A 47660-nucleotide genomic window follows, 5' to 3' on the forward strand; every position below is an offset into this window, starting at 1 on the left:
GCGCGACGCCTTCCTCTTCAACTTCGTCGAGCTCTACAATCAGACCCGATTGCTATGCCTCGATCACAAGGCTCCCGCCGAACTCCTCGCCAAGCTCTCGGGACACAACACGAAGGCGGGGAAACTCGATGCGAAGCGATCTGGACTCCTCAATGTCGATCCGCTCCAGGCGGCCGGGGCGTCCCGCAAGGCCGGGACGTGCGCCTGACCGCGAATGTTCGGGAAGAACGGCCCCGGCGAGCCGTCCGCGTCGGGAAAGGCTTGCATTCTCCGCGTTTCACGACTATCTGCGCGCCATTCCACACGTGGACGTTCGGCAGCGTCGGGGAGACATCCCGTCGTCGCCGTTCCGGTCCCGCCTCCAGAATGGTCTGGAGCGGGGGTGTCCACGGAGGTTCAACCGGAAAAAGGATAAAGGCCCGATGGCTCTTCCCGAATTCTCCATGCGTCAGCTCCTGGAAGCCGGCGCCCACTTCGGTCACCAGACGCACCGCTGGAACCCGAAGATGGACCGCTACATCTTCGGTTCGCGCTCGAACATCCACATCATCGACCTGTCGCAGACCATCCCGCTGCTGCACCAAGCGCTGGTGAAGGTCCGTGAAGTCGCCGCCGCCGGCGGCCGCGTGCTGTTCGTCGGCACCAAGCGCCAGGCTTCGGATCCGGTCGCCACGGCCGCCAAGCGCTGCGCCCAGTACTACGTGAATCACCGCTGGCTCGGCGGCACCCTGACGAACTGGCGCACCGTCTCGGGCTCGATCGCTCGTCTGCGCGAGCTGGAAGGCATCATGGGCGGCGAAGGCGCCGGCCGTTCCAAGAAGGAACTGCTGCAGCTGACCCGCGAGCGCGACAAGCTGGAACTGTCGCTGGGCGGCATCAAGGACATGGGCGGCATCCCCGACATCATGTTCGTGATCGACACCAACAAGGAAGCGATCGCGATCCTTGAGGCCCGCAAGCTGAACATCCCGGTCGTCGCCATCCTCGACACCAACTGCGATCCGGACGGCATCACCTACCCGATCCCGGGTAACGACGACGCCGCCCGCGCCCTGCAGCTGTACTGCGACCTGATCGCCGACGCCGTCCTGGACGGCCTGGCCGCTGGTCAAGCCGCTTCGGGCGTGGACCTGGGCGCTTCGGTCGCTCCGATCGAGCCGGCTCTGGCCCGCGAACTGACCCCGGAAGCCGCTCCCGAAGCCGCCGCCGAGGAAGTTGCTGCTCCGGCCGCCGACGAATCGGCCGCCGGCTGATTTTTCTTCGGCCGCCGGCCTCCCTCCGGGGAGCGGCGGCCGTCGCGCTACCGACACGCGACCGGGCTATCAAGCCCGGTCGCTAAACGTTTGAATCTGGAGATTTTCCATGGCTGAGATCACGGCTGCGCTGGTCAAGGAACTGCGCGAAAAGTCCGGCGTCGGCATGATGGACTGCAAGAAGGCCCTGGCCGAGAACAACGGCGACATCGAGGCCTCCATCGACTGGCTGCGCGCCAAGGGCCTGTCCAAGGCCGCCAAGAAGGCCGATCGCGCCGCCGCCGAAGGCCTGGTGGCCATCGCCGTGTCGGAAAGCGGCGCGGGTGAAACCGCCACCGCCGTCGAAGTGAACGCCGAAACCGACTTCGTGTCGCGCAACGACCTGTTCCAGGTCGCCGCTCGTCAGATCGCCGGCGCCGCCCTGGGCACCGACGGTTCGATCGACGCCATCACCAGCGCCAAGCTGGCCGGCGGCGAGACCGTTCAGGACCACCTGACCAACCTGATCGCCACGATCGGCGAGAACATGATGGTCCGTCGCGCCGCCAAGCACAGCGTCGAGAACGGCGTCGTCGCCTCGTACGTCCACAACGCCACCGCGCCGGACCTCGGCCGCATCGGCGTGCTGGTCGCCCTCGAGTCGACCGCTGGCGACAAGGCCGCCCTGCGCGAACTGGGCCGCAAGATCGCCATGCACGTGGCCGCGACCGCTCCGCTGTCGCTGTCGCCGGAAGATCTGGACCCGGCCGCCATCGAGCGTGAGAAGGCCGTGTTCACCGAGCAGGCTCTGGAGTCGGGCAAGCCGGCTTCGGTCATCGAGAAGATGATCGAAGGCCGCATCCGCAAGTTCCTGGAAGAAGTCGTGCTGCTGAAGCAAGCCTTCGTCATGAACCCGGACCAGACCGTCGAGCAACTGGTGGCCGAAGCCGGCAAGACCCTCGGCGCGCCAATCACCGTGAAGGGCTTCACCCGTCTCGCCCTCGGCGAAGGCGTGGAAAAGAAGCAGGACGACTTCGCCGCCGAAGTCGCCTCGATGACCGGTCAGGCCTAAGGCTGATCAAGACAATGAAGGCGGCGGGCCCTGGGCTCGCCGCTTTCAAGGTCGATAAAGGAAGGGCGCGGCGCGGATCGAACGCGCGCCGCGCCCTTTTTTTGCGCTTGTACGGCGTCGCGCCGCCATGGCGCAAAACCGATCCCACTTTTGTGTAACGCGCACTATGGTGCGTGCCGACGACTCAGGAAGAGCCCGGTTCATGTCTGATCCCATCCCCGCCAAGCCCTATCGTCGCCTTCTGCTCAAGGTTTCCGGCGAAGTGCTGATGGGCGACACGCCCTACGGGATCGACACCAACACCGTTCAGTCCGTCGCCCTGGACATCGCCGAGATCGTCAAGTCCGGCGTCGAGCTGTGCCTGGTGATCGGCGGCGGCAACATCTTCCGCGGCATGGCCGGCGCGGCCAAGGGCATGGAGCGCTCCAGCGCCGACTACATGGGCATGTTGGCCACGGTGATGAACGCCCTGGCCATGCAGGACGCTCTCGAGCGCATCGGCGTCGAGACCCGCGTGCAGTCGGCCATTCCGATGGCCACCGTCTGCGAGCCCTATATCCGCCGCCGCGCCCAGCGCCATCTCGAGAAGGGCCGCGTGGTGATCTTCGCCGCCGGCACCGGCAACCCGTTCTTCACCACCGACACCGCCGCCGCCCTGCGCGCCGCCGAGATGCAGTGCGACGCCCTGTTCAAGGGCACCAGCGTCGACGGCGTCTACACCGCCGATCCCAAGAAGGATCCGACCGCCCAGCGCTACGACCGCCTGACCTACATGGACGTGCTGGCCAAGGACCTGCGCGTCATGGACGCCTCGGCGGTCGCGCTCATGCGCGACAGCAACATCCCGATCGTGGTGTTTTCGATCAAGGGGCGGGGCAACCTGCTCAGCGTGCTGCGTGGCGAAGGCACGCACACCGTCGTCGCGAACGCCTGATTTCATAAAGCGAAGAGAGCCCACGCCATGGCCGCCGCCGAAAAGCCCGTCCTTTCCCGCTACAAAGACCGCATGGACAAGGCCGTGCTCGCCCTGAAGGACGAGTTCGGCTCCCTGCGCACCGGCCGCGCCTCGGCCAGCCTGCTCGACCAGGTGATGGTCGAAGCCTACGGTTCGAGCACGCCGCTGAACGCCGTGGCTTCGGTCAGCGTGCCCGAGCCGCGCCAGATCAACGTCAGCGTCTGGGACCGCGGCGTCGTCGTCTCGGTCGAGAAGGCCATCCGCGCCTCGGGCCTGGGCCTGAACCCGGTCGTCGAAGGCCAGAACCTGCGTATCCCGATCCCGCCGCTGACCGAGGAGCGCCGCAAGGACCTCTCGAAGATCGCCGGCAAGTACGCCGAGCAGCAGAAGATCGCCGTGCGCAACATTCGTCGCGACGCCAACGACGACCTGAAGAAGGCCGAGAAGGACAACGCGGTCAACGAGGATGAGCGCAAGAAGATGGAAGCCGAGGTCCAGAAGCTGACCGACGAAGCCATCAAGCGCATCGACGAGGCCTTGAAAACCAAGGAACAAGAGATCATGCAGGTCTGATCGTCCTCTCTGGTCAGGCCCGACTAGCGGGCTCCTGGGGGATGAGAAGGGAAGGCTAAGAGCGCATGTCGCCGAAGACCGGCCTGCAGACCAAGACCGCGCGCCCCGGGGGCGAGGCCGGCGCGGGACTGCATGCGGCCATCATCATGGACGGCAACGGCCGGTGGGCCAAGCGTCGCGGCATGCCGCGCGCGCTGGGCCACCGGGCCGGCGTCAATGCGCTCAAGCGCACGGTCGAGGGCGCGCCCGCGGCCGGAGTCGGCGTGCTGACGGTGTTCGGCTTCTCGACCGAAAACTGGCGTCGTCCGGCGCAGGAAGTCTCCGAGCTGATGGGCCTGCTCAAGGCCTATGTCGAATCGGACCTCGATCGGCTCAGCCGTGAAGGCGTCCGCGTGCGGATCATCGGCCGGCGCACGGGCCTGTCGCCCGACGTGCTGGAAGTGATCGAGCGCGCCGAGCGCCGCACCGCCCATAATGACAGCTTCCTGCTGCAGGTGGCCTTCAACTATGGCGGCCAGGCCGATATCGCCGACGCCGCGCGCCGGTTCGCCGAGCGTGTGGAGCGGGGCGAGGCTAGGGCGGCCGACCTGGACGAGGCGACGTTCGGCTCGTTCCTTTCGACCTCGGCCGCGCCGGCCCCGGACCTGATCGTGCGCACCAGCGGCGAGCACCGGATCTCGAACTTCCTGCTTTGGGAATGCGCCTACGCCGAACTGGTGTTCCAGGACGTGCTGTGGCCCGACTACGGCCCCGAGCACCTGGCCGCCGCCGTCGCGGAATATCGTAGCCGTGACCGGCGCTATGGAGGCATTGCGGCCGATGACGTCGCCGTCGCCGGCTAAGCGCTTCAACTGGAGCAATCTTGGGACGCGCGTGGCTTCGGCCACGGTGCTCGTGCCCACGGTCGTGGCCGCCGTCTGGTTCGGCGGCGTGTGGTTCCTGCTGCTTCTGGCCGTATGCACCGCGCTCCTGGCGCGCGAGTGGGGCATGATGAGCGCGCCCAAGGCCCCGGTCGGCGTCGCCGTCGCCGTCGGCGTGGCGGTGTTGATCTCGCTCGTCGCGGCGTTCCGCGGCCACTACATCCTCACCTGGCCCCTGGCGGCCGCCGGCGCGTTCGCTGCGGCCCTGCTGGCCCGCGGCGCGGTGGAGCGCCGGGCCGACGCGGCCTATGGCGTCATCTATATCGCGCCGGCCTGCATCACGCTGCTGTGGCTGCGCCTCAGCCCGGCTGGCCTGTCATGGACGCTGCTGCTGTTCGCGGTGACCTGGTTCGCCGACATCTTCGCCTACGTCACCGGCAGCATCTTCAAGGGCCCCAAGCTGTGGCCCCGGTTCTCGCCCAACAAGACCTGGTCGGGCTTCTTCGGCGGCCTGCTGGCCGCGGCCCTGGCGGCGATCGGCGTCGACCTGCTGGCCGAGGCCCTGCCGCGCCTGCCCGACATGGACCTGACCTGGCCCGTGGCCGCCGTGATCGGCTTCCTCGGCGGGCTGGCCACCATGACCGGCGACCTTTGGGAATCGATGCTCAAGCGCCGTTTCGGCGTGAAGGATTCCGGCGACCTGATCCCCGGCCATGGCGGCCTGCTCGACCGGGTCGACGGCCTGATGTTCGCCGCCATCGTCGTGGCCGCCGTGCGCCTGTTCGACCAGTGGGGATGGCTGCCTTGACCACACGTAAGGTGGTGGTGCTGGGTTCGACCGGCTCCATCGGCGTTTCCACCCTTGATCTCTTCGAGCAGTCCAAGGTCCCGGTCGAGATCCTGGCCCTGGCGGCCGGCCGCAATGTCGAGCGCCTGGCGCAGCAGGCGCTGCGCTGGCGGCCGAAGCTGGCGGTGATCGAGGACGAGGCCCTGCTGGGCGACCTGCGCGAGCGCCTGGCTGGTTCCGGCGTCGAGGCCGCGGCCGGTCCGGCCGCCGTCGCCGAAGCGGCGGCCATGGGCGCCGACTGGGTGATGTCGGCCATTGTCGGCGCGGCGGGCCTTGCCCCGACGCTTGCGGCGGCCCGCACGGGCGCCGTGGTGGCCCTGGCCAACAAGGAAAGCCTGGTCTGCGCCGGCCCCGAACTGCTGCGCATCTCGCGTGCTGCGGGCGGGACGGTGATCCCCGTCGATTCCGAGCATTCGGCGATCTTCCAGGTGTTGCAGCCGGCCTGCCTGGACCGCGTCGCGCGCCTGATCCTCACGGCCTCGGGCGGTCCGTTCCGCACCTGGACCCGCGAGCAGATGGCCCTGGCCACGCCCGAGCAGGCCATCGCCCATCCCAACTGGTCGATGGGCGCCAAGATCTCGGTCGATTCCGCGTCGATGATGAACAAGGGGCTCGAGATGATCGAGGCCTCCTACCTGTTCGACACCCCGGAAGACCGCATCGGCGTCGTCATCCACCCGCAATCGGTGATTCACAGCCTTGTGGAATACACCGACGGCTCGACCCTGGCGCAGCTGGGCCCGCCCGACATGCGCAGCCCGATTTCCTATGCCTATTCCTGGCCCGAGCGCCTGGCCTGGCCGGCTAAGCCCCTGGATCTTGGGGCCTATGGCCAGCTGACCTTCGAGGATCCGGACCTTGCGCGCTTCCCGCTGCTGGGCGTCGCGCGCGAGGCCCTGCGCCTGGGCGGCGGGGCGCCGACGGCGATGAACGCGGCGAATGAAGTCGCCGTCGCGGCTTTCCTTGACCGACAGATCGGCTTTCTCGATATTGCCGCGTCGGTTGAGGGGACGCTGGAACGCATGAACGGGGTAGGGGACCTCGCCGTAACGGCAGGTGACGTTCTTGATACAGCCGTCATGATCGACGGTTCCGCTCGCCGTATTGCGGCCGAGGTTGTCGCTCACAAGCGGCATTAGGAAGTGACCGGGGAGCTCTGATTCCAAGCCGATGATCGGTCTTCTGATCGCGATCGTGTCCATGGTCATCGTGCTGTCCGTCGTCGTGACGGTGCACGAACTGGGACATTATTGGGCCGCGCGGGCCTGCGGGGTGGCGATCGATCGCTTCTCCATCGGCTTTGGCGCGCCCCTGGTTTCCTGGCGTGACAAGCGCGGCGTGGAATGGCGGATCGCCGCGATCCCGCTGGGCGGCTACGTGCGCTTCGCCGGCGACGAGAACGCCGCCAGCGTGCCCGACCAGAACGACCTGGACGCGATGAAGCGCGAGATCGCCGATCGCGAAGGCGCCGCGGCGCTCAAGCAGTATTTCCATTTCAAGCCGGTCTGGCAGAGGGCGATCATCGCCGCCGCCGGTCCGATCGCCAATTTCATCCTGGCCATCCTGGTCTTCGCGGTGATGCAGGTGGCCATCGGCGACCTGAAGACCCAGGTCATCGTGCAGGGCGTAGAGCCCAAGAGCGCCGCCGCCGCCGCTGGCTTCAAGCCCGCCGACGTGATCGTGAAGATGGATGGCAAGGCCGTCGAAAGCTATCGCGACGTCGCCGCCTATGTGAGCCTGCGCGCCAAGCTGCCCGTGCAGTTCACGGTGCAGCGCGCCCAGCAGACGCTCGAGCTCACCGCCACGCCGACGCTGGTCGAGCAGAAGGACGAGATCGCCGGTCGCGTGAAGGTCGGCCGTCTGGGCGTGGCGCTCGGCGGTCGCGGCTATTTCGAACGGTCCTCGGTCTGGATGGCGATCCCGCGCGCCACGGTGCAGGTCTGGGACATGCTCAAGACCATCGGCTTCTATCTCGGGCGCCTGGTGACCGGCCAGCTGCCGGCCGACCAGATCAGCGGCATCATCGGAATCGGCAAGACCGCCGGCGCGGTGACCCAGGCCAGCGTCGAGGGCGCGCCCGACCTGAAGACCATGATCATCCGCACGGTCGCCAGCCAGGCCATCCTGATCGCCAGCCTGTCGGTCAGCATCGGCTTCATGAACCTGCTGCCGATCCCGGTTCTGGATGGCGGGCACCTGCTGCTCTACGCCTATGAGGCCGTCTTCCGGCGACCTCTGCGGGCCGACTTCCAGGCCGCCGGGTTCCGCGCCGGCCTTGCCCTGATCCTTTGTTTCATGCTGTTCGCGGCGTGGAACGACCTCAACCGCTACGACGTGTTCAAATTCATCGGCGGCCTGTTCACGTGAACGATCGCCGCCCGTCCATGATTGGTCCCATGAGCAAAATTCGCGCCCATAGCGCCGCGTTCGCCACCGGCGTTGCGCTTCTCTTCGGCTCCACCGCCCTGATCGCGCCGCAGACGGCGTTCGCCCAGGCCCAGGCCTCGGGCGTGGTCCAGCGCATCGTCGTGCAGGGCAACGAGCGGATCGAAGCGGGCACCGTGCTCTCTTATCTGCCGATCCAGCCTGGCGAGACGGTCGATCCGGCCCGCCTCGACCTGGCGCTGAAGACCCTCGGTCGCACCGACCTGTTCGCCGACGTCTCGATCGAGCTGGTGGGCGGCGACCTGGTGGTCAAGGTCGTCGAGAACCCGATCATCAACCAGGTGGTCTTCGAAGGGAATTCGGCCCTCAAGGAAGATAAGCTGAAGGACGAGGTGCAGATCCGTCCGCGCGGCATCTTCACCCGCGCCAAGGTGCAGGCCGACGTCCAGCGCATCATCGAGCTCTATCGTCGTTCGGGCCGCATCTCGGCGACCGTGACGCCCAAGGTTGTCGAACTGCCGCAGAAGCGCGTCGACCTGGTGTTCGAGATCAACGAAGGCCCCAAGAGCGGCGTCCTGGGCGTCAACTTCCTGGGCAACAAGGAGTTCTCGGACAACGAGCTCTCCGACGTCATCGTCACCAAGGAGTCGCACTGGTACAAGTTCCTGACCAGCAACGACAACTACGACCCTGACCGGATCGAGTACGATCGCGAACAGCTGCGCAAGTACTACCGCAACCGCGGCTTCTTCGACTTCCGCGTCGTGGCCACCACGGCCGAGCTGGCCACCGACAAGAACGGCTTTGCGGTCACCTACACGATCGACGAAGGCCCCAAGTACAAGTTCGGCAAGGTCACCGTCGAAACCGAGCTGAAGAAGCTGGACGGCAACCTGCTGGCCCAGATCCTGCCGATCAAGACCGGCCAGATCTACGAAGACGAGCGCATCGAGCAGGCCACCGACGCCCTGACCTTCGCGGCGGGCGCCGCGGGCTTCGCCTTCGTGGACGTGCGTCCGCGCTACGTGCCCAACCGCGAGACCCAGACGGTCGACGTCGTGTTCTCGGTGCGTGAAGGTCCGCGCGTCTATGTCGATCGCATCGACATCGTCGGCAACACCGCCACGCTCGACTATGTCCTGCGCCGCGAAATGGAAGTCGCCGAGGGCGACGCCTACAACCGCGTGCTGGTCGACCGGTCGCGCAACAACATGCGCCGTCTGGGCTTCTTCAAGGACGTGACCATCGAGGAAGTGCCCGGCGCCGCGCCGGACCGCACCAACCTGCGGGTCAAGGTCGAAGAGCAGCCGACGGGCGAACTGTCGTTCAGCGCGGGCTACAGCTCGGTCGACCAACTGGTGCTGGACGTCGGCGTCACCCAGCGCAACTTCCGTGGCCGCGGCCAGAACCTGCGCGCCCGCGTGTCGGTGGGCTCGCTGCGCCAGCAGGTCGACTTCGCGTTCACCGAGCCGCGCTTCCTGGGCCGTAATTTGGCCGCGGGCGTGAACCTCTATTCGTATCGATATGACCTCAGCGAGTTCGCGGCCTACGACACCAAGTCGTTGGGCGGCGGCTTCACCATGGGCTTCGGCTTGACGCAAAACACCTCGATGAGCCTGCGGTACACCCTGCGCCGGGACGAGGTGGACGTGGCCGACAGCTACTGCGCCAACGGCAGCGTCTCGACGATCCTCTGCCTGCAGCGCGGCGCCTACATGACCTCGCTGGTCGGCTATGGCCTGCGCCTGGACAAGCGGAACGACCCGCTGCGTCCGACCCGCGGCTTCTTCGCCGACCTGAACCAGGACCTCGCCGGCTTCGGCGGCGACGTGAACTACCTCAAGACCGAGGTCGACGGCGGCTGGTACTGGGGCTTCAACAAGGACTTCGTGTTCAGCGCCACCGGTTCGGCGGGCTACATCGAAGGCTGGGGCGGCGACAGCGTTCGCATCAACGACCGCTTCTACAAGGGCGGCCAGACGTTCCGCGGCTTCGAGACGGCGGGTATCGGCCCGCGCGACACCGCCAGCGACAACAGCGCCCTGGGCGCCAAGCTGTACGCGATCGGTTCGCTGGAGCTGACCATCCCGACCTTCCTGCCCGAGCAGTACGGCATCAAGGCCGCGCTGTTCTCCGACTTCGGCACCGCCGGCCAGCTGGACGACGTTGACCGCCAGGTTTCGCCCGGCCAGTTCAGCACCACGATCAAGGACAACCTTGGTCTGCGCGCTTCGGCTGGCGTCAGCATCGACTGGAAGTCGCCGATGGGACCGATCCGGTTCGACATCAGCCGCATCCTGGCGAAGGAAGACTACGACCGGACGGAAACCTTCCGTTTCTCCACCTCCACTCGTTTCTAATCTCCACAAGGCTTTAGACGACATGTCCTCCAAGTTCTTCGCCGCCGCCGCTTCGGGCCTGGCCGCGTTCGCCGTGGCCTCGGGCGCCTTCGCTCAAGCCGCCGCCCCGCTCGCCAAGGCTCCGGCCGCTCCGGCCGCCCCGGCGGTCACCCACGGCGCGCCGATCGCCAGCCTGTGCGTGTTCTCGGCCGGCGGCGTGCGCGGCGGGTCGCAGACCGGCAAGGCGCTCGACGCCCGCATCAAGGCCCTGCAGACCACCGCCGAGCAGCCGCTATCGGCCCGCGAAAAGGCCCTGCAGACCAAGATCGACGCGTTCAACGCCGCCGCCAAGACCCCGGCCCCGGACATCAACGCCCGCGAAAAGCAAAAGGCAGACCTGGAGCTGGAGCAGAGCGCCCTGCAGCGCGACGTCGCCCACATGCAGATGGAGCTTTTCGCCACCAACGAAACCGCCCAGCAGTCCTACGCGACCGAACTGCAGCCGGCCGTGATCTCGGCCTACCAGTCCAAGCAGTGCGGCGTGCTGCTTGAGCGTAGCGCCGTGGCCATCTTCAACCCGGCCATGGACATCACCCCGCAGATCGTCGCCGCCCTGGACGCCCGCGGCAAGGCCGGCACGTTCCAGGCCCTGGAGCGCACCAAGCTGACGCCGCAGCAAGCCGCCCAGCTGGCCGCCCAGCTGCAGCGCTAAGCACTGGGAGCGCCCGCTCGGCCTTTGCGGCCGGGCGGGCGCTTTCCGTTACGGCATTGACTCGGGGCGGCTTTCGGCCGCCTACACTTCGTCCGTATCGGGCGATTCCCGGGACGGCCGTCGTCGAGAGGTTTGCATGCCGGACCCCCGTTTTTTCGAGACCCTGGGTCCGGTTTCCGTGTCCGTCCTGGCCAAGGCCGGAGGCGCGGAACTGGCCGATCCCGGCCTGGGCGAGCGCCTGATCGCCACCGTCGCGCCGCTGGACGGCGCGGGACCTGACGCCGTCTCCTTTCTTTCCGATCCCCGTCGCGCCAAGAACCTTTCCGCCTGCAAGGCGGGGGCGATCTTCATGCGTCCTCAGCATCGCGAGTTCGCGCCGGAAGGCTGCGCCGTGCTGCTGACTTCGCATCCGCAGGCCGCCTGGGCGGCCGCGACGGCGCTGCTGTATGCGCCGCGCCGCCACGACGCCGGCGCGCCCGCCGTGCACCCCTCCGCCGTTCTGGAGGAGGGCGTGCGCCTTTCGCCCGGCGTGGTGATCGGGCAGGACGTCCGCATCGGCCGCGGCACGACGATCAGTCCCGGGGCCGTCATCGGCCCGGGCGTCGCCATCGGCCGTGATTGTTTCGTGGGCGCCAACGTCGTCGTCGGCTTCGCGCTGATCGGCGATCGCGTCAGCCTGCACGCCGGCTCGGTGATCGGCGAGGCCGGCTTTGGCGCCGCGCCCGGCGCCAGGGGCGTGGTCGACCTTCCGCAGCTGGGCCGCGTGGTGCTTCAGGACGGGGTTACGCTCGGCGCCAACAGCTGCATCGACCGCGGCGCCTTTGACGACACCACGGTCGGCGAAAACACCAAGATCGACAATCTGGTCCACGTCGCACACAACGTGCAGCTGGGCCGTAACTGCGTGCTCGCGGCCTATACCGGGCTGTCGGGCACCACCGTCGTCGGCGACGGCGTCGCCTTCGGCGGCAAGGCCGGCGTCGCCGACCACTTGACGATCGGCCCCGGCGCCAGCATCGGGGCGTCCGCCTCGGTGTTCAAGGACGTGCCGGCGGGCGAGACATGGACAGGGTTTCCCGCGCGACCGATCAAACGGTGGCTGCGAGAAACCGCATGGCTGTCGCGCAGCGCGCGCAGCCGGGGGATGAAAGACGAGGCATGAGCCAGACCGAAACCGCGGCCCCGCAGACCGACATCGACATCGCCGAGATCCTCGCCCGGATCCCGCACCGCTACCCGTTCCTGCTGGTCGACCGGGCCGAAGCCTACGAGCCGCACAAGTCGATCGTCGGCATCAAGTGCGTGACGGTTAACGAGCCGTTCTTCCAGGGCCACTTCCCGGGCAATCCGGTGATGCCGGGCGTGCTGATCATCGAGGCCCTGGCCCAGACGGGCGCGGTGCTGATGAGCAAGTCGCTGGAAGTCGACACCGCCGGCAAGACGATCTTCTTCATGTCGGTCGACAACGCCCGCTTCCGCAACCCCGTGCGCCCGGGCGACGTCCTGCGCATGGAGGTCGAGGTCCTGCGCGCGCGTTCCAGCATCTTCAAGTTCAAGGGCGTGGCCAAGATCGGCGACAAGGTCGCCGCCGAGGTCGAGTTCGCCGCCATGGTCGTGGAGACCCCGACGAAATGACCAAAGTCCATCCGACCGCCATCGTCGACGCCGCCGCCAAGCTGGGTGAAGACGTCGAGATCGGGCCGTTCTGCATCGTCGGCCCGGACGTGACCCTGGAGGCGCGCGTGCGCCTGCTGTCGCACGTGGTGGTCGATGGCGTCACCACCATCGGCGAGGACACCGTCGTCCACGCCTTCTCGGCGCTGGGCGGTCCGCCGCAGCACCTGGGCTACAAGGGCGAGCGCACACAGCTGGTCATCGGCCCGCGCAACACGATCCGCGAGCAGGTGACGATGAACACCGGCACGGCCTCGGGTCGTGGCGTGACCACGATCGGCGCCGACGGCTTCTTCATGGCCGAGGCCCACGTGGCCCACGACTGCACGGTCGGCGACAACGTGGTGCTGGCCAAGGGCGCGACCCTGGGCGGCCATGTCGACGTCGGCAACTTCGTGTTCGTCGGCGGCCTGGCGGCCATCCACCAGTTCTCGCGCGTCGGCCGCTACAGCTTCATCGGCGGCCTGGCGGCTGTGACCAAGGACGTCATCCCCTATGGTTCGGTGTGGGGCAACCACGCCCACCTGGAGGGGCTGAACCTCGTCGGCCTCAAGCGCCGGGGCTTCTCGCGCGAGACCATCAACGCGCTGCGCGCGGCTTACCGCCTGATGTTCGCCGATGAAGGCACCTTCCAGGAACGCCTGGACGACGTGGTCGAGACCTATTCGGCCACGCCCGAGGTGATGGAGATCGTCGACTTCATCCGCGCCGACGGCAATCGCCCGCTGTGCCTGCCCGAGCGCGAGGTCTGATCTTGCGCAAGCTTGGACTGATCGCCGGCGGCGGGGCTCTTCCCATCGAACTGGCGGCGCACTGCGAGCGCGCCGGTCGGCCGTTCTCGGTGATGCGGGTCAGGGGCTTCGCCGATCCGTCGCTGGAGCAGTATCCCGGCGCCGAGGTCGGCATCGCCGAGTTCGGCAAGGCCTTCAAGGCGCTAAAGGACGAGGGCTGCGAGGCCGTCTGCTTCGCCGGCGTCGTCGATCGCCCCGACTTCTCGGCCCTGATCCCCGACTTCCGGGGCGTGAAGGTGCTGCCCGGCCTGATCAAGGCCGCGCGCGAGGGCGACGACGCCCTCCTGCGTCGCGTGCTGACCGAGTTCGAGAAGGAAGGCTTTATCGTCGAGGGCGCCCACGAGGTGCGCGGCGAGATGACCCTGCCGGCGGGCCCGCTGGGCCGCTACGCGCCGCGCGAACAGCACGGCGCCGACATCGACCGCGCCCTGACCGTGGCCCGCGCCATCGGCGGGCTGGACGTGGGGCAGGGGGCCGTGGTCTGCGACGGCCTCGTTCTGGCCGTCGAGGCGCAGGAAGGCACCGACGCCATGCTGCGCCGGGTCGCCGACCTGCCGCAGGCCGTGCGCGGTTGCCCCGAGGCGCCCAAGGGCGTTCTGGCCAAGGCGCCCAAGCCGATCCAGGAAACCAAGGTCGACCTGCCCACCATCGGCGTGGCCACCATCCAGCGCGCCGCGCGCGCCGGCCTGGCCGGCGTGGTCGGCGAAGCCGGCCGCCTGCTGATCGTCGACCGCGACCAGGTGATCGCCTGTGCCGACGACCTGGGCCTCTTCGTCTACGGCGTCGAGCCGCGCTGATGTCTTCCTCCCGGCCGCTGACGGTCATGCTGATCGCGGCCGAGGCCTCGGGAGACAATCTCGGCGCGGGCCTGGCCAAGGTCTTGCGGACGCGGCTGGGCGACCAGGTGCGCTTCGTCGGCCTGGGCGGGGCGCGGATGGCGGCCGAGGGGGTACAGAGCCCCTTCGACATCTCCGAACTGTCGATTCTGGGCCTGTTCGAGGGCCTGAAAGCCTATCCGCGCGTCGTGCGCCGCCTGAAGGACGTCGAGGCCCTGGCCGCGCGCGAGAAGCCCGACGTGGCCGTGCTCATCGATTCCTGGGGGTTCAATATCCGCCTCGCCAAGCGCTTGCGGGCGCTGGATCCCTCGATGGCGCTGGTCAAGTACGTCGCGCCCCAGGTCTGGGCCTCGCGTCCGGGGCGGGCCAAGGTCCTGGCCCGGGCCGTCGACCTGCTGCTGGCCACCCAGCCGATGGACAAGGCGTTCTTCGACGCCGAGGGCCTGCCCAGCGTCTTCGTCGGCAACCCGGCCCTGGCGCGCGACTTCAGCGGCGCCGACGCGGCCCGGGCCCGGGCCGCGATCGGGGCCGGTCCCGACGATCCGATCCTCGCCGTCCTGCCGGGCAGCCGGCCGTCCGAGATCGAGCGCGTGCTGCCGGCCTTCGAGGACGCCGTGCGCATCCTCAAGGCCGACCGCCCCGGCCTGCACGTCGTCGTGCCCGCCGCCCAGACCGTGGCGACGGCGGTCAAGGCGCGCGTCGCCGGCTGGCCGTTCCGCGCCCATGTGATCGAGGACGACCAGGCCAAGGACGACGCCATGAAGGCCGCCACGGTCGGCCTGGCCTGTAGCGGCACGGTGACGCTCGAGCTGGCCCTGGCTGGCGTTCCCATGGTGGTCGGCTACAAGATCGGCGCGATCACCTATGCGTTGCTCAAGCGCCTGATGACGCCGCGCTGGGTGACGCTGTTCAACATCGCCGCCGACAAGGAAGTGGCGCCCGAACTGTTGCAGCACGACTGCACGGGCGAGCGCCTGGCCGCGGCGCTGGCAGAGCGGCTCGACGATCCGGTCCTGCGCCGGCGGCAGGTGGCCGAGCAGTATGCGGCGCTCGAGCGCCTGGGGCGCGGCATGCCCGATCCGGCCGAGGCGGCGGCCGACGCCATGCTCTCGTTCCTGGAAAAGCGAAGCGCCAAAACGGCTTAAGACCCGCTTCACGCCTGTGGATTAATCTTGCGGCAACCTTGTGCGCCTCGCGCCGCCGTGGAGCCCGCCTGTGTCGGTCCTGCCGATTGGAGCCGTCGTCCCGAACCTCGCCTCGGTGCAGCCGACGGCGACGATCGCGCCCGCCGGTCCGCAGGGCGGCCAGACCGGGCAGTCCGGTCTGCCGCCGCCGGCCATGCTGGCGCAGATGGCCATGGCCGAGGCGACCGAGGCGTTGGGCAAGATCGTCGCCCAGCCCGGCGCCGCGCCGCAAACCCCCGACACTGTCGAGAGCCTGCTGAAGGGCGGGGCTACGGGTCAGGCGCGCGAGATCCTGCTCGCGAGCTCGACCGTTCAGGCCAGGGTGGTTTCCGACATGGTCGGTCGCGCCGCGCCGGCCCAGGGCGGCATGGCCCCGCTGCTGGCCGACCTTGAGCGCGTCTCGACCTCATCCCAGGCGCCAGTCCTGGTGCGCCAGGCCGCCGCCAACATGCTGGCCCTGCGATCGCCCATCGACGGGGCGGTGACCGCCGGCGAAATCCGCCAGGCCTTCGGTCGCTCGGGCCTGTTCATGGAAAGCCGTCTGGCCGAAGAGGCGCCCGCGCCGGGCGCCGCGCCGCTTGCCGCCAAGGACCTGAAGGCGGCCATGCTGGTGCTGCGGGCCGCCGTGGCCAGCTGGAGCGCCCAGACCGGTCCGGCGGCGCCGGCGGCTGCATCAACGCCGTCGACGCCCTCGCAGACCGCTGGGGCGGCTCCGCAACAGGTTCCGATGCAGCAGGGGGCGGTTTCGGCCCCGCTGGTCCAGCAGGCTTCGCCTCAACTCGCCGCGTCGATTGCGGCTCCGCTTCCAACCACGACCCAGGCGCCGCCGCCGCCGCTGGCCGCCGCCGCACCCGAAGTCGAAGCGCCGCCGCCCGCCGCGGCCGCGCCAGTCCCGATGGACGACGCAGGGCCCGAGTCGCCGGTCGCCCGCTTCCTGGCCGCCGTGGCGCCGCCGCCGGCGCCGCGACAGGCGGCCCAGCCCGCTGCGGCGCTGCTGGTCCTGGCGCAGGAAGCCGCCGCTGGTTTCGAGGAAGCCCCGGTCGTCCGCCAACCGGCCACGACCCTGGTTCCGCTCGTCCCACCGCCTGGCAAGGGGCCGCCGCCGCCGTTCGCGGGCGGGCCCGTGGTCGCACAGCCGGCGGCTGCCTCCACCCTGGCGCCCGACGCTCATCCGGCCCTGGTCGCCCAGCAGCTCTCGAAGGGCGTCGACGCCGCTCTGGCGCGTCAGGAACTTCTGCAGGCCGCCTCGCTGCCCGAGCGCGCCGACGTCGCGCGCCCAGCCGACAGCCGCCTGGTCGACGACAAGCCTGGCCCGCGCTGGGTGTTCGACGTGCCCTTCGCCACGCCGCAGGGCTCGGCCGTGGCGCAGTTCGAGATCAGCCGCGACGGCGGCGGAGGCGGGGCTGCCGGCGGCGTCGCCGAGGCCCGCACCTGGAAGGTTCGCTTCTCGCTCGACGTCGAGCCCATGGGCCGCATCGACGCCCAGCTGGCCCTGACCGGCGAGCGGGCCCGCGTCTCCCTCTGGGCCGAGCGTCCCGAAGCCATGGCCCGCCTGCGCGGCGGCGAGGAGATGCTGAACGCCGCCCTGCGCGAAGCCGCCCTGGAGCCTGAGGTGGCCTTCCACGCTGCCGCGCCGCCGCCTGCGCCGCTGGCCGCGCCCGGCCGCTTCCTGGACCAGGCCACATGACCCGCGTCTCCGGCCCCCGCATCGCCGTCGCCCTGCGCTACGACGAGCCGAACGCTCCGCGCGTAGTCGCCAGCGGCCGTGGCTGGGTGGGCGACAAGATCGTCGAGACTGCCCGCGAGCACGGCGTGCCGCTGGAGGAGAACCCGGCGCTGGCCCAGGCCCTGTCGACCATCCCGATGGAGGAGGAGATTCCCGAGGCGCTCTACGTCGCCGTCGCCGAGATCCTGGGCTTCATCCTGCGCTCGGCCAATCGTAACTGACACCAAGAAAGTTACGGTAGGGGGCTGGGTCTCGCCAGCGCGGCGCCTATATCGGCCTGGACCCCTTCCAGGAGCTTCCATGACCGACCTCTCGGCCTTCCCGATCGCCAGCCGCTGGCCCGCCGCTCATCCCGACCGCATCCAGCTCTATTCGCTGCCCACGCCCAACGGCGTGAAGGTGTCGATCATGCTGGAAGAGGTGGGCCTGCCGTACGAGCCCCACCTGATCGATATCGGCAAGAACGAGACTTGGACCCCGGAATTCCTCAGCCTCAACCCCAACGGCAAGATCCCGGCGATCATCGATCCTAATGGTCCCGGTGGAAAGCCGTTCGGCCTGTTCGAGAGCGGCGCGATCCTGGTCTACCTGGCCGAGAAGACCGGCAAGCTGCTGCCTGCCGATCCGGCCGCGCGCTACGAGACCCTGCAGTGGGTGTTCTTCCAGATGGCCGCCGTCGGCCCGATGTTCGGCCAGCTGGGCTTCTTCCACAAGTTCGCCGGCCGCGAGTACGAGGACAAGCGTCCGCTGGAGCGCTATCGCGCCGAGAGCCAGCGCCTGCTGGGCGTGCTGGAGACCCGCCTGGAGGGCCGCGACTGGCTGATGGGCGACGAATACACCATCGCCGATGTCGCCACCCTGGGCTGGGTGCGCAACCTCGTCGGCTTCTACGAGGCGGCCGACCTCGTCGACTTCAAGAGCCTGAAGAACGTGCCGGCCTGGCTGGAGCGGGGTCTGGCCCGTCCGGCCGTGCAGTGCGGCCTGAACATCCCGGCGCGCAGCTGATCCTGCAACGGAGCGGGCGGCGACAGCCGCTCGCTCCGGCGCCATAAGCAGGCCACCTCTCATCGGCGGTCGATTCTGATGTCGCTCTTTCCCGAACTCGACGGTCCGCCGTCCGACCGCCTGTTCTTCGGGATCTTCCCTGAGGCTCCCGTGGCCGAGGCCATCGCCGGTCGGGCTCGTGACCTGAAGGGGCGCCTGGGCCTTTCGGGCGCGCCGCTGACGCCCGACCGGTTCCATGTCACCCTGCACCATATCGGCGACTATGCCGGCCTGCCGCGCGGCATCGTCGCCCAGGCGCTGGAAGCCGGCGAGGCGGCGGGCGCCGCCGCGCCGTTCGAAGTAAGCTTCGACAAGGCCGCCAGCTTCAATAACCGCGGCAACAACCCGTTCGTCCTACAGGGCGGGGAGGGGCTTTCCAGCCTTCATGCCTTCCAGAAGACCCTGGGCCTTTCGATGGCGCACGCAGGCCTGGGCAAGCAGGTGGCCAAGCAGTTCAATCCGCACGTGACGCTGCTCTACGACCGCGCCCTGGCGCCCGAGGCAGCGGTCGAGCCCGTGTCCTGGACCGTATCGGAGTTCGTGCTGATCCACAGCCTGCTGGGCCAGACCCGCCACATCGTGCTCGGGCGCTGGCCCCTTAAAGGGTGATCTAGCGATCCTGCACGTTGCCCGAATGGGTCGTGTTCTGGCGCAGGTTCCCGTGCCGGCCCTGTTCGGACAGGTTGACGTCCGCGTTGCCGGGATCGGGCGATTGGAGGCCCTCGCGGCTGGCGTGGCCCTCGATGTCAGGCTTCTGGCCCTTGAAGGCGCGCTGTTCGGGCGGGATGGGCGGGGCCTTGGACATGGTTTCCTCCTTCTGTCTGTCGGAGGAAAACCGTTGGGACGGCGGGGCCGTTCCTAGCGCCAAGCTCGCTGTCAGGCCGCCGGCGGCGCCGGTCGCGAGACCACGAAGGCCGCGCAACCCGCCATGATCGCGCCGACCAGCAGGCCCAGCCACAGCTTGGGCCGGGCGGCGAGCAGGAACACGGCCATGCCGCCGGCCATGCCCAGGCAGGCGAACACCTTGGCCTTGCGCGGGATCGCGCCATTGGCTCGCCAGGCGCGGACCGAGGGGCCGAAGCGTGGGTGGTTGAGCAGCCAGGCCTCGAGTTTCGGCGAGGAGCGCCCAAAGCAGCCGGCGGCCAGGATCAGGAAGATCGTCGTGGGCATCAGCGGCAGGAAGGCGCCGATGATCCCGAGCGCAGTGAACGCCAGGCCCGCGATCAGGTAGCCGGTCCGCACGCCTCGCGAGGTCGGCAGAGCCGGCGCCTCCGGGGCGTCCAGTTCCAGGGCCGGCGGTTCAGCCGAAGGCGGCGTCGACATAGGCCTGTACCCGTGAGAAGGCGGCTTGCGCGCCCGCGATGGCGCGCGCTTCGCCCGCTTCGTCCAGTCCGGCCGCGTCGAGGGCGGCGGTGAACTGCCGCCAATGGGCGGCGCGACCGTCAGGATGGCCCGCAAGGTGGCGCGCGCCGAGGTTTTCGTCGAGCCCCAGCTTGGCCGCGGCCTTGAACAGGAAGGCTGCGCCCAGGTTCGAGCCCTCGGCCACGTAGAGCCAGCCCAGGGCGGTGGCGAGGTCGGGCTCGCTGTCGGCCGTGAAGGCCGGCGGCGGCAGGTCGGCCAGGGCGGGAAGGCCAAGGTCCGCCCGGTCGGCGGCGATCTGCGCCAGGCGCCGGCGACCGTCGAGGTCGGGCAGGCGCTGGGCCAGTTCCGGACGCTGGTAGAGGCCGTCGATGTCCCGGTGGAACCGATACTGCACCTCGAGGAAACGCCCGTAGCGCTCGCGGTCGGCGAAGGGGCGGCCGGCCATGATGCTTTTGTCGAGCCGATCGTGGGTCGCCTCCGTTCCGGCCTTCAGCCGCTTGGCGAGGGACGGGGCTTGGGCGAGAGCGAGATCGGTCATGGGGCTAATGTTGTCCTGTCGCGAGTGAGACGCAACTGCTCCAGGTCAAATCCGGACCGCGTCCGATGTGAAAATGCTAATCGGATGGGGAAGGGGCCGACTCGCGGCCGAAAGTTCTGGAGCGCGCCCGGTGACGGTGACGATCTACGGCATCAAGGCCTGCGACACGATGAAGAAGGCCCGCACCTGGCTCGACGAGCACGGCGTGGCCTATGCCTTCCATGACTACAAGACCTCGGGCGCGGTTCGCGCCGACGTCGAGCGCTGGGTCGAGGCGCTGGGCTGGGAGACGGTGCTCAACCGCGCCGGCACGACCTTCCGCAAGCTGCCCGACGCCGACAAGACCGGGATCGACGCCAAGAAGGCCGTCGAGCTGATGCTGGCCCAGCCTTCGATGATCAAGCGGCCGATGCTGGACGTCGACGGCAAGTTGCTGGCGGGCTTCAAACCCGATCAGTATACGGCCATTCTCGCCTGACGAGCGCACGCCGCTTGCGCGATTGACGCGAGTTGGCGAACTTTGGGGCGACAAGCGCCGCGTCCAGCGGCTAAGTCTAGGGGAAACAGCCGGTTCGTCCGGCGGCAGGGCATTGAGTGGGCGTGACTTCGGGGCTTCCCTACGATCTGGCGATCTTTGATTTCGACGGCACGCTGGCCGACAGCGGCGCCGTGGTGCTGAAGCTCGTCAACCCGATGGCCAGGATGTACGGCTTCAAGAGCGTCACCGACGAGGAAGTCGAGATGCTGCGCGGCCGCCCCAATCGCGAGATCATCAAGTATCTGGGCGTATCGGCCTGGAAGATCCCGATCATCGCCGCCCACGGCAAGAAGCTGATGGCCGCCGAGATCGGTTCGATCGGGCTGTTCCCGGGCGTTCCGGACATGCTGAAGGCCCTGTCGGCAGGCGGCGTGCGCCTGGCCGTGGTCAGCTCCAACAGCGAGGCGACGATTCGCACCGTGCTGGGGCCGGACCTGGCCAAGCTGATCGACTATTACGGCTGCGGCGCTTCGCTGTTCGGCAAGGCCAAGAAGTTCACCAAGGTCATCAAGACCGCCCGGGTGAAGCCGGGCCGGGTGATCTCGATCGGCGACGAGACCCGCGACATCGACGCGGCCAACGCGCTGGGGCTGGCGTCCGGCGCGGTGACCTGGGGCTATGCGACCCGCCAGCTGCTGGTCGACCACGCGCCGACCGTGCTGCTTGATGCGATGGACGACATCGTCTCGCGCCTGACCCTGCGCGCCGACGCGCCGGCCGTCGCCACGGCCTGATCCGCCTTACGAAAGTTTCATCTCGGCGGGCGCCTCCAAACGGCGCCGTCAAAGTCTCTTCCCTGTACGAGACGAAAGCGACAGGCTCTCGTCGGACTTTCGAGGGGAACGAGTCATGGAAGACATTCTGGTCCCGCTGGGCTTTTTCGCGATGATCGCCGCCATCGTGTTGGTGCCCACGTGGCTGAAGGCCCGCAACAAGCAGGAAATGCAGGCCACGGTCCGCACCGCGATCGAGAAGGGGCAGGCCCTGCCGCCCGAACTGGTCGACGCGATGACCAAGGACATCAAGCCGCCGAAGGAATCGTCGTCGGTGCGCGACATCCGCGCCGGCGTGATCCTGATCGCCATCGGCGCCGGCCTGGCCGTCATGGGCCTGATCCTGGGCCAGCGTCACGACGAGGCCTTCCACCCGCTGCTCGGCGCGGCCGCCATCCCCGCCCTGATCGGTATCGCCTACGTGGTTCTCAGCTTCTTCAACCCCAACAAGGGTTACCGGCCGGACGCCTGACGCAGGCGCTTGGGGGACGAGGGGACTTTCATCATGGGCATCGAACGCCCACCCACCACCGGTCACGACGTCGAGCTGGCGGCCCTGGCCGCCACCGGCGATCGCCGGGCCTACGGGGAGCTCGTGCGCAGGCACGGCTCGTCCGTGCGGGGCCTGCTGCGTCGCCTGGGGGCGGACCCGGCCACCGCCGACGACGTCGCCCAGGACGCGTTCCTGGTCGGCTTCGAGCAGATCGCCGACTATCGCGGCGAGGGGGCCTTCGGCGGCTGGATCAAGAAGACCGCCGCGCGGCTCTATCTGCGCAAGGTCAAGCGCGACGCACGCCTGATCTTCTCGGACGCCGCGCCGGAGGAAGCGCCGCCGCCTGTCTCGGGCGACACGCCGGGCGATCGGCTCGATCTCGACGAGGCGCTGAAGGGGCTTTCGCGCGGCGAGCGCCTGTGCGTTTCGCTCTGCTACGGCGCGGATTGGTCACATGCGGAGGCTGCTGAGGCCTTGAACATCCCGATCGGCACGGTCAAATCCCATGTCAAACGTGGTCTGGATAAACTCAGGGCCAAGCTGGCCCCGAACGCGGACGTTTCGGCGCGGAGGGAAGGTCATGGTTGATCGCGACTTCGATGCGCAGCTCTCACGGCTGTTCGCCGACCCGCCGGCGTTGCCCGACGCCGAGGCCTTCCACGCGCGGGTCGAGCGCCGACTGGATCGGGGCTGGGCGCTGCGTCGCCTGGCGATCGGGGCGGCCGGCGGCGTCGCCGGGCTGATCGCGGTCGGGCAACTGATCGCCAGCCGTTTCGCCACCGACCTGCGGGCCGCGTCCAGCGAGGGGGTGTCGACGGTGGATCTGGGCGTCGACAAGGTCATGGACCAGGTGAATCAGTTCGTCGCCACGCCGGCCAGCGTAGAAACCCTTTGGCTCGGCGCCGCTCTTGCGGCTATCGCTCTGGCCTTCGCCGTCACCCGACTGGTCGAAGAGTTCTAATCCGGAGGCGGCCCCGCCGCGCTCCGGGCGTCCGCAATAGAGCCGGAGCGAAGCTTGTCCGCCCATCGCCAGGAGACGGTCCGCCGTCTCGCCGCCCCCGATATCGCCGCCCGGAAGGGCGGCGTTCCGATCGTTTGCCTCACCGCCTACACCGCCCCGGTGGCCGCCGCTCTCGACGACGCCTGCGACGTCCTGCTGGTCGGCGACTCGCTGGGCATGGTCGTGCACGGCCTGCCCAACACCGTCGGCGTGACCATGGAAATGATGATCCTGCACGGCCAGGCGGTCATGCGCGGCTCCAGGAAAGCCATGGTCGTGGTCGACATGCCGTTCGGCTCTTACGAGGGCGCGCCCGAAGAAGCCTACGCCAATGCCGTCCGCATCATGAAGGAAACGGGCGCCCAGGCGGTGAAGGTCGAGAGCGGTCCCACCGTGCCCGACACCATCCGCTATCTCGTCGATCGTGGCGTGCCCGTGATGGGCCACGTGGGCCTGCGTCCGCAGGCCGTGCTGGTCGACGGCGGCTTCAAGGCCAAGGGCCGCGACGAGGAGGGCCGCCAGAAGATCCTGGCCGAGGCCCGCGCCACCGCCGACGCCGGCGCCTTCGCCGTGGTCATCGAGGGGGTCGCCGAGGCCCTGGCCCGCGAGATTACCGAAGCCATCGCCCCGCCGACCATCGGCATCGGCGCCTCGGCCGGCTGCGACGGCCAGGTGCTGGTCAGCGACGACATGCTGGGCCTGTTCGACTGGACCCCCAAGTTCGTCCGCCGCTATGCCGACTTGAAGGGCGCGATCGAGAAGGCTGCCGCCGACTACGCCCGCGACGTCCAGGACCGCAGTTTCCCGGGCCCGGCCGAGACGTATTACGCCAAGAAGGATTGACGTTGAGGAACCTCCCCCCGTGGGGGAGGCGGCCGAAGGCCGGTGGGGGGAGGTTTTCAGCTTTTGCTGCGCCGGCCGGTCTGGCGACAACGCCCCCCACCGATCGCTTCGCGATCGCCTCCCCCACAGGGGGAGGTTCCTCTCCCTTCCAAACCAGGGTTCCCCGCCGTTGCGGCGGCGGCGGACACGCTATAGGTTCGCCGCCTGCGTCGCGGCCAGGGCCTCGACTCCTGATGTTTCAACCTTGCGTCGTCCGGAACTGTCCGGGCAGCGACGCCCCCGGCGCCGCCGGCGCCCGTACTGGAGCCTCGTTCGTGGTCGATGTGTTTGACGAGGTCGAAGAGCAGCTTCGCTCCGACCGCTACAAGACCTTCGCGCTGAAGTCGCTGCCCGTCCTGGGCGCGGTCGCGGCGGTCGCGGTTCTGGGCGTGGGCGGCTGGTGGGGCTGGACCGCCTACGAGAGCAGCCGCGCCAACAAGGCCTCCGAAGCCGTGCAGGCCACCCTCGAAGCCTACGAGAAGGAAGGGCCCGCCAAGGCCTTCACCGAGTTCGAAAAGCTGTCGAAGGAAGGCAACGCCGGCTACCGCACGCTGGCCTTCATGCAGATGGGCGGCATCCGCCTGGACGAGGGCAAGACCAAGGAAGCTGTCGGTTATTTCGACGAAGCGGCCAAGATTGCTCCCGATCCTGTCATGGGTGACATAGCGCGCCTCAAATCCGCCTTCGCGCGCATGGACACGGCTCCTTATCAGGAGATCGAGTCGAGGCTGACCCCGTTGACCGGCGAGAAGAGCCCTTACCGCGTGCAGGCCAAGGAAGCCCTGGCGTTCGCCAAGCTCCAGGCCGGCAAGACGGCCGAGGCGCGCGGCGATTTCGTCGTGCTCTCGCTGCTGTCGGACGGTTCGGACGACACCCGCCAGCGCGCCCAGGCCGCGATCCAGATGATCGATTCCGGCTCGGCCAAGGCCCTGCCGGCCGCCGTCAAGGCCGCGGCCGCGCTGCCGCCGCCGATCCAACTCGCGCCCGGCCAGCTGCCGCCGGGCCTGCAACCCCAAGCTCAATGAGCCGCCGACCCATGACTCTGAAGCGTTCCCTGCTGCTCGCCGCGATGATGTCGGCCGCGGTGTCGGTGACCGGTTGCTCGACGGTGTCGAAGCTCAACCCCTTCGGCAAGGACGACAAGAACAAGGCCACCGCCAGCCAAGGCCAGCGGATCTCGGTCATCGCCTTCGACCAGAAGGTCGAGGCGGCCGACGGCCTGAAGGGCGTCGACTTCTTCCTGCCCGAACCGCAAGCCCAGGCCGACTGGCGCCTGCCGGGCGGCAGCCCCGAGCAATCGGTCGAGCACGTCGCCGCCGGCAAGGACTTCGAGATCGCCTGGCGCAAGGGCTTTGGCCAGAAGGCCAACCGCACCTTCCACATCACCGCCAACCCCGTTTCGGCCGAGGGCAAGATCTTCGTGCTCGACGGCGAGGCCAAGGTCTCGGCGCTCGACGCGGTCACCGGCGAGACGCTGTGGCGCAAGGACCTGCGCCCGGCTCGCCAGCCGGGCAAGCGCGGCTTCCTCGGGATCGGCGGCCGCAAGGACGACACCCGCGGCTTCGGCGGCGGCGTGGCCTATGCCGACGGCAAGCTCTATGTCTCGTCGGGCTTCCGCTTCGTGGCCCAGCTCGACGCGGCCACCGGCAAGGAAAACTGGCGCCAGGCGACCAGCACGCCGGTCCACGCCGCGCCGACCGTGGCCGACGGCCGCGTCTTCGTGGTCTCGACCGACAACGAACTGCTGACCTTCTCGGCCGCCGACGGCGCGCCGGGCTGGACCTATCAGGCCCTGATCGAGCCGGCCCGCATCCTGGGTGGTTCGAGCCCGGCGATCAGCGGCGACACCGTCGTCGCCGGCTTCGCCTCGGGTGAACTGGTGGCTCTGCGCACCGGCAACGGCAACGACCTGTGGAGCGAGGCCCTCAGCCGCGCCAGCCGCACCAACGCCCTGTCGGAAATCCGCGACATCGCCGGCCGTCCGGTGATCTACAAGGGCGACGTCTACGCCGTCAGCCACTCGGGCGTGTTCTCGGCCACCGACCTGCGCACCGGCCAGGCCCGCTGGACCCTGCCGGTCACTGCCATCACCACGCCCTGGCCCGCCGGCGACGTGGTCTATGTGGTCGACAAGGCCGGCCAGGTGATCTGCGCCTCGCGCGACGGCGGCCAGGTCCACTGGATCCGCGACCTGAACGAGACCGACAAGCTCTCCAAGAAGCAGAAGAAGAAGCTGTCCAAGCGTCCGCGCATCTGGTCCAGCCCGATCCTGGCTTCCGGCCGCCTGATCACGGTGTCCAGCTACGGCGAGGCCGTGGCCCTGAACCCCAAGACCGGCGCCACGGAAAAGACCCTGAAGATCGGCGCGCCGGTGCTGCTGGCCCCGATCGCCGTGGGCGACAAGATCTACGTCACCACCGACGACGCCGATCTGATCGCCATCCGTTGATCCGATCCGGGGTCCTTTGCGGCCCCGGTTGAACTCGTAACCCGTCCCGGGCCCGGGCTGGCGAATCGCCGGCCCGGGCTTGTTGCTTTGCCGGGACCCGAAAAATCGACTACTGACCGCCTATGCCTTTGAAACTCGCCATCGTCGGCCGCCCCAATGTGGGCAAGTCCACGCTGTTCAACCGCCTCGCCGGCAAGAAGCTGGCCCTTGTCGACGACCAGCCGGGGGTCACCCGTGACCGCCGGTTCGCGCACGGCCGCCTCGGCGACCTCGATCTGGAGCTGATCGACACCGCCGGCTTCGAGGACGTCACCGACGAGAGCCTCGAGTCGCGCATGCGCGCCCAGACCGAGCTGGCGATCGACGAGGCCGACGTGGCCCTCTTCGTGTTCGACGCCCGCGAGGGCCTGACGCCGCTCGACCGGATCTTCGCGGAGATGCTGCGCCGCCGGAACAAGCCGGTCGTGGTCGCGGCCAACAAGTCCGAAGGCAAGCAGGCTGAGATCGGCGCCGCGGAAGCCCACCAGCTGGGCCTGGGCGAGCCGATCCCGATCAGCGGCGAGCACGGCGAGGGCATGGCCGACCTCTACGCGGCGCTTCTGGCGGTGACGCCCGAGGAGCTGCAGGAAGAGTTCGAGGACGACGACGACGACACCAAGCCGATCAAGATCGCCATCATCGGCCGTCCGAACGCCGGCAAGTCGACCCTGGTCAACCGCCTGATCGGCGAGCAGCGCCTGCTGACCGGCCCGGAGGCGGGCATCACCCGCGATTCGATCTCGGTCGACTGGACCTGGGACGGCCGCAAGATCCGCCTCGTCGACACCGCCGGCCTGCGCAAGAAGGCCAAGGTCAACGAGAAGCTCGAGAAGCTCTCGACCCAGGACACCATCCGCTCGATGACCTTCGCCGAGGTCGTGCTGCTGGTGATGGACGCCACCCATCCGTTCGAGACCCAGGACCTGCAGATCGCCGACCTGGCCGAGCGGGAAGGGCGCTGCGTCGTGTTCGTGCTGGCCAAGTGGGACCTGATCGAGGATCCGGGCCAGATCCTCAAGGAGTTCAACGAGCACGCCGAGCGCATGCTGCCCCAGCTGCGCGGCGCGCCGGTGGTGGCGCTGTCGGGCGAGACCGGCCGCGGTGTCGAGCGCCTGATGCCGGCCGTGATCAAGACGCACCGCGACTGGTCGACCAAGGTCAAGACCCGCGACCTGAACGACTGGCTGCAACTGGCCATGCAGCGCCACCCGCCGCCGGCCGTCAACGGCAAGCGCGTGAAGCCCAAGTACATGGCCCAGACCAAGGCGCGTCCGCCGACGTTCGTGCTGTTCTCCAGCCGCGCCGACCAGATGCCCGACCACTATCGCCGCTATCTGGTCAACAGCCTGCGCGAAAGCTTCGACCTGCCGGGCGTGCCGCTGCGCATCACCATCAAGTCGGGCGCCAACCCCTATGCCGACGCCGACCAGGGGTATGTTGTTAAGGGCAAGCGCGCCTTCGAGAAGAAGGAAGCCGAGAAGGCCCGCCTGAAGGCCTCGCGCAACACGGTCAAGAAATCGGCCCAGAGGGCGGCGATCCTGGCCGAAGCGTCGGCGGACGCCGGCGCGGTCGCCGCGGGCAAGGCAGCTTCGACCAAGGCTGTCTCGGCCAAGGCCGTCTCCGGCAAGGCCGGGGCGATCAAGGCCGACGCCGGCAAGGGGGAGGCGACCAAGTCCGACCCCGGCAAGGCGGCCGTCAAGTCGGTGAAACCGCAGGGGCCCAAGGCCCAGAAGAAGGTCTCGACCACCCCGAGCTACAAGGTCGGGACCAAGACGGCCGGCGGGAAGGCCGGCGGCCCGCGCCGTCCGGTTGCCGGCTCGCGCGTCGTGCGGGGCAACAAGACGCCCGGCGGAAAGCCCAAGGGGCGCTAGCTCAAGGCGGGGAGGAGCCTAGAACTCCTCCCAGTCCTGGCCGACGGCGACGCCCGGTCGGAACGACTGGGCGATACGGCTGTGGGCGGCGGCGACCGGGTTCTCGGCGGCCGGACGCGGGGCCGGCGACGCCGGGCGAGCGATCGCCTGGGCGGGCGCAGCCCCGGTCTCGAAGCGCGAGACCAGCTCGGCCAGCGACGAGGCCTCGTTGCGCAGGCAGGCGGCCGCGGCCGTGGCCTCCTCGACCATGGCGGCGTTGCGCTGGGTCACCTGGTCCATCTGGTTGATGGCGGTGTTGACCTGGTTGAGGCCGGTGGCCTGTTCATGGGCCGACTGGGCGATCTCCGAAATCAGGGTGTCGATCTCGGCGATGCGGCCGACGATGCCGGTCAGGGACTGGCCGGTGTCGCTCACCAGCTTGGCGCCGCGATCGACCTGGCTGCTGCTGTTGGCGATCAGGCTCTTGATCTCCTTGGCCGCCTCGGCCGAGCGCTGGGCGAGCGCCCGCACTTCCTGGGCGACCACGGCGAACCCGCGGCCGGCCTCGCCGGCGCGAGCCGCCTCGACGCCCGCGTTGAGGGCCAGGAGGTTGGTCTGGAAGGCGATCTCGTCGATGACGCCGATGATCTGGCCGATCTTGCCCGAGCTCTGCTCGATCTCGCCCATGGCGGCGATGGCGTCGCGCATGATCTCGCCCGAGCGGGTGACTTCCTGCCTTGTGGTCGAGGCGGCGGTCGAGGCCGCACGGGCCCCCTCGGCGCTGCGGCGCACGGTGGCGGTGATCTCGTCCAGCGCCGCGGCGGTCTCTTCCAGGGAGGCCGCCTGCTGTTCGGTGCGCTTGGAGAGGTCTTCCGAAGCCCCGGTGATCTCGTTGGAGCCGTTGTGCACGCCCTGCGTCGACTGGCCGATCTCGGTCATCGCCTGGCGCAGCGACTGGAGGGCGGCGTTGTAGTCGCTCTTGATCGAGGCGAAGCGACCGTCGAAGGCGGCGGTGATGTCGGCGGTCAGGTCGCCGCCGGCCAGGCGCTTGAGGTTGTCGGCCAGGGTCAGGACAACGGCGCCCTGTTCGGCCTCGGTGCGGCGCAGGGCCTCGTTGGTCATCCGCTCCTGCTCGGCCTGGGTGATGTCTGTGCAGAACTTGATGACCTTGCAGGGCTTGCCCGCGGCGTCGAACACCGGGTTGTAGGCGCCCTGGATCCAGATCTCGACGCCGCCCTTGCCCTGGCGCTGGAACTTGCCGGCGAAGAATTCGCCGCGGCCCAGGTTCAGCCAGAACTGCTTGTACTCGTCGCTGCGGGCGAAGTCGGGATCGGCGAACATGCTGTGATGGCGGCCGCGGATCTCGTCCAGCGAATAGCCCACCGTCTTCAGGAAGTTGGTGTTGGCCGCCAGGATGGTGCCATCGAGCTGGAACTCGATGACGGCCTGCGAGCGATGGATCGCCGCGACGGTGGCTTCCAACTCGGCGAGACGCTCGTCGGCCGCGGCGCGGCCACGCTTGAACGCAAACGGCATTGTTCAAACCCCCGAGGGATCGCGCCCAGGCAGCGCTGCATCCTTAGGGTGAGACTTCGAGTCTTATTCCATGCTTAACGAGCGCCGGTTTCCGAAAGCGTCGTCTGCGTCAGGTTGTCGCAGTTTAATGTTTTTGGGTCTTGTGTCGTGGAGTCGACCACCAGCTTGACCGCAGAAAATCCGTATTTTCCGTCAGTTGCGAAAGTTTTTGGACTAGTCTGTATTGTATACGGTTCAACTAAACCTGCGAATGTTTACGGGGTTCAGTCAAGCGCTGACGCTTGCTGACTCTTGACCTCGTTCCTTGAAGCGGACCACGCCCTTGGGCGGCTCGCGGCCAGGGCGAGCCAGGTCGACGACGAAGGGGGCGATCTCGGCCGGGTCCTGCACGGTCATCGGATCCTCGCCCGGGAAGGCGCCGGCCCGCATCTTGGTGCGCATGGCGCCGGGGTCGATGCTGAAGGCGCGGACCTTGGTGTTCTCCATCTCGTCGGCATAGCAGTCGACGATGGCTTCCAGGCCAGCTTTTGAAGCGGCGTAGGCGCCCCAGAAGGCCCGGTGGCTCTTGGCGACGCTGCTGGTCAGGAAGATCGCCCGGCCGGCGTCCGAGGCGCGCAGCAGCGGGTCCATGGCCCGGATCAGCCGCCAGTTGGCCGTCAGGTTGGTCGACAGGATCATGTCCCAGCCCTTGGGGTCCAGGTGCCCGACGGGCGTGAGGGCGCCCAGCACGCCGGCCGCGCCGACCAGGATGTCCAGCTTGCCGAAGCGCTGGTGCAGGGCCGCGCCCAGGTGATCCAGGCCGTCGGCTTCGCGCAGGTCCAGCGGCACGAGGGTGGCGTGCTCGCCCGTGGCGGCGAAGATCGCGTCGTCCAGGGCTTCCAGCGCGCCCTGGGTGCGGCCGATGGCGATGACGTGAGCGCCAGCCTTGGCCAGGCCAAGAGCGATGGCGGCGCCGATGCCGCGCGTAGCGCCGGTGACGAGGGCGATGCGGCCGGCCAGCGGCGTGTCGGTGGTGGTCATGAGCGTTTCCTGCGCCTCTCGCGGGCGTTTATCTGTCGGGGTGATCAGGCGTCTTCGTCGGCCGGCCGCGCCGCATAGCGCTGCGCCAGGACCGAACAGGCCATCAGCTGGATCTGGTGGAAGATCATCAGGGGCAGCACCAACACGCCGGCCGTGGCCCCGGGAAACAGGATGCCTGCCATGGGCACGCCGGTCGCGAGGCTCTTCTTGGAGCCGCAGAACACGATCGCCACCTCGTCGGCCTTGGAGAAGCCCAGCAGGCGCGCGCCCCACATGGTGGCCAGCATGACGAGCGTCAGCAGCACGCCGCAGACCAGCAGCAGCGTGATCAGCTCCAGCGGCGAGACCTTGCGCCACAGGCCCTCGACCACAGCGGCGCTGAAGGCCGAATAGACCACCAGCAGGATCGAGCCGCGGTCGACGCGTCCCACCAGGGTTTTGTGCTTCTCGATCCACTTGCCGACCAGCGGCCGGGCGATCTGGCCGGCGATGAACGGCAGCAACAGCTGGATGATGATCGACTTGATCGAGTCCCAGCCGCCGACGTCGCCGTGGGCGTTCATCAGCAGGCCGACCAGCACCGGCGTCAGGAAGATGCCGAACAGGTTCGAGGCCGAGGCCGCGCAGACGGCGGCGGCGACGTTGCCGCGCCCGATCGAGGTGAAGGCGATCGACGACTGCACCGTCGAGGGCAGGCAGGCCAGGAACACCATGCCCGCCGCCATGGTCGGCGTCAGCACCCCGACCTTGCTGATGGCCAGGCCCAGGATCGGGAACAGCACGAAGGTGAACGCCAGGATCGTCAGGTGCAGGCGCCAGTGGGTGACGCCGGCGACAACGGCCTCGCGCGACAGCTTGGCGCCGTGCAGGAAGAACAGCAGGGCGATGGCCAGCTTGACCACCCAGCCGGTGATCACGGCCGCCTGTCCCTGGACCGGCAGGAACGAGGCCAGCACCACCATGCCGAACAGGGCGATGATGTAGGCGTCGATCTTCAGCTTGGAGAGGACGGCGGAAATGGGATTGGCCAAGAAGCGACTCTCAAATGGATCGTCGCCCGGTCCGTCCGGGCGATCCGAGCGGCCGAAAGATCAAGCTAGGCGGGCCGCATACCGGGGGTAGCGCAGCTTGGGTCCTCCGAACAAGTCGAAGGACCCTTGAAAGGCGCTGATTAGGCGCTGACCAGCAGCGACAGCTGCTTTTCGGCCTGGTCGTTGCGGCCTTCGGCGATCTCGCGATCGGTCAGGCGGGTGGGGTAGTCGCCGGTGAAGTAGTGGTCGGTGAACTGCGGGGCGGCCGGATCGCGCGGGGCGCATTCCAGGGCCTCGTACAGGCCTTCCACCGACAAGAAGCCCAGGCTGTCCACTTCCAGGAACTTGGCCATCTCTTCCAGCGACTTGGTGGCGGCCAGCAGCTGTTCGCGCTCGGGCATATCGATGCCGTAGAAGTCGGGCCACTTGATCGGCGGGCTGGCCGAGCGCAGGTGCACTTCCTTGGCGCCGGCCTCGCGGACCATGCGCACGATCTTCAGCGAGGTGGTGCCGCGCACGATCGAGTCGTCGATCAGGATGACGCGCTTGCCTTCCAGCACGGCGCGGTTGGGGCTGTGCTTCATGCGCACGCCCAGTTCGCGGACGCCCTGGGTCGGCTGGATGAAGGTGCGGCCCACATAGTGGTTGCGGATAATGCCCAGGTCGAAGGGCAGGCCGCTCTCGGCTGCGTAACCGATCGCCGCCGGCACGCCGCTGTCGGGCACCGGTACGACGACGTCGGCCTCGACGCCGGTCTCGATCGCCAGGCGACGGCCCATGCGCTTGCGCACTTCATAGACCGAGCGGCCGTTCACGACGCTGTCGGGACGGGCGAAGTAGACGTATTCGAACACGCAGGGGCGGGCGGCCGGGGCCGCGAACGGGCGCAGCGACTTCACGCCGGTGTCGCTGATCACCACCATCTCGCCGTGCTCGACGTCGCGCACGAAGCGGGCGCCGATCATGTCGAGGGCGCAGGTCTCGGAGGCCAGGACGGGCTTGCCGTCCAGGTCGCCCAGCACCAGCGGGCGGATGCCCAGCGGGTCGCGAACGCCGATCATCTTCTTGTTGGTGATGGCCACCAGGGCGTAGCCGCCTTCGATCTGGCCGATGGCGTCGATGAAGCGGTCGACGATCTTGGCTTTGCGCGAGCGGGCGATCAGGTGAAGGATCACCTCGCTGTCCGAAGTCGACTGGAAGATCGCGCCTTCCTGCACCAGGCGCTCGCGCAGGGTCAGGAAGTTGGTCAGGTTGCCGTTGTGGGCCAGGGCTAGGCCGCCGGTCTCGAGATCGGCGAACATCGGCTGGACGTTGCGGATGAAGCTGCCGCCGGCCGTGGAGTAGCGGGTGTGGCCGATGGCCATGTTGCCCGGCAGGCGCTGGACGAGGTCGGCGCCGGTGAAGGCGTCGCCGACGTGGCCCATGTGGCGTTCGGTGTGGAAGCGGGCGCCGTCGAAGGCGGCGATGCCGCAGGCTTCCTGGCCGCGGTGCTGCAAGGCGTGCAGGCCCAGCGCCGCGATGGCGGCGGCGTCACGGGCGCCGAACACGCCGAACACGCCGCATTCCAGGCGCAGCGTGTCGTCCTCGGGATCGCGCCAGGGCGCGGACGAGAAGCGGTCGGTCGACTGGCCGATAGACGTCATTGCGATTTCTCCACCAGGTCGTCGAGCTTCCGACGCTGGTCCTTATCATAGCCTTCTTCGCCGCGTTCGGCGTTGGACGGTTTGTCGCTGGTCCCGTCGCGGACGGCGTCCTCGATGGCGGGGGCCAGCTTGCCGGCCAGACCCGCGCCCTTGGGGGCGAACACCTTCAGCACCTGGGCGCTGGCGTTGGACAGCGGATAGAACATCGACTCCGACACCCAGGCCGGCACGCGGTCGCGCGGCGTGGCCATGTGGAAGACGAGGTTGAACACGCCCAGCACCACCAGCGCGCGCAGCAGGCCGAAACCCAGGCCGACCAGGCGATCCAGCAGGCCCAGCGTCCCGTCGGCGTGCAGGGTCTTGGTCAGCTGTCCGCCGATCAGGCGCAGGGCGACGAAGGCGATGACGAAGGTGACCAGGATGGCGGCGGCGGTCGCCGCCCAGTCCGGGTCCATGAATTCACGGAAGAGGGGGCCGGTCAGGCGCAGGCCCAGGAGAGCCACCACGGCGGCGAGAATGAACGACAGCGCCGAGGTCAGCTCCCGCGAGGCGCCGCGGAAGAAGCCGACGGCGCCGGAAACCAGCAGGATCAGTCCGGCGATGATGTCGAACGGCGTCACGCGTGCGAGCTCCAGATGTCGTTCTCGATTCGGCGGACCGCGTCGGCCAATCGCGCCGCGCCGGCCACCGGCAGGGCGCCGCCGCCTTCGGGCAGGCCCGACAGCGGTCCCAGCGCGCGGCCGAACCCGAGCTTGGCGGCTTCCTTCAAACGCGACTCCATTCGGCTCACGGGCCGGATCTCGCCGGAGAGGCTGACCTCGCCGAACACCACGCAGTCCTGCGGCAGGGCGACATCCATGGCCGAAGAGGCCAAAGCAGCCGCCGCCGCGAGGTCGGCGGCGGGTTCGGTGATCCTCAGCCCGCCGGCGACGTTCAGATAGACGTCCTTGTCGCCAAAACCAAGGCCGCAGCGCGATTCCAGCACCGCCAGCACCATGGCCAGTCGCCCGGAGTCCCATCCGACCACGGCGCGCCTGGGCGTTCCGTACGCGGAGGGCGCGACCAGGGCCTGGAATTCCACCAGAACGGGCCGCGAGCCTTCGATGCCGGCGAACACCGCGGCTCCCGCCGCCCGCTCGCCGCCTTCGTTGAGGAACAGGGCCGAAGGGTTCTTCACCTCGCGCAGGCCGACGTCGCCCATCTCGAACACGCCGATCTCATCGGTGGCCCCGAAACGGTTCTTGGCGCCGCGCAGGATGCGGAACGGATAGCCGCGCTCGCCCTCGAAGCTGAGCACAGCGTCGACCAGGTGCTCGACCACGCGCGGACCGGCGATCTGGCCGTCCTTGGTGACGTGGCCGACCAGCAGGATCGCCACGCCCTTCTGCTTGGCCAGGCGCACCAGCTCGGTGGCGCAGGCGCGCACCTGTGTCACCGTGCCGGGGCCGGCTTCGTGGGCGTCGCTCCACATGGTCTGGATCGAGTCGATGACCACCAGGTCGAACCTGTCGCGCTTGAGGCCGTCGAGGATGTCGCGCAGACTGCTCTCGGCGGCCAGCTTCACCGGCGCGCCGGCCAGGCCCATGCGGTCGGCGCGGCCCCGGATCTGCTCGACGGCCTCCTCGCCCGAGATGTAGGCGCAGGCCACGCCGCGGCTCGAGGCGTTGGCGCAGACCTGAAGCAGGAGCGTGGACTTGCCCACGCCTGGGTCGCCGCCGATCAGGATCGCCGAGCCGGGCACCACGCCGCCGCCGCAGACCCGGTCGAACTCGTCGACGCCGGTCAGGATGCGCGGCGGAGCGGGGGTGTCGCTTTCCAGGCCCGTAAACTGAAGGCCGCGCGCGCGCGTGGCCTTTGAGGTCGACATGGCGCCGGGCGGGCGTACGCCGACCTCTTCGACGAGGGTGTTCCAGCTCTGGCAGGCGGGGCATTGCCCGGCCCACTTGGTCTGGACCGCGCCGCAGGACTGGCAGGCGTAGGCGGCGCTGTCGCGGGCCATGGGGTCTCCTGATTCTCGAATGGGTGCAGATTACAGGCTGGACCCGCCCTGCGCCAAAGGCGGACGCAGGGGGGGGCGTGGCGATGTCGCCGAACCTTGTTCCCGTTTTTGGTGTGTTCGGTGTAGATAAGTATCGGGGGGCGCAGATTCAGGATCTTGCTGGAGGCGCCTAGATGTCCGTGGTCGAACCCGGAGCCGTTTCTTCCGATCTCGTGGGCCGCGTGAAGCGGATCCTGCTGACGCCGTCGCCCGAGTGGGAGCGCATCGACACCGAGCCCGCCACGATCAAGGGGCTCTATGTCGGCTACATCTGCATCCTGGCGGCGATCCCGCCCGTGGCCGGCCTGGTGGGCAGCCTGGTGTTCGGCCACGGCATTCCGGGTCTGGCGACGATCCGGCCATCGCCCGTCGGCGCGATCATCGGCGCGGTCGTCGGCTATGGCCTGTCGCTGCTGTCGGTGTTCGTGCTGGGCCTGATCATCGACGCCTTGGCGCCGTCGTTCGATGGGCGGAAGGACAAGCTTCAGGCCTTCAAGGTGGCTGCCTATTCCGGCACCGCCGGCTGGGTGGCCGGGATCTTCGGCCTGTTCCCGCCGCTGGCGATCATCGGCGGCCTCGCGGGCCTCTACGGTCTCTACCTGCTCTATACGGGCCTGCCGCGGGTGATGAAGGCGCCGAAGGAGAAGGCGATCGGCTACACGGTCGTGACCGTCATCTGCGCCATCGTGCTCTATGTCGTCATCGGCATGATCACCGGCGCCATCGTCGGCGCGGCCGCGATCGGCGGCGGGATTGCGGCCTCGAAGGTGGCGGGCGCCGACAGCGGCTCGGTGACGCTCGGCGGCCAGACCTACGACCTGGGTAAGATGGACGAGGCCAGCAAGAAGATGGAGGCGGCCGCCGCCTCGATCGAGGCCGGCAAGGACATCCCCCTGACCTCGCCGGACGTGCTCAAGGGCCTGCTGCCGGGCGCGGCCGGCGGCTACGCGCGCACCTCCGTCGAATCCAGCTCCGGCGGCGCCGGCGGCATGGGCATGTCGGTGGCGCGCGGCGACTACGAGAAGGACGGCAAGCGCTTCACCCTGGCGGTCACCGACCTGGGCGCGCTGGGCGGCATGACGGCCATGGCCTCGGCCATGAACGCCCAGAGCACCTCGGAAACCGAAACCGGCTACGAGAAGACCAGCACCGCCGGGGGCCAGCTGACCACCGAGAAGTGGGACCGCGAGGCCAAGTCCGGCGGCTACACCGTCGTGATCGGCCACCGCTTTTCTGTCGAGGCCAATGGCGACGCCGAAAGCATCGACGACCTCAAGCGCGCAGTGGCCTCGGTCGACGCCCGCAAGCTGAACAGCCTGGCGCGGTAGGCGGTCAGTGGGGCGGGGCCTTCAGGCCTCGCCCAGCACCACGCGACGGGCGCGGCCGGCCAGGCGCACCAGCAGTTCATAGGCCGTTGTGCCCGCGGCGGCGGCGGCTTCGTCGACCGGCAGGTTGGGGCCGATCAGCTCGACCAGGGCGCCGGGACGCGCCGCGTCGCAGTCGGTGACGTCGATGGCGATCAGGTCCATCGACACCCGGCCCAGCAGGCGGCGGCGCGCGCCGTCGAACCACACGTGGCCGGCGGGGCTGGAGCCGCGCAACACGCCGTCGGCATAGCCGCAGGCCAGCACCGCCACCCGCGTCGTCTCCGTGGCCGTGAAGGCCGCGCCGTAGCCGATCGACTCGCCGCGCGGCACGACCCGCACCTGCAGGATCGGCGCTTCCAGCGTCGCCACGGCTTTGAGCCGAGCGTCGGTCACGTCGCGCGGGCCGCCGCCATAGAGGGCGATGCCCGGCCGGCATTGGTCGAAGTGATAGTCGCCGCCCAGGAACACCCCGGCCGAGTTGGCCAGGCTCCTGCGGGCGTTGGGAAACAGCGCCGCCGCGTCGCGGAAGCGGGTCAGCTGGCGGGCGTTGAGCGGATGCTCCGGCTCGCCGGCGCAGGCCAGGTGGCTGACCACCAGCGAGACGTTCAGATGCTTGAGGCGGTCCATCGACGCCGTCAGCACGGCGGCCTCCTCGTGGCGCAGGCCAAGCCGGTTCATGCCGGTGTCGACGTGGATCGCCGCCTCCAGCACGCCCTTGCCGGCCTGGCTGTTCCAGGCCTCGACCTGCGGCAGGCTGTTGAGCACCGGGATCAGTCCGCCCTGCACCAGAGTGGGGCCCGAGCCCGGCGTCGCGCCGTCCAGCACGTGGATCCTGGCCTCGCGCTCGCCCAGCGCCTTGCGCAGCGCCACGCCTTCCGACAGGCGCGCCACATAGAAGCTGCGCGCGCCCTCGTCCCACAGGCGGCGGGCGACCAGACCCGCGCCCAGGCCATAGCCGTCGGCCTTTACCGCCGGCGCCAGTTCGGCGTCGCCGGTCTGCGTCTTGAGCAGGGCGTAGTTGGCCGCGAGGGCGTCGAGGTCGAGGGTCAGGCGGGCGTCGGTCACGGCTGCGGAGGTAGCCGACCCGCGCCCGCAAGGCCAGTGCAGATGCTGTGGAGATGCGGCCTAGCGGGTGCTCAGGAACTGGCCCACCAGCGCCTCGACGCCGCTGGCGACGATCTGCACGCCGATGCACATCAGGAGGAACGCCATCAGCCGCGACATCACTCGCGCGCCGTTGACGCCCAGGAACGACAGCACCCGGTCCGAGGCGCGATAGAACACCCAGACCATCAGGGCGATGACGGCGACGGCCAGGCTCGCGCCCATGAAGAACGGAACCACCGAATGGCCTTCAGCCGGCCGCTGCGACGACAGCGCGATGGCCACGGAGATCGCGCCTGGTCCCGTCGTGAACGGCATGGTCAGCGGGAAGAAGGCCATGTCTTCGGCGCGCGACTTGGCGGGCGAGCTGGCCTGGTCGGCCTTGCGTTCTTCGTGCTCTTCCGGGGTCATCAGCAGGGCCCAGGCGCGGATCGCCACCACCAGGCCGCCGGCCACGCGCAGGGCGCCCAGGCTGACCCCGAAGAAGTTCAGCACGTAGCCGCCCAGCAGCAGCGAGCCCAGCAGGATGAAGAAGGCGTAGAGCGCGATGGTCGGCGCCAGCCGCTTGCGCGTCTCGGCCGGATGGTCGGCCAGCATTTGGTGGAAGATCAGCGCCGCCCCGACCGGATTGACGATCGAGAACAGGGCCGGAAAGGCCAGCAGGAACGCCCCGACGAAGGTCGAGACGGGCAGGGGGCTGAATTCCATCTGGCGGCGCTCTTTCTCTGAATCGCGCGCCGAGCGTTGCCCGACGCGCATCCGGAGGTAAAGCGCGAGGCGGCTATTCGTCGTCGCCGCTGCGCATCTGGTGGAAATAGTGGTCGCGCGACAGGTTGCCGAAGCGCGTGGTGTCGCTGTTGAACGACAGGCGCACCGTGCCGATCGGACCGTGACGCTGCTTGGCGATGATCACCTCGGCCAGGCCTTGCAGCTTGTCCATTTCCTCTTGCCAGGTCAGGTGCTCGGGCGTGCCTTCGCGCGGCTCGGCCCGGCCCACGTAGTAGCTTTCGCGGAACACGAACCACACCATGTCGGCGTCCTGCTCGATCGAGCCGGATTCACGAAGGTCAGACAGCTGCGGGCGCTTGTCGTCGCGGCTTTCGACCTGACGCGACAGCTGCGACAGGGCGATGACCGGGCAGGCCAGTTCCTTGGCCAGGGCCTTGAGGCCCATGGTGATCTGCGAGACTTCCTGCACGCGGCTGGCGTTCGAACCGAGGTCCGAGCCGGTGACCAGCTGCAGGTAGTCGACGACGATGAGGTCGAGGCCGACCTGGCGCTTCAGGCGTCGGGCCCGGGCGGTCAGCTTGGCGATCGAGATACCACCGGTGGCGTCGATGTAGAGCGGCGCTTCCTGCAACTCCATGGCCGCGTCGCGCACGCGCCCGAACTCGCTGGCGTCGATCTCGCCCTTGCGGAGCTTGTCGCCCGACACGCCCGAGGCGTCGGCCAGCATACGCAGGGCTAGCTGCTCGGCGCTCATTTCCAGCGAGTAGAAGGCCACCACGCCGCCGTTGACGGTCTTGCGGCTGCCGTCGGGCTGGGGCTCCCAGGCGTATTTCTTGGCGACGTTGAAGGCGATGTTGGTCGCAAGCGCTGTCTTGCCCATCGACGGACGACCGGCCAGCACGATCAAGTCCGACGGATGGAGGCCGCCGATCTTCTGGTCGAGGTCGATCAGGTCGGACGCCAGGCCCGACATGCCGCCGTCGCGCTGGAAGGCTTCGGCGGTCATCTCCACGGCGCCGCGCAGGGCGTCGCCGAAGCTGACGAAGCCGGAGCTGGCCGTGCCGCTTTCGGCCAGGGTGTAGAGCTGCTGTTCGGCCGCCTCGATCTGGTCGCGGGCCGGGCGTTTCTCGTCGCCGTGGCCGTGGGCGGCCGAGGCGATCTCGCCGCCGATGCGGATCAGGTCGCGGCGCAGGGCCAGGTCGAACACCGCCCGGGCATAGTCGCCGACATTGGCGGCCGGCGGGGCGCGGTCGACGAGGTCGGCCAGGTAGCGGATGCCGCCCAGCTCCTCGAACGCCGGATCGCGCTTGAACTCGTCGGCCAGCAGGATCGGCTCGGCCAGCTGGCCCTTGCGGATGTGCGTCTCGATCGACTGGAACAGCCGCTGGTGGAAGGGCTCGTAGAAGTGGCGTCCCTGCAGGCTGTCGGTCAACCGCTCATAGGCCGAGTTGTCGTACAGCAGCACGCCCAGCAGCGCCTGCTCGGCTTCCAGGTTGTGCGGTGCGACGGAGATCTGAGGGGCATCCTGCGCGGGCGGGCGCAGGTCGAGAGCTGGGACCAGGGACATCGCCATAAGTTAACGCGAACGAGGCCGCGACGCGCGTTCGGAGCGTGGTCAACGGCGCAGATGGATGGGGATGTTCTGTGTATATCTTCGAAGCGACAAAAGGGGACGCAGGCTGATCGCCGCGTCCCCTTCGAGTCTTACCCTAGGTCAACTTACCAGTTGTAGCTGAGGCGGGTGTAGAGGAACCGGCCGTTGAAACCGAACGGCGAGTAGTTGGGGAAGCCCACCACGCCGCTGGTGCTGTTGACGGCCGCCGGCGTGCGGTTGGGGTATTCGTCGAACAGGTTGTTGGCGCCAACGGCCCAGGTCAGCTTGTCGGCGAAGGTGCGACGGGCTTCCAGGTCGATCACCGCCTTGCGGCCGGTCCAGTAGTCCAGCGAGGCCGTGGCGTTGGGTTGCAGCACGGTGCCATAGCCGGTCAGCTTCAGCGTCGCGCCCCAGGGGCCTTTGCTCCAGTCGCCGCTGGCCACGAACTTCGTGCGCGGGGTGCCGCGTTCGAAGGTCTGGACGTTGACGCGGGCGAACAGGGCCGGGGGGACCGGCAGAGACGACAGGGTGTTGGTCGTCGGCAGGCGGGTGACCTCGGTTTCGTTGTAGTTGCCCGCCAGGGTCAGGTCGAAGCGTCCGGCCTCGGCCGCGTCGAGGCGGTAGCGCACCACCACGTCCACGCCCTTGGTCGTCGTGTCGACGCCGTTGATGAAGAAGCGCGCCGTGGTCACGCCATAGGGGGCGAGCAGGGCGTAGATCGCCTGCTGGGTCGCCGTGCCGGTGGCGCTGCCCTGGATGTTTTCCGAGAGCACGATGCGGTTGTCGATGTCGATCTGGTAGGCGTCGACCGTCACCTCGAACGGGCCGCGGTGATAGACGAGACCCAGCGAGTAGTTGGTGCTCTCTTCCGGCTCCAGCGCCTTGGCGCCCAGTACGGCCGAGACCGGGCTGGTGGCCGGGAAGGTGCCGACCTCGGTGGCCGTGCCGCTGATGATGTTGGTCGAGGTGGCGGTGAAGTACTGCTGTTGCAGGGCCGGGGCCCGGAAGCCGGTCGACACCGCGCCGCGCACGGCGAAGCCGTCGAGGATGTCGTAACGGGCGGCGATCTTGCCGGTCGTCTTGGTGCCGAAGTCCGAATAGTCCTCGAAGCGCGCGGCGATATCGACGTCCAGCTTGTCGGTCACCTGGCTGTCGAGGTCGACATAGAAGCTGTAGTTGTCGCGGCTGACGTCGACAGCGTTGCTCGGGCGGAAGCCCGGGAAGCCTTGCGCGCCGGCCGCCAGGCCGTTGTAGCCGCCGTTGGCCCACGAGGCCTGCTCGCCGGCGACGATGTCGTAGCTTTCCTTCCGGTACTCGGCGCCGAAGGCCAGGGTCGAGGGCTGGGCGAAGGCGGCGATGGCCAGCGGGCGGGTGATGTCCAGCGAAGCCACGGCCTGGCGGTAGCGCATCGAGCCGGCCTTGAACGAGGTCGGCGAGGCCGGGCCGTACGAGGCGTTCAGGCTGTCCTTGACCCCGTATTCGATGTCGTTCTGGCCGTAGGTGAAGCTGGCGTCGATCGTGTAGGCGCCGGCCTCGCCCTTGGCGCCGAAGGCGGCGTTGTAGTCGTCGATGTCGGTGGCGATCTTGGGCAGGAAGCCGTTGGGATAGATCGACGGGATGTTGGCGGCGTTGTTGGCCAGGCGCGGGAAGGCGGCGCTTTCGCCGTCGCGGTGCTGGTAGCCCAGCCAGCCATAGGCCTTCCAGGTCTCGCCGATCGGAACGCCGGCGTTGGCGAACAGCGACTTGCTCTCGATCTCGGCGTCGCCGTAGCGGGCGGTGACGACGCCCGGGCTGAAGGCCGACGAGACGTCGCTGCGGTTGGTCGGGTTGCGCTTGGACCAGTCGGCGGTGACCGTCAGGTAGCCGTCCTCGCCGATGCCGAAGCCCTGCCAGACCGACGCGGTGTAGGTGACGCCGTCGGTGGCCTTGCGGCCGTCGGTGTCGCGCGAGGTCTTCACCTCGGTGTTGTAGAGACCGTAGCTGGCGGTCGCGCCGCCACCGCTGCGCGCTTCGCGAAGGCGCAGGTTGACGACGCCGGCGATGGCGTCCGAGCCGTATTGGGCCGCCGCGCCTTCGCGCAGGATCTCGACGCGGTCGAGGGCGGCGGTCGGGATGGTGTTGAGGTCGAAGGCGGCCGAGCCGCGGCCGACCGAGCCGTTGACGTTGACCAGGGCCGCGGCGTGGCCGCGCTTGCCGTTCAGCAGCACCAGGGTCTGGTCGGGCGCCAGGCCGCGCAGCGTGGCGGGACGCACCGAGTCGGTGCCGTCCACGGCCGACGGGCGCGGGAAGTTCAGCGACGGCGCCAGGGTCGACAGCGCCTGGGCCAGTTCGGTCGAGCCCTGGCGGGTCAGCGCCTTGCTGTCGACCACGTCGACGGGCGAGACGGTGTCGAGGCGCGAGCGGCCGGCGGTGCGGGTGCCAGTGACGACGACTTCCTCGACGGCGGTCTGGTCGTCGGTGGGCTGAGCGTTGGCGGTGGAGACGGCCAGGGCCGAAGCCGAGGCGGCGGCGAGCAGCAGCAGTTGAGTACGCATGGTGTAATCCCCTCAAAACGCTGTCGGTCGGGGGCGCTTTCGCGTCTCGTTCTGGCCGACAGGCGGTTAGACAGGCTCAACCTGCGCGAACGCCGCTCGTCCTACAATCTGAGCAATTCTAGGTTTCGGCGCAGAAAAAAACGGCGCGGATTGCTCCGCGCCGTTCTCATTCGTCTGCGAAGGTCCTGAAAAATCAGGCTTCGTAGTCGCCTTCTTGCGAGCCAGCGCCGCCTTCCAGGAGGTCCTGGGCGGCTTCGGCGTCGGCCAGGCGCTCTTCCTCGAACTGCGAGGCGATGACGTTTTCGCCGCGCGCCTGGCGCTCGGCTTCGTCGGCGCTGCGCGCGATGTTGAGCGTGACCGTCACGGTCACGTCAGCGTGCAGCTTCACCTTCACTTCGTGGACGCCGAGCGTCTTGATCGGCTTGTCCAGCACGATCATCGAGCGGTCGACCTTGCCGCCTTCGGCCTTGATGGCGTCGGCGACGTCGCGGCCCGCGACCGAACCGTACAGCTGGCCGCTTTCGCCAGCTTGACGGATCATCACGTACTGCGTGCCGTCCAGCGCCTCACCGGACTTGCCGGCGGCTTCGCGGTTGCGGACGTTGCGGGCTTCGATCTCGGCGCGTTGCGCTTCGAAAGCCTTCAGGTTGTTCGAGTTGGCGCGGAGAGCCTTGTTGCGCGGCAGCAGGTAGTTACGGGCGAACCCGTCCTTCACCGTCACCACGTCGCCCAGGACGCCCTTGCCTTCGACTCGTTCGAGCAGGATCACTTTCATCGTGGCGTCTCCCTTACTTCACGACGTAGGGGAGCAGAGCCAGGAAGCGGGCGCGCTTGATGGCCTTGGCCAGTTCGCGTTGCTTCTTGGCCGACACCGCGGTGATGCGCGACGGCACGATCTTGCCGCGTTCGGAAACGTAACGCTGCAGCAGCTTCACGTCCTTGTAGTCGATCTTCGGAGCGTTGGCGCCCGAGAACGGGCAAACCTTGCGGCGACGGAAGAACGGACGGCGAGCGCCGCCGGTGGCGGCGGCCGGAGCCGCGGCTTCGGGAGCAGTCGTATCGGTCATGATCTATTTCTCCCTTACGCTTGCGGAGCGAAGTCTTCGCGCGGGCGCTCAGGGCGTTCCGAACGCTCAGGGCGGTCCGAACGCTCGGGGCGATCGCTGCGCTCGCGGTCGCGACGGGCCAGAACCGGCGACAGTTCCAGGTCCAGCTCTTCCACGCGGATGGTCATGAAGCGCAGCACGTCTTCGTTGATCGACAGCTGGCGTTCCATTTCCTTCACCGCCGGCGCCGGGGCGTCGATGGCGAGCAGGGAATAGTGACCCTTGCGGTTCTTCTTGATGCGGTAGGTGAGGTTACGCAGACCCCAGTATTCGATCTTGGCGATGTGACCACCACCTTCTTCGATCAGGGTCTTGATTTGCTCGTTGAGAGCTTCGGCCTGTTGCGGCGAGATGTCCTGCCGCGCGATGACCACGTGTTCGTAGAACGACATGTTTTCCTCTTCCGTTATGGAAAGCGGCGCAGTCGGCGGCGGAAGTCCGACGACCACGATGGATCCTGTGCGACGAGCGGGATAATCCCGGCCCCGTGAAGGGTTCGCGCAAGACCGCCTTCCGTGAGAACGCGCGCTACTACAGGAAACGGGGGGCGGAGGCAAGGCTGGCCTCGCCTTTGCCGCCGACGTGACGGCCGGACGGCGCCTGTCTCCTGGGCGACTCTAATAAAAGGCGAGGGCGGAGTCGCTTTCCTGACGGAAGGCAGCTTGCCGTTAATACCTCAGGTGGTTAGGGAAGGGGCATGCGGGGTGCAACCGTTAAGAGCCTGATCCTTGGCGGCGCGTTCGCGCTGTCGATGACGGCTGTCCCGGTGATGGCCCAGGCGATCAGGAAGCCCGACCTGTCGGTGTCGTCCAACGATGGCCGCTTTACGGGTTATTCGGCGGCCCTGCCGCTCGACCTGTCGTCCGACGCCGAAAGCACCACCTTCGTGGCCAAGGTCGCCGGCAGCATCGAGCAGCCGACCTACGACTTCAATCTGAACATGACGGCCAAGGCCGACCAGGGGCCCAGCCCCCGCGCCCTGGCGCTGGGCGCGTCGCTGAACAAGCGCGAGGCGGGCGTCCGCTCGTCGCTGTCGCGGCTGTTCGGCTTCGGCGACCTGCCCAAGTCCAACTATGTCAGCGTGTCGGTCGACATGAACGCCACACGCTCCATGGTCCTGCCGGCCTCGATCCCGGTGGCCCGCGCCAATGTCCGCTCGGCCCTGACCCTGGACGGCCGCCAGATCGCCTCGATCGGCCTGGGCGGCGGCACCATGGGCGACGAGGGCGTCGACTTCAGCCTGATCCGTCCGTTCGACATCCCGGCCGAGTTCTCGGTCAGCGTCCGCGCCGAGGACGAACGCGTCCAGGACGGCCGCTTCATGGTCAAGCTGGTCAAGACCAACTGGTGACCGCGGGCGCAGCCGCGCCGCTTTCCTGACAATCCGCCGGAATTTCCCGAAAGCCTGTCCGACCAGCGGGCGCCGGCGAGGGCGGATTTGCGCCAGCGCACGGGCCTTTCCTTCCTGATCGCTCCACCAGAGGGGGAGCGGATACATGCAGAAGTCGGTTCTATGGGGCGCTTCGATAGCGGCGATGCTGGTCGGCGCGGCGCCGGCCGTGGCCCAGGAGGCGCCGGTCGCGGTCGAGGACCTGGTCGTCACCGCCCAGCGGCGCGAGCAGAAACTTCAGGACGCGCCCGTGGCCGTCAGCGCCTTCGGCGCGAAGGCGCTCGACCAGTTGCAGATCACCAGGGCCGAGGCCCTCGGCGCGGCCGTGCCCAGTCTCTATGTCTCTCAGATCAGCGCTTCGCCCTCGACGGTGCAGGTGGCCCTGCGCGGCGCGCTGGACCAGACCGGCGGCATGATCACGTCGGAGCCGCCCGTCGGCATCTATGTCGACGACGTCTACCAGGCCCGCCTGTCCGTCGCGAACCTGGACCTGGCCGACATCACGCGGGTTGAGGTGCTGCGCGGGCCGCAGGGCACGCTCTACGGCCGCAACTCCATGACCGGCGCGCTGAAGTACGTCACCCGCCAGCCCGGCGACGCGCCCGGCGGCTTCGTCGAAGCCTCGTGGGGCGACTACGGCCTGCAACGTTACCGGGGCAGCGCCGGCGGCAGGATCACCGACCATGTCGGGGCCACGGTCTCGGCCCTGTTCTCCGACCGCGACGGCTGGCAGCAGAACACCGCCCTCAAGCGCCGCGTGGGCGAGCGCCGAGACGCCGGCGCCCGCTTCTCCCTCGGCCTGGTCGACACGGGCCCGCTCAGCGCGACCTTCTCGGCCGCCTATGCCCGCACCGACACCGACGGCCAGCACTTCTCGCCGCTCGACCCCGCGACCCTGGCGCCCCTGGCTGGCGGCGAATTCGGCTCGACCCGCTCGCCGCTCAACACCGACACCAAGACCGAACAGAAGAGCCTGGCCCTGCACCTGGGCTATGACCTTTCCGGCATCGAGCTGAAGTCGATCACCGCCTACCAGCGTCTCGACGATCGCTGGAACCTGGACTTCTCGGGCGGCCTGGTCACCGGCTCGGGTCTTGTTCCCGGCTTCCTGCGCGGCAGCTCCACCCAGCAGGAGCAGGCCAGCCAGGAGTTCCAGGCCCTGGGCGAGGCCTTCGGCGGCCGCCTGCAATGGATCGGCGGCCTGTTCTGGTTCAAGGAGACCGGCAGCCAGGTGCTGTCCGACACCGTCGGCTCGGGCATCTACGGCCCGTTCCCCGTGCCGCTGTTGCCGACCACGATCCACGCGACCTCGGAAAGCATCGCCGCCTACGGCCAGCTGGAATGGCGTTTCACCGAGCGCCTCAAGGGCTCGGCCGGTCTGCGCTGGACCCGGGACGAAAAGACTATCGCCGGCACGATCCAGAACGGGCTGGTCGCCTATCCGCCCAGCCTGACCAGCCGATCCAACGCGGGCGAGTGGAAGGTCTGGACCCCGAAGTTCAATCTTCAATACGAGGCCAGCGACGACGTCATGGTCTACGGCACGATCGCCCGCGGCTACCGCGCCGGCGGCTTCGTGGCCCTGTCGATCGCCGAGCCGTCGATCTTCACCAAGGCCTACGACCCCGAATCCGCCTGGTCCTACGAGGCCGGGGCCAAGATCGAGGCCTTCGACCGCCGCGCCCGCCTGAACCTGGCCGCCTACGTCCAGCAGCTGAAGGACCTTCAGCAGAACGTCATCAGCAACGGCTCGATCCTGACCCAGAACGCCGCCGAGGCCCGCATCGCCGGGCTTGAGGTCGAGGCCGCCGCCACGCCGGTGAAGGGCCTGGATCTCTTCGCCTCGCTGGCCCTGACCGACGCCGAGTACGAGAAGCTCGACCCCGCCACCGCCGCCGCCCAGGCCGGCGCTGACACCCTGCCGCTGATCTCCAAGGTCCAGGCCCAGGTGGGCGGCTCCTGGCGCATCGAGCCGGAGGCGTTGAAGGGCGGGGCGATCATCGTCTCGGCCGACTATAGCCACCGCGGCCCGCGCTATGCCGAGGCGACGAACGCAGAGGCTGGCCGCATCGGCTCGGTCGACCGCGTCAACGCCAGCCTGGCCTGGGAATCGCCTTCGGCGGCCTGGCGGGTGTTCGTGCAGGGCCGCAACGTCTTCGACGCCAAGGACTACGTTTCGGGCGCCGTCTTCATCCCCGGCCTGATCGTCTACCGCCTGGCCGACGAGCCAGCCATGTGGAGCGCTGGCGTGAAGGTGAAGTTCTAGCCCCCTATCTTCGTCATCCCGGAAGCCGCGCAGCGGCTATCCGGCGACTGTGTTGGGTCAAGGCTGTTTGAGCCAGGGCTGGCCGGCCTTGAGCATGCTGTTGGCGGCGACGACGAGCTTCCTGGCGATGGCGACGAGGGCGACCTTT

General features: G+C 68.7%; 48 protein-coding genes. 32 read left to right on the forward strand and 16 right to left on the reverse strand.

Annotated elements, in window-relative coordinates:
- From SGCZBJ_RS25815 to SGCZBJ_RS23200, 20 genes are all read left to right on the forward strand, one after another.
- On the forward strand, positions 1 to 208 hold a 208-nt coding region (locus SGCZBJ_RS25815), incomplete at its 5' end, for a hypothetical protein (RefSeq protein WP_205685467.1).
- A gap of 214 nt (positions 209 to 422) precedes the next feature.
- On the forward strand, positions 423 to 1253 hold the full coding sequence (gene rpsB, locus SGCZBJ_RS23110; RefSeq protein ID WP_101720272.1) for a 30S ribosomal protein S2: 831 nt from the start codon (positions 423 to 425) through the stop codon (positions 1251 to 1253).
- 109 nt (positions 1254 to 1362) lie between these two features.
- The gene (gene tsf / locus SGCZBJ_RS23115) at positions 1363 to 2304 is read left to right on the forward strand and encodes a translation elongation factor Ts (protein WP_101720273.1); all 942 of its coding nucleotides are present in this window, start codon (positions 1363 to 1365) and stop codon (positions 2302 to 2304) included.
- Between the two features lie 202 nt (positions 2305 to 2506).
- A complete protein-coding gene (gene pyrH / locus SGCZBJ_RS23120; RefSeq protein WP_101720274.1) occupies positions 2507 to 3238 on the forward strand; it encodes a UMP kinase in 732 nt (243 codons plus the stop codon).
- Positions 3239 to 3265: 27 nt separating this feature from the next.
- Positions 3266 to 3832, forward strand: coding sequence for a ribosome recycling factor (gene frr / locus SGCZBJ_RS23125; protein WP_101720275.1), 567 nt, complete (start codon positions 3266 to 3268; stop codon positions 3830 to 3832).
- A gap of 65 nt (positions 3833 to 3897) precedes the next feature.
- A complete protein-coding gene (gene uppS / locus SGCZBJ_RS23130; protein ID WP_101720276.1) occupies positions 3898 to 4674 on the forward strand; it encodes a polyprenyl diphosphate synthase in 777 nt (258 codons plus the stop codon).
- Positions 4652 to 5500, forward strand: a complete 849-nt coding sequence (locus SGCZBJ_RS23135; protein ID WP_101720277.1) for a phosphatidate cytidylyltransferase — start codon at positions 4652 to 4654, stop codon at positions 5498 to 5500. Before uppS ends, SGCZBJ_RS23135 begins: the two co-directional genes overlap by 23 nt.
- A complete protein-coding gene (gene dxr, locus SGCZBJ_RS23140; RefSeq protein WP_101720278.1) occupies positions 5488 to 6678 on the forward strand; it encodes a 1-deoxy-D-xylulose-5-phosphate reductoisomerase in 1191 nt (396 codons plus the stop codon). The genes SGCZBJ_RS23135 and dxr overlap by 13 nt, the downstream gene beginning before the upstream one ends.
- A 31-nt stretch (positions 6679 to 6709) precedes the next feature.
- Positions 6710 to 7906 (forward strand): M50 family metallopeptidase, encoded by a 1197-nt coding sequence (locus SGCZBJ_RS23145; RefSeq protein WP_101720279.1) that lies wholly within the window; start codon positions 6710 to 6712, stop codon positions 7904 to 7906.
- A 17-nt stretch (positions 7907 to 7923) separates the two neighbouring features.
- Positions 7924 to 10284: an outer membrane protein assembly factor BamA gene (bamA, locus tag SGCZBJ_RS23150; protein ID WP_101720313.1), complete on the forward strand. Its 2361-nt coding sequence runs from the start codon at positions 7924 to 7926 to the stop codon at positions 10282 to 10284.
- A gap of 22 nt (positions 10285 to 10306) precedes the next feature.
- The gene (locus tag SGCZBJ_RS23155; protein ID WP_101720280.1) at positions 10307 to 10975 is read left to right on the forward strand and encodes an OmpH family outer membrane protein; all 669 of its coding nucleotides are present in this window, start codon (positions 10307 to 10309) and stop codon (positions 10973 to 10975) included.
- Between the two features lie 136 nt (positions 10976 to 11111).
- Positions 11112 to 12137, forward strand: a complete 1026-nt coding sequence (gene lpxD, locus SGCZBJ_RS23160) for a UDP-3-O-(3-hydroxymyristoyl)glucosamine N-acyltransferase (RefSeq protein WP_101720281.1) — start codon at positions 11112 to 11114, stop codon at positions 12135 to 12137.
- Positions 12134 to 12610, forward strand: coding sequence for a 3-hydroxyacyl-ACP dehydratase FabZ (gene fabZ / locus SGCZBJ_RS23165; protein ID WP_101712959.1), 477 nt, complete (start codon positions 12134 to 12136; stop codon positions 12608 to 12610). Before lpxD ends, fabZ begins: the two co-directional genes overlap by 4 nt.
- The gene (gene lpxA, locus SGCZBJ_RS23170; protein ID WP_101720282.1) at positions 12607 to 13401 is read left to right on the forward strand and encodes an acyl-ACP--UDP-N-acetylglucosamine O-acyltransferase; all 795 of its coding nucleotides are present in this window, start codon (positions 12607 to 12609) and stop codon (positions 13399 to 13401) included. The genes fabZ and lpxA overlap by 4 nt, the downstream gene beginning before the upstream one ends.
- A 2-nt stretch (positions 13402 to 13403) precedes the next feature.
- On the forward strand, positions 13404 to 14237 hold the full coding sequence (gene lpxI, locus SGCZBJ_RS23175; protein WP_101720283.1) for a UDP-2,3-diacylglucosamine diphosphatase: 834 nt from the start codon (positions 13404 to 13406) through the stop codon (positions 14235 to 14237).
- Positions 14237 to 15421, forward strand: coding sequence for a lipid-A-disaccharide synthase (gene lpxB, locus SGCZBJ_RS23180; protein ID WP_101720284.1), 1185 nt, complete (start codon positions 14237 to 14239; stop codon positions 15419 to 15421). Before lpxI ends, lpxB begins: the two co-directional genes overlap by 1 nt.
- Positions 15422 to 15491: 70 nt before the next feature.
- Positions 15492 to 17147 (forward strand): flagellar hook-length control protein FliK, encoded by a 1656-nt coding sequence (gene fliK, locus SGCZBJ_RS23185; RefSeq protein ID WP_101720285.1) that lies wholly within the window; start codon positions 15492 to 15494, stop codon positions 17145 to 17147.
- Complete coding sequence (locus tag SGCZBJ_RS23190; RefSeq protein ID WP_101720286.1) at positions 17144 to 17407, forward strand: EscU/YscU/HrcU family type III secretion system export apparatus switch protein; 264 nt, start codon at positions 17144 to 17146, stop codon at positions 17405 to 17407. Before fliK ends, SGCZBJ_RS23190 begins: the two co-directional genes overlap by 4 nt.
- A gap of 79 nt (positions 17408 to 17486) precedes the next feature.
- Positions 17487 to 18191 carry a glutathione S-transferase N-terminal domain-containing protein gene (locus tag SGCZBJ_RS23195; protein WP_101720287.1) on the forward strand — a complete coding sequence of 235 codons (705 nt, stop codon included), beginning with the start codon at positions 17487 to 17489 and terminating at the stop codon, positions 18189 to 18191.
- 78 nt (positions 18192 to 18269) lie between these two features.
- Complete coding sequence (locus tag SGCZBJ_RS23200; protein ID WP_101720288.1) at positions 18270 to 18839, forward strand: 2'-5' RNA ligase family protein; 570 nt, start codon at positions 18270 to 18272, stop codon at positions 18837 to 18839.
- 1 nt (position 18840) lies between these two features.
- Here the strand turns inward: SGCZBJ_RS23200 and SGCZBJ_RS23205 are convergent, their stop codons facing one another.
- The 3 genes from SGCZBJ_RS23205 to SGCZBJ_RS23215 all read right to left on the reverse strand — a co-directional run bounded on the left by SGCZBJ_RS23205 (position 18841) and on the right by SGCZBJ_RS23215 (position 20130).
- A complete protein-coding gene (locus SGCZBJ_RS23205) occupies positions 18841 to 19035 on the reverse strand; it encodes a hypothetical protein (RefSeq protein WP_058346397.1) in 195 nt (64 codons plus the stop codon).
- Between the two features lie 71 nt (positions 19036 to 19106).
- Positions 19107 to 19553, reverse strand: a complete 447-nt coding sequence (locus SGCZBJ_RS23210; RefSeq protein ID WP_101720289.1) for a YbaN family protein — start codon at positions 19551 to 19553, stop codon at positions 19107 to 19109.
- Positions 19531 to 20130: a biliverdin-producing heme oxygenase gene (locus SGCZBJ_RS23215; protein ID WP_101720290.1), complete on the reverse strand. Its 600-nt coding sequence runs from the start codon at positions 20128 to 20130 to the stop codon at positions 19531 to 19533. Before SGCZBJ_RS23215 ends, SGCZBJ_RS23210 begins: the two co-directional genes overlap by 23 nt.
- A gap of 130 nt (positions 20131 to 20260) precedes the next feature.
- Here SGCZBJ_RS23215 and SGCZBJ_RS23220 point away from each other — a divergent pair, with 130 nt between their 5' ends.
- The 9 genes from SGCZBJ_RS23220 to der all read left to right on the forward strand — a co-directional run bounded on the left by SGCZBJ_RS23220 (position 20261) and on the right by der (position 28175).
- The gene (locus SGCZBJ_RS23220; RefSeq protein ID WP_101720291.1) at positions 20261 to 20608 is read left to right on the forward strand and encodes an ArsC family reductase; all 348 of its coding nucleotides are present in this window, start codon (positions 20261 to 20263) and stop codon (positions 20606 to 20608) included.
- A gap of 122 nt (positions 20609 to 20730) precedes the next feature.
- Entirely contained in the window at positions 20731 to 21402 is a 672-nt protein-coding gene (locus tag SGCZBJ_RS23225) for an HAD hydrolase-like protein (RefSeq protein ID WP_240621621.1), read from the forward strand.
- 115 nt (positions 21403 to 21517) lie between these two features.
- Positions 21518 to 21913 (forward strand): DUF6249 domain-containing protein, encoded by a 396-nt coding sequence (locus SGCZBJ_RS23230; protein WP_101720292.1) that lies wholly within the window; start codon positions 21518 to 21520, stop codon positions 21911 to 21913.
- A 33-nt stretch (positions 21914 to 21946) separates the two neighbouring features.
- Positions 21947 to 22522: an RNA polymerase sigma factor gene (locus SGCZBJ_RS23235; protein WP_101720293.1), complete on the forward strand. Its 576-nt coding sequence runs from the start codon at positions 21947 to 21949 to the stop codon at positions 22520 to 22522.
- On the forward strand, positions 22515 to 22895 hold the full coding sequence (locus tag SGCZBJ_RS23240; protein WP_101720294.1) for a hypothetical protein: 381 nt from the start codon (positions 22515 to 22517) through the stop codon (positions 22893 to 22895). The genes SGCZBJ_RS23235 and SGCZBJ_RS23240 overlap by 8 nt, the downstream gene beginning before the upstream one ends.
- 54 nt (positions 22896 to 22949) lie before the next feature.
- Complete coding sequence (gene panB, locus SGCZBJ_RS23245) at positions 22950 to 23777, forward strand: 3-methyl-2-oxobutanoate hydroxymethyltransferase (protein WP_101720295.1); 828 nt, start codon at positions 22950 to 22952, stop codon at positions 23775 to 23777.
- Between the two features lie 314 nt (positions 23778 to 24091).
- Entirely contained in the window at positions 24092 to 24841 is a 750-nt protein-coding gene (locus SGCZBJ_RS23250; RefSeq protein ID WP_101720296.1) for a tetratricopeptide repeat protein, read from the forward strand.
- Between the two features lie 11 nt (positions 24842 to 24852).
- Complete coding sequence (locus SGCZBJ_RS23255; protein ID WP_420808193.1) at positions 24853 to 26265, forward strand: PQQ-like beta-propeller repeat protein; 1413 nt, start codon at positions 24853 to 24855, stop codon at positions 26263 to 26265.
- A gap of 122 nt (positions 26266 to 26387) precedes the next feature.
- Complete coding sequence (gene der / locus SGCZBJ_RS23260; protein ID WP_101720298.1) at positions 26388 to 28175, forward strand: ribosome biogenesis GTPase Der; 1788 nt, start codon at positions 26388 to 26390, stop codon at positions 28173 to 28175.
- Between the two features lie 18 nt (positions 28176 to 28193).
- Here der and SGCZBJ_RS23265 read toward each other — a convergent pair whose 3' ends face one another.
- From SGCZBJ_RS23265 to radA, 6 genes are all read right to left on the reverse strand, one after another.
- Positions 28194 to 29690 carry a methyl-accepting chemotaxis protein gene (locus SGCZBJ_RS23265; RefSeq protein WP_101720299.1) on the reverse strand — a complete coding sequence of 499 codons (1497 nt, stop codon included), beginning with the start codon at positions 29688 to 29690 and terminating at the stop codon, positions 28194 to 28196.
- Positions 29691 to 29957: 267 nt separating this feature from the next.
- Positions 29958 to 30710, reverse strand: a complete 753-nt coding sequence (locus tag SGCZBJ_RS23270) for an SDR family NAD(P)-dependent oxidoreductase (RefSeq protein WP_101720300.1) — start codon at positions 30708 to 30710, stop codon at positions 29958 to 29960.
- A gap of 44 nt (positions 30711 to 30754) precedes the next feature.
- The gene (locus SGCZBJ_RS23275; protein WP_101720301.1) at positions 30755 to 31741 is read right to left on the reverse strand and encodes a bile acid:sodium symporter family protein; all 987 of its coding nucleotides are present in this window, start codon (positions 31739 to 31741) and stop codon (positions 30755 to 30757) included.
- Positions 31742 to 31881: 140 nt separating this feature from the next.
- Positions 31882 to 33384 carry an amidophosphoribosyltransferase gene (purF, locus tag SGCZBJ_RS23280; protein WP_101720302.1) on the reverse strand — a complete coding sequence of 501 codons (1503 nt, stop codon included), beginning with the start codon at positions 33382 to 33384 and terminating at the stop codon, positions 31882 to 31884.
- The gene (locus SGCZBJ_RS23285) at positions 33381 to 34004 is read right to left on the reverse strand and encodes a CvpA family protein (RefSeq protein ID WP_101720303.1); all 624 of its coding nucleotides are present in this window, start codon (positions 34002 to 34004) and stop codon (positions 33381 to 33383) included. Before SGCZBJ_RS23285 ends, purF begins: the two co-directional genes overlap by 4 nt.
- Positions 34001 to 35383, reverse strand: coding sequence for a DNA repair protein RadA (gene radA, locus SGCZBJ_RS23290; RefSeq protein ID WP_101720304.1), 1383 nt, complete (start codon positions 35381 to 35383; stop codon positions 34001 to 34003). Before radA ends, SGCZBJ_RS23285 begins: the two co-directional genes overlap by 4 nt.
- Before the next feature lie 173 nt (positions 35384 to 35556).
- Here radA and SGCZBJ_RS23295 point away from each other — a divergent pair, with 173 nt between their 5' ends.
- Positions 35557 to 36750 carry a Yip1 family protein gene (locus SGCZBJ_RS23295; protein ID WP_101720305.1) on the forward strand — a complete coding sequence of 398 codons (1194 nt, stop codon included), beginning with the start codon at positions 35557 to 35559 and terminating at the stop codon, positions 36748 to 36750.
- 21 nt (positions 36751 to 36771) lie between these two features.
- On the opposite strand, the gene alr is transcribed toward SGCZBJ_RS23295, so the two are convergent.
- The 7 genes from alr to rpsF form a co-directional block, all read right to left on the reverse strand.
- Entirely contained in the window at positions 36772 to 37854 is a 1083-nt protein-coding gene (gene alr, locus SGCZBJ_RS23300; protein ID WP_101720306.1) for an alanine racemase, read from the reverse strand.
- 60 nt (positions 37855 to 37914) lie between these two features.
- Entirely contained in the window at positions 37915 to 38601 is a 687-nt protein-coding gene (locus SGCZBJ_RS23305; RefSeq protein ID WP_101720307.1) for a MarC family protein, read from the reverse strand.
- A gap of 73 nt (positions 38602 to 38674) precedes the next feature.
- On the reverse strand, positions 38675 to 40195 hold the full coding sequence (locus SGCZBJ_RS23310; protein ID WP_101720308.1) for a replicative DNA helicase: 1521 nt from the start codon (positions 40193 to 40195) through the stop codon (positions 38675 to 38677).
- Positions 40196 to 40341: 146 nt separating this feature from the next.
- Positions 40342 to 42750, reverse strand: coding sequence for a TonB-dependent receptor plug domain-containing protein (locus tag SGCZBJ_RS23315; RefSeq protein ID WP_101720309.1), 2409 nt, complete (start codon positions 42748 to 42750; stop codon positions 40342 to 40344).
- Between the two features lie 193 nt (positions 42751 to 42943).
- Entirely contained in the window at positions 42944 to 43525 is a 582-nt protein-coding gene (rplI, locus tag SGCZBJ_RS23320; protein WP_058346419.1) for a 50S ribosomal protein L9, read from the reverse strand.
- Positions 43526 to 43538: 13 nt separating this feature from the next.
- Positions 43539 to 43817 (reverse strand): 30S ribosomal protein S18, encoded by a 279-nt coding sequence (gene rpsR / locus SGCZBJ_RS23325; RefSeq protein WP_101720310.1) that lies wholly within the window; start codon positions 43815 to 43817, stop codon positions 43539 to 43541.
- Positions 43818 to 43831: 14 nt separating this feature from the next.
- Entirely contained in the window at positions 43832 to 44248 is a 417-nt protein-coding gene (gene rpsF, locus SGCZBJ_RS23330) for a 30S ribosomal protein S6 (protein WP_058346421.1), read from the reverse strand.
- A 305-nt stretch (positions 44249 to 44553) separates the two neighbouring features.
- Between rpsF and SGCZBJ_RS23335 the strand changes: the two genes are divergently transcribed.
- Complete coding sequence (locus SGCZBJ_RS23335) at positions 44554 to 45207, forward strand: hypothetical protein (protein WP_101720311.1); 654 nt, start codon at positions 44554 to 44556, stop codon at positions 45205 to 45207.
- A gap of 145 nt (positions 45208 to 45352) precedes the next feature.
- A complete protein-coding gene (locus tag SGCZBJ_RS23340) occupies positions 45353 to 47512 on the forward strand; it encodes a TonB-dependent receptor (protein WP_101720312.1) in 2160 nt (719 codons plus the stop codon).
- Positions 47513 to 47660: the final 148 nt, after the last annotated feature.

It is taken from the genome of Caulobacter zeae (genome assembly GCF_002858925.1).
Taxonomy (GTDB): Bacteria; Pseudomonadota; Alphaproteobacteria; order Caulobacterales; family Caulobacteraceae; genus Caulobacter; species Caulobacter zeae.

Bases quoted from the DNA above. Each gene is read 5' to 3' on its own strand.
- rpsB (WP_101720272.1), top strand. From the start codon at position 423: ATGGCTCTTCCCGAATTCTCCATGCGTCAGCTCCTGGAAGCCGGCGCC.
- tsf (WP_101720273.1), top strand. From the start codon at position 1,363: ATGGCTGAGATCACGGCTGCGCTGGTCAAGGAACTGCGCGAAAAGTCC.
- pyrH (WP_101720274.1), top strand. From the start codon at position 2,507: ATGTCTGATCCCATCCCCGCCAAGCCCTATCGTCGCCTTCTGCTCAAG.
- frr (WP_101720275.1), top strand. From the start codon at position 3,266: ATGGCCGCCGCCGAAAAGCCCGTCCTTTCCCGCTACAAAGACCGCATG.
- uppS (WP_101720276.1), top strand. From the start codon at position 3,898: ATGTCGCCGAAGACCGGCCTGCAGACCAAGACCGCGCGCCCCGGGGGC.
- SGCZBJ_RS23135 (WP_101720277.1), top strand. From the start codon at position 4,652: ATGACGTCGCCGTCGCCGGCTAAGCGCTTCAACTGGAGCAATCTTGGG.
- dxr (WP_101720278.1), top strand. From the start codon at position 5,488: ATGGCTGCCTTGACCACACGTAAGGTGGTGGTGCTGGGTTCGACCGGC.
- SGCZBJ_RS23145 (WP_101720279.1), top strand. From the start codon at position 6,710: ATGATCGGTCTTCTGATCGCGATCGTGTCCATGGTCATCGTGCTGTCC.
- bamA (WP_101720313.1), top strand. From the start codon at position 7,924: ATGATTGGTCCCATGAGCAAAATTCGCGCCCATAGCGCCGCGTTCGCC.
- SGCZBJ_RS23155 (WP_101720280.1), top strand. From the start codon at position 10,307: ATGTCCTCCAAGTTCTTCGCCGCCGCCGCTTCGGGCCTGGCCGCGTTC.
- lpxD (WP_101720281.1), top strand. From the start codon at position 11,112: ATGCCGGACCCCCGTTTTTTCGAGACCCTGGGTCCGGTTTCCGTGTCC.
- fabZ (WP_101712959.1), top strand. From the start codon at position 12,134: ATGAGCCAGACCGAAACCGCGGCCCCGCAGACCGACATCGACATCGCC.
- lpxA (WP_101720282.1), top strand. From the start codon at position 12,607: ATGACCAAAGTCCATCCGACCGCCATCGTCGACGCCGCCGCCAAGCTG.
- lpxB (WP_101720284.1), top strand. From the start codon at position 14,237: ATGTCTTCCTCCCGGCCGCTGACGGTCATGCTGATCGCGGCCGAGGCC.
- SGCZBJ_RS23190 (WP_101720286.1), top strand. From the start codon at position 17,144: ATGACCCGCGTCTCCGGCCCCCGCATCGCCGTCGCCCTGCGCTACGAC.
- SGCZBJ_RS23195 (WP_101720287.1), top strand. From the start codon at position 17,487: ATGACCGACCTCTCGGCCTTCCCGATCGCCAGCCGCTGGCCCGCCGCT.
- SGCZBJ_RS23200 (WP_101720288.1), top strand. From the start codon at position 18,270: ATGTCGCTCTTTCCCGAACTCGACGGTCCGCCGTCCGACCGCCTGTTC.
- SGCZBJ_RS23205 (WP_058346397.1), bottom strand. From the start codon at position 19,035: ATGTCCAAGGCCCCGCCCATCCCGCCCGAACAGCGCGCCTTCAAGGGC.
- SGCZBJ_RS23210 (WP_101720289.1), bottom strand. From the start codon at position 19,553: ATGTCGACGCCGCCTTCGGCTGAACCGCCGGCCCTGGAACTGGACGCC.
- SGCZBJ_RS23215 (WP_101720290.1), bottom strand. From the start codon at position 20,130: ATGACCGATCTCGCTCTCGCCCAAGCCCCGTCCCTCGCCAAGCGGCTG.
- SGCZBJ_RS23230 (WP_101720292.1), top strand. From the start codon at position 21,518: ATGGAAGACATTCTGGTCCCGCTGGGCTTTTTCGCGATGATCGCCGCC.
- SGCZBJ_RS23235 (WP_101720293.1), top strand. From the start codon at position 21,947: ATGGGCATCGAACGCCCACCCACCACCGGTCACGACGTCGAGCTGGCG.
- SGCZBJ_RS23240 (WP_101720294.1), top strand. From the start codon at position 22,515: ATGGTTGATCGCGACTTCGATGCGCAGCTCTCACGGCTGTTCGCCGAC.
- SGCZBJ_RS23255 (WP_420808193.1), top strand. From the start codon at position 24,853: ATGACTCTGAAGCGTTCCCTGCTGCTCGCCGCGATGATGTCGGCCGCG.
- der (WP_101720298.1), top strand. From the start codon at position 26,388: ATGCCTTTGAAACTCGCCATCGTCGGCCGCCCCAATGTGGGCAAGTCC.
- SGCZBJ_RS23265 (WP_101720299.1), bottom strand. From the start codon at position 29,690: ATGCCGTTTGCGTTCAAGCGTGGCCGCGCCGCGGCCGACGAGCGTCTC.
- SGCZBJ_RS23270 (WP_101720300.1), bottom strand. From the start codon at position 30,710: ATGACCACCACCGACACGCCGCTGGCCGGCCGCATCGCCCTCGTCACC.
- purF (WP_101720302.1), bottom strand. From the start codon at position 33,384: ATGACGTCTATCGGCCAGTCGACCGACCGCTTCTCGTCCGCGCCCTGG.
- radA (WP_101720304.1), bottom strand. From the start codon at position 35,383: ATGGCCCGCGACAGCGCCGCCTACGCCTGCCAGTCCTGCGGCGCGGTC.
- SGCZBJ_RS23295 (WP_101720305.1), top strand. From the start codon at position 35,557: ATGTCCGTGGTCGAACCCGGAGCCGTTTCTTCCGATCTCGTGGGCCGC.
- SGCZBJ_RS23305 (WP_101720307.1), bottom strand. From the start codon at position 38,601: ATGGAATTCAGCCCCCTGCCCGTCTCGACCTTCGTCGGGGCGTTCCTG.
- SGCZBJ_RS23310 (WP_101720308.1), bottom strand. From the start codon at position 40,195: ATGGCGATGTCCCTGGTCCCAGCTCTCGACCTGCGCCCGCCCGCGCAG.
- SGCZBJ_RS23315 (WP_101720309.1), bottom strand. From the start codon at position 42,750: ATGCGTACTCAACTGCTGCTGCTCGCCGCCGCCTCGGCTTCGGCCCTG.
- rplI (WP_058346419.1), bottom strand. From the start codon at position 43,525: ATGAAAGTGATCCTGCTCGAACGAGTCGAAGGCAAGGGCGTCCTGGGC.
- rpsR (WP_101720310.1), bottom strand. From the start codon at position 43,817: ATGACCGATACGACTGCTCCCGAAGCCGCGGCTCCGGCCGCCGCCACC.
- rpsF (WP_058346421.1), bottom strand. From the start codon at position 44,248: ATGTCGTTCTACGAACACGTGGTCATCGCGCGGCAGGACATCTCGCCG.
- SGCZBJ_RS23335 (WP_101720311.1), top strand. From the start codon at position 44,554: ATGCGGGGTGCAACCGTTAAGAGCCTGATCCTTGGCGGCGCGTTCGCG.
- SGCZBJ_RS23340 (WP_101720312.1), top strand. From the start codon at position 45,353: ATGCAGAAGTCGGTTCTATGGGGCGCTTCGATAGCGGCGATGCTGGTC.